General features: G+C 62.8%; 39 protein-coding genes. 25 read left to right on the forward strand and 14 right to left on the reverse strand.

Features of this window, described 5'->3' with window-relative positions; translation table 11 throughout:
• On the forward strand, positions 1–1308 hold a 1308-nt coding region (locus tag LQ952_RS05715; protein WP_238621696.1), incomplete at its 5' end, for a putative bifunctional diguanylate cyclase/phosphodiesterase.
• Here the strand turns inward: LQ952_RS05715 and LQ952_RS05720 are convergent.
• The 3 genes from LQ952_RS05720 to LQ952_RS05730 form a co-directional block, all read right to left on the reverse strand.
• Complete coding sequence (locus LQ952_RS05720; protein WP_238621697.1) at positions 1305–1778, reverse strand: PAS domain-containing protein; 474 nt, start codon at positions 1776–1778, stop codon at positions 1305–1307. The two genes, LQ952_RS05715 and LQ952_RS05720, sit on opposite strands and share 4 nt — an antisense overlap.
• Before the next feature lies 1 nt (position 1779).
• The gene (locus LQ952_RS05725; RefSeq protein ID WP_238621698.1) at positions 1780–2574 is read right to left on the reverse strand and encodes a Crp/Fnr family transcriptional regulator; all 795 of its coding nucleotides are present in this window, start codon (positions 2572–2574) and stop codon (positions 1780–1782) included.
• A 110-nt stretch (positions 2575–2684) separates the two neighbouring features.
• Entirely contained in the window at positions 2685–3233 is a 549-nt protein-coding gene (locus LQ952_RS05730) for a Smr/MutS family protein (RefSeq protein WP_238621699.1), read from the reverse strand.
• A gap of 138 nt (positions 3234–3371) precedes the next feature.
• On the opposite strand from LQ952_RS05730, the gene surE reads away from it, so the two are divergent.
• Genes surE through rpoS form a run of 5 tightly spaced genes read left to right on the forward strand, consistent with a single transcriptional unit; the run spans position 3372 to position 7357 of the window.
• A complete protein-coding gene (gene surE, locus LQ952_RS05735; RefSeq protein WP_238621700.1) occupies positions 3372–4124 on the forward strand; it encodes a 5'/3'-nucleotidase SurE in 753 nt (250 codons plus the stop codon).
• A complete protein-coding gene (locus tag LQ952_RS05740; protein ID WP_238621701.1) occupies positions 4121–4786 on the forward strand; it encodes a protein-L-isoaspartate(D-aspartate) O-methyltransferase in 666 nt (221 codons plus the stop codon). Before surE ends, LQ952_RS05740 begins: the two co-directional genes overlap by 4 nt.
• Positions 4783–5367 carry a YqaA family protein gene (locus LQ952_RS05745; RefSeq protein ID WP_238621702.1) on the forward strand — a complete coding sequence of 195 codons (585 nt, stop codon included), beginning with the start codon at positions 4783–4785 and terminating at the stop codon, positions 5365–5367. The genes LQ952_RS05740 and LQ952_RS05745 overlap by 4 nt, the downstream gene beginning before the upstream one ends.
• Before the next feature lie 10 nt (positions 5368–5377).
• A complete protein-coding gene (locus tag LQ952_RS05750) occupies positions 5378–6286 on the forward strand; it encodes a peptidoglycan DD-metalloendopeptidase family protein (protein ID WP_238621703.1) in 909 nt (302 codons plus the stop codon).
• A gap of 33 nt (positions 6287–6319) precedes the next feature.
• Positions 6320–7357 carry an RNA polymerase sigma factor RpoS gene (gene rpoS, locus LQ952_RS05755; protein WP_238621704.1) on the forward strand — a complete coding sequence of 346 codons (1038 nt, stop codon included), beginning with the start codon at positions 6320–6322 and terminating at the stop codon, positions 7355–7357.
• A gap of 22 nt (positions 7358–7379) precedes the next feature.
• Here rpoS and LQ952_RS05760 read toward each other — a convergent pair whose 3' ends face one another.
• Positions 7380–7757, reverse strand: coding sequence for an Mth938-like domain-containing protein (locus tag LQ952_RS05760; RefSeq protein ID WP_238621705.1), 378 nt, complete (start codon positions 7755–7757; stop codon positions 7380–7382).
• Between the two features lie 139 nt (positions 7758–7896).
• Here LQ952_RS05760 and alaC point away from each other — a divergent pair, with 139 nt between their 5' ends.
• The 14 genes from alaC (at position 7897) to thrC (ending at position 24958) form a co-directional block, all read left to right on the forward strand.
• Entirely contained in the window at positions 7897–9105 is a 1209-nt protein-coding gene (gene alaC, locus LQ952_RS05765) for an alanine transaminase (RefSeq protein WP_238621706.1), read from the forward strand.
• Positions 9106–9363: 258 nt separating this feature from the next.
• Complete coding sequence (locus LQ952_RS05770; protein ID WP_238621707.1) at positions 9364–9729, forward strand: response regulator; 366 nt, start codon at positions 9364–9366, stop codon at positions 9727–9729.
• 35 nt (positions 9730–9764) lie between these two features.
• Positions 9765–12074, forward strand: a complete 2310-nt coding sequence (locus tag LQ952_RS05775; protein ID WP_238621708.1) for a chemotaxis protein CheW — start codon at positions 9765–9767, stop codon at positions 12072–12074.
• Positions 12067–12570 carry a chemotaxis protein CheW gene (locus tag LQ952_RS05780; RefSeq protein ID WP_238621709.1) on the forward strand — a complete coding sequence of 168 codons (504 nt, stop codon included), beginning with the start codon at positions 12067–12069 and terminating at the stop codon, positions 12568–12570. Before LQ952_RS05775 ends, LQ952_RS05780 begins: the two co-directional genes overlap by 8 nt.
• Before the next feature lie 35 nt (positions 12571–12605).
• Entirely contained in the window at positions 12606–15071 is a 2466-nt protein-coding gene (locus tag LQ952_RS15865) for a methyl-accepting chemotaxis protein (RefSeq protein ID WP_274521510.1), read from the forward strand.
• Complete coding sequence (locus LQ952_RS05795; protein WP_238621710.1) at positions 15056–15892, forward strand: CheR family methyltransferase; 837 nt, start codon at positions 15056–15058, stop codon at positions 15890–15892. The genes LQ952_RS15865 and LQ952_RS05795 overlap by 16 nt, the downstream gene beginning before the upstream one ends.
• Positions 15893–15905: 13 nt before the next feature.
• A complete protein-coding gene (gene cheD / locus LQ952_RS05800; RefSeq protein ID WP_238621711.1) occupies positions 15906–16517 on the forward strand; it encodes a chemoreceptor glutamine deamidase CheD in 612 nt (203 codons plus the stop codon).
• Between the two features lie 67 nt (positions 16518–16584).
• Complete coding sequence (locus LQ952_RS05805; protein ID WP_238621712.1) at positions 16585–17817, forward strand: methyl-accepting chemotaxis protein; 1233 nt, start codon at positions 16585–16587, stop codon at positions 17815–17817.
• Between the two features lie 63 nt (positions 17818–17880).
• Positions 17881–18945, forward strand: coding sequence for a protein-glutamate methylesterase/protein-glutamine glutaminase (locus tag LQ952_RS05810; RefSeq protein ID WP_238621713.1), 1065 nt, complete (start codon positions 17881–17883; stop codon positions 18943–18945).
• Between the two features lie 282 nt (positions 18946–19227).
• Positions 19228–19533 carry an STAS domain-containing protein gene (locus LQ952_RS05815; RefSeq protein WP_238621714.1) on the forward strand — a complete coding sequence of 102 codons (306 nt, stop codon included), beginning with the start codon at positions 19228–19230 and terminating at the stop codon, positions 19531–19533.
• A gap of 12 nt (positions 19534–19545) precedes the next feature.
• Complete coding sequence (locus LQ952_RS05820; protein ID WP_238621715.1) at positions 19546–21243, forward strand: ATP-binding SpoIIE family protein phosphatase; 1698 nt, start codon at positions 19546–19548, stop codon at positions 21241–21243.
• Positions 21244–21266: 23 nt separating this feature from the next.
• Positions 21267–22400 carry an HD-GYP domain-containing protein gene (locus LQ952_RS05825; protein WP_238621716.1) on the forward strand — a complete coding sequence of 378 codons (1134 nt, stop codon included), beginning with the start codon at positions 21267–21269 and terminating at the stop codon, positions 22398–22400.
• An 83-nt stretch (positions 22401–22483) separates the two neighbouring features.
• A complete protein-coding gene (locus LQ952_RS05830) occupies positions 22484–23794 on the forward strand; it encodes a homoserine dehydrogenase (RefSeq protein ID WP_238621717.1) in 1311 nt (436 codons plus the stop codon).
• 24 nt (positions 23795–23818) lie between these two features.
• Positions 23819–24958: a threonine synthase gene (gene thrC / locus LQ952_RS05835; protein WP_238621718.1), complete on the forward strand. Its 1140-nt coding sequence runs from the start codon at positions 23819–23821 to the stop codon at positions 24956–24958.
• 55 nt (positions 24959–25013) lie between these two features.
• Here the strand turns inward: thrC and LQ952_RS05840 are convergent, their stop codons facing one another.
• Positions 25014–25871, reverse strand: coding sequence for an ATP-binding protein (locus LQ952_RS05840; protein WP_238621719.1), 858 nt, complete (start codon positions 25869–25871; stop codon positions 25014–25016).
• 83 nt (positions 25872–25954) lie between these two features.
• On the reverse strand, positions 25955–26404 hold the full coding sequence (locus LQ952_RS05845) for a DUF2721 domain-containing protein (protein WP_238621720.1): 450 nt from the start codon (positions 26402–26404) through the stop codon (positions 25955–25957).
• Between the two features lie 416 nt (positions 26405–26820).
• On the opposite strand from LQ952_RS05845, the gene LQ952_RS05850 reads away from it, so the two are divergent.
• The gene (locus LQ952_RS05850; protein ID WP_238621721.1) at positions 26821–27270 is read left to right on the forward strand and encodes a bacteriohemerythrin; all 450 of its coding nucleotides are present in this window, start codon (positions 26821–26823) and stop codon (positions 27268–27270) included.
• A 50-nt stretch (positions 27271–27320) separates the two neighbouring features.
• Here the strand turns inward: LQ952_RS05850 and ettA are convergent, their stop codons facing one another.
• Positions 27321–28988, reverse strand: coding sequence for an energy-dependent translational throttle protein EttA (ettA, locus tag LQ952_RS05855; protein WP_238621722.1), 1668 nt, complete (start codon positions 28986–28988; stop codon positions 27321–27323).
• A 223-nt stretch (positions 28989–29211) separates the two neighbouring features.
• On the opposite strand from ettA, the gene LQ952_RS05860 reads away from it, so the two are divergent.
• Positions 29212–31020 (forward strand): sensor domain-containing diguanylate cyclase, encoded by a 1809-nt coding sequence (locus tag LQ952_RS05860; protein ID WP_238621723.1) that lies wholly within the window; start codon positions 29212–29214, stop codon positions 31018–31020.
• On the opposite strand, the gene LQ952_RS05865 is transcribed toward LQ952_RS05860, so the two are convergent.
• Together LQ952_RS05865 and LQ952_RS05870 are read right to left on the reverse strand one after the other, a co-directional pair.
• Positions 31010–31792, reverse strand: a complete 783-nt coding sequence (locus LQ952_RS05865; protein ID WP_238621724.1) for an ABC transporter permease — start codon at positions 31790–31792, stop codon at positions 31010–31012. The genes LQ952_RS05860 and LQ952_RS05865 overlap by 11 nt on opposite strands.
• Complete coding sequence (locus LQ952_RS05870) at positions 31789–32712, reverse strand: ABC transporter ATP-binding protein (protein ID WP_238621725.1); 924 nt, start codon at positions 32710–32712, stop codon at positions 31789–31791. The genes LQ952_RS05865 and LQ952_RS05870 overlap by 4 nt, the downstream gene beginning before the upstream one ends.
• A gap of 138 nt (positions 32713–32850) precedes the next feature.
• Between LQ952_RS05870 and LQ952_RS05875 the strand changes: the two genes are divergently transcribed.
• Positions 32851–34233: a leucyl aminopeptidase family protein gene (locus LQ952_RS05875; RefSeq protein WP_238621726.1), complete on the forward strand. Its 1383-nt coding sequence runs from the start codon at positions 32851–32853 to the stop codon at positions 34231–34233.
• Between the two features lie 6 nt (positions 34234–34239).
• On the opposite strand, the gene LQ952_RS05880 is transcribed toward LQ952_RS05875, so the two are convergent.
• From LQ952_RS05880 to cydD, 3 genes are all read right to left on the reverse strand, one after another.
• Complete coding sequence (locus LQ952_RS05880; protein ID WP_238621727.1) at positions 34240–34449, reverse strand: hypothetical protein; 210 nt, start codon at positions 34447–34449, stop codon at positions 34240–34242.
• Positions 34450–34573: 124 nt separating this feature from the next.
• On the reverse strand, positions 34574–36250 hold the full coding sequence (gene cydC, locus LQ952_RS05885; protein WP_238621728.1) for a thiol reductant ABC exporter subunit CydC: 1677 nt from the start codon (positions 36248–36250) through the stop codon (positions 34574–34576).
• Positions 36247–37863 carry a thiol reductant ABC exporter subunit CydD gene (cydD, locus tag LQ952_RS05890; protein WP_238621732.1) on the reverse strand — a complete coding sequence of 539 codons (1617 nt, stop codon included), beginning with the start codon at positions 37861–37863 and terminating at the stop codon, positions 36247–36249. The genes cydC and cydD overlap by 4 nt, the downstream gene beginning before the upstream one ends.
• Here cydD and LQ952_RS05895 point away from each other — a divergent pair.
• Positions 37792–37965 carry a hypothetical protein gene (locus LQ952_RS05895; protein WP_238621729.1) on the forward strand — a complete coding sequence of 58 codons (174 nt, stop codon included), beginning with the start codon at positions 37792–37794 and terminating at the stop codon, positions 37963–37965. The genes cydD and LQ952_RS05895 overlap by 72 nt on opposite strands.
• Before the next feature lie 17 nt (positions 37966–37982).
• Here LQ952_RS05895 and cydB read toward each other — a convergent pair whose 3' ends face one another.
• Both cydB and LQ952_RS05905 read right to left on the reverse strand, forming a co-directional pair.
• Entirely contained in the window at positions 37983–38987 is a 1005-nt protein-coding gene (gene cydB / locus LQ952_RS05900; protein WP_238621730.1) for a cytochrome d ubiquinol oxidase subunit II, read from the reverse strand.
• 19 nt (positions 38988–39006) lie between these two features.
• Positions 39007–40395 (reverse strand): cytochrome ubiquinol oxidase subunit I, encoded by a 1389-nt coding sequence (locus LQ952_RS05905; RefSeq protein WP_238621733.1) that lies wholly within the window; start codon positions 40393–40395, stop codon positions 39007–39009.
• A 148-nt stretch (positions 40396–40543) separates the two neighbouring features.
• On the opposite strand from LQ952_RS05905, the gene LQ952_RS05910 reads away from it, so the two are divergent.
• Positions 40544–41039: TetR/AcrR family transcriptional regulator (locus LQ952_RS05910; protein WP_238621731.1), on the forward strand; the 496-nt coding region annotated here is incomplete at its 3' end.

The raw sequence follows: 41039 nt of genomic DNA on the forward strand, positions 1-41039 counted from the left end.
CTCGCCTACTACGATGCGCTCACCGGGCTGGCGAACCGCAGCCTTTTCATCGAGCGCGTGTCGCAGTACATGAAGACCGCCGCCGCCGCCGGGCATTCGCTCGCCCTCTTTCTGGTGGACCTGGAGCGGTTCAAATATTTCAATGACAGCCTCGGCCGCCCGGCGGGTGACGCCTTACTGCGACACGTGGCCCAGTGGCTCACACAAAGCATCGGGGACGCCAGCCTGCTCGCACGGATTGGTGCAGACCAGTTCGCGGTGGTGCTGCCCGAAGTCCGCAATGAAGGGGACGTGGCGCGGCTGCTGGAGAAGTTGATGGCAGTCTTTCAAGATCGATCGTTCAACCTGGAGGACGACACCTATCGCGTGGCCGCGAGAACCGGCGTGGCGCTATTTCCCCAGGACGGCAAGGAAGCCGAGGCCCTGTTCCTGAACGCCGAGGCGGCGCTGAAGAATGCCAAGACCCGCGGCGACCGCTACCTCTTCTATTCGCACAAGATGACCAAGGCCATGGCCGGCAAGTTGATTCTGGAGAACCAGCTGCGCCAGGCGATCGACCGAGAGGAGTTCGTGCTGCACTACCAGCCCAAGGTGAGCTTCGCGAGCGGCAAGCTCACCAGCGCCGAGGCGCTGATCCGCTGGAACGATCCGCGCACCGGGCAGGTGCCGCCGGGTCAGTTCATCCCGGTGCTGGAGGAAACCGGGATGATCTACGAGGCGGGTCGCTGGGCACTGCGCAAGGCGATCGCGAACTACCTGCGCTGGCTGGACACGGGGCTGCCTGCGGTGCGTGTTGCGGTCAACGTATCGGCCCTGCAGCTGCGCAGCCCCGGCTTCATCGCCGAACTGGAGCAGGCCCTTGCCGTCGATACGCGCGCCGCGGCGGGCCTGGAGCTTGAGATCACCGAGAGCCTCATCATGGCGGACGTGGAGCACAGCATCGCCACGCTGCAGGCGGTGCGCGCCATGGGCGTCACTGTCGCGATCGACGATTTCGGCACCGGCTTCTCTTCACTCAGTTATCTGATGAAGCTGCCCGTGGACACGCTGAAGATCGACCGCTCCTTCGTGTTGGCGATGACGCAGTCCCCTCAAGGGTTGGCCCTGGTCACGACCATCATCAATTTGACGCATTCGCTCAAGCTCAATGCGGTGGCGGAGGGCGTGGAGACGCAGGAGCAGTCGCGCCTGCTGCGTCTGATGGGCTGCGACGAGATGCAGGGCTACCTCGTCAGTAAGCCGCTGCCTGTCGAGATATTCGAAACGCGCTTCCTGGCGCGGGTCAGCTCCGAGCAAAGGCAGCGTTAGCCCGTGCCGTCCTGACGGGGTATTGGGGAGAGGGCGCCGAGGCGGCTCAGCTCCCGCTGGGCGGCCTCCAGGGCCTGCTCGGCTTCCACTTGCGTGGTGATGTCCTTCTGGATGCCGATGTAGTAAGTCAGCCGGTCCTCGTCATTGAACACCGGCGTGATGCTCAGTTCGTTCCAGAACAGGCTGCCGTCCTTGCGGTAGTTGCGCAGCCGCACCCGGCAGGGCATGCCCCGCTCCATGGCCTCCCGTATTTGCACCAGGCCGGGTTGGTCGCGATCATCGTTCTGCAGGAAGCGACAGTCCCGGTACAGGATTTCATCGGCACGATAACCCGTCAGCCGTTCAAAGCCTGCGTTCACATAGATGAGTATGGTGTCATCGCCTTCCCGCTCGGCGATGGTCACGCCGTCATCGGAGGCGTCCACCGCCAGGGCCAGTAAGGCAGGATCAATCAGACGCTCACGTACCATATCAGATCCCGGGGACGGATTCCGAGCCGCTCAGGCTTTCCAGGGCTTCCAGGTCATGGAGATAGATGATGCCGGCCTTCTCCGACAGATAACCCCGCCGTTTCCAGTCGGCAAAGAAGCGGCTGACCGTCTCCACGGTCAGGCCCAGCAGTGCGCCGGTCTCGGTGCGGGACAGGGGTAGCGGCATGCTGGGGTAGTGGCCGTTCTTGGCCCGCCAGTAGAGCAGGAAGGCAGCAAGCCGTTCACCGGCCTTTTTGGTACCCAGTTCCAGGGCCAGGTTTTCCACCTGCTGCAGGGCCAGGGCCCAGCGGGCCAGCAGGGCATGGTTCAGGGTGGGGTGCTCCGCCTGCAGTCGTTTGAGCACCGGCAACGGCAGCCGGCAGATCTGGACCGGAGTCAGGGTGGTGGCCGTGTGGTTGTAGGCATGCCCCATCAGTCCTTCCGCCCCCATGACATCCCCCCGGGTCAGCAGGCGCAGGATCTGGTCGCGACCGTTCACGGCGGTACGCGTCAGTTTGATCACTCCGTCCTTGAGGGTGAACGCCGCATTGGCCTCGGCGCCTTCCCGGTAGAGGACATGGCCTGCAGGAAGATCAAGGTGTTCCGCCGGGTTGTTGAGCCTGAGCACCACCTCGTCCGGCAGATCGCCGAACAGGCTGACGTCCCTGACCGGGCAGCGACCGCAGTCGTTATCCATCTGCGGCGTGACGGCCCGGCCCGGCTGGATATTTTTATCGCGCCGCCGGCGGCCGGCCGGGTCGCCATCGCCCAAGGCGAGATCACATGGGTTGGACAACGGTGAACGCTCCCCCTAACGATGGGTCTCTTCAAGGTTTTCCATACTAGCATGGTATGAAACTGCCCTGGGTATCGAAAAGATGCCCTGTACGAGCCTTTTTCAGCCCGTCATTCGATGAGTCTGAGCAGGACCAGCACGGCGCCCGTACCGCCGTCCGCGGGGCGTGCCGAGCAGAAGGCCAGGATGTCCGAGCGTTGCTGCAGCCAGTGGGCCACCCGGCTCTTGAGTACCGGTCCCCGGTTGCTGGAGCGCAGGCCCTTGCCGTGGATGATGCGCACACAGCGCAGGCGGCGCGTCCTGGCTTCGGCGATGAACAGGCCCAGCTCCGCATGGGCTTCGCGGGCCGTCATGCCGTGCAGATCCAGTTCCGCCCCGATCCGGTAATGCCCACGCCGCAGCTTCTTGAAGACCTGTCGCTGCAGGCCTTCGCGCATGAAGATGAGTTCGTCGCCTGGCTGGATGTCGGTGACCTGGAAGGGGTCCTCAACCATGGCTTCCAGGGCGCGCTGGTGCTGGGCCTCGGTCTGGCGGGGTCTGGGGGGTGGCCGCCGGGGTTGCAGCGTGGCCCGGTCCGCGCGCACGGGCTCCACCGGGCCTACGGCCTGGCGGAAGAGGGCGATGTCATCATCTTGATCTTGCGAGTCTTGCGGCGGCATGTCAGGGATCCGTTGCCGGTGGTTTGAGCCTGCTCGGGCCGTCGGCGGCATGAGCGTGTCGGCCGGAAAGATTCGGTGGACATGCGCCGGGGACGGGCTTTCCAGTATATTAACCACTTGACTTCAAAGTGACTCGATATGCGCATACTGCTCAGTAACGATGATGGTGTCCACGCTCAGGGCCTGCAAACGCTGGCCAAGGCCCTCAGGACCTGTGCCCAAGTCCATGTGGTGGCACCGGACCGTGACCGCAGTGGTGCCAGTAATTCCCTGACCCTGTCCCGCCCGCTGCGCCCGGAAACTCTCGACAGCGGTGATGTGCGGGTGGACGGCACACCCACCGACTGTGTCCATCTGGCCATCACCGGCCTGCTGGAAGAGGAGCCGGACATGGTGATTTCGGGGATCAACTCGGGCGCCAATCTGGGGGATGACGTCCTTTACTCGGGTACCGTGGCCGCGGCCATGGAAGGCCGCTTTCTCGGGTTGCCGGCCATTGCCGTTTCCCTGGCCGGCTACCCTTGTCAGCACTTCGATTCCGCCGCCCGGGCGGTGATGCAGTTGCTGGAACGTCTGCGCAACATGCCTCTGCCTTCCGACACCATCCTGAATGTCAATGTTCCGAATCTGCCCTGGGGAGAGATCCGCGGTTTCCAGACCACCCGGCTGGGGCATCGTCACAAGGCGGAACCGGTCACCCGTGCCACGGACCCCCGGGGACGACCCATTTACTGGGTGGGTCCCGCCGGGCCGGAACAGGACGCCGGGCCGGGCACCGACTTTCACGCAATCCGCTCCGGGTATGTGTCCGTCACGCCGATTCAGGTGGATCTGACCCGCTACGATGCCATGGATGTGGTGAGTCGCTGGCTGACGGGAGAGCAGGCTTGAACCAGGATCTTGCGGGAATCGGCATGACCTCCCAGCGTGCTCGTGATCGACTGGCCCGCCGGCTGCAGGAGCTGGGAATCCGTGATGTCCGGGTGCTGGAGGTGATGCGCTCCACCCCGCGACATCTGTTCGTGGATGAGGCGCTGGCCCATCGGGCCTATGAGAACACAGCCCTGCCCATCGGGTTCGGCCAGACCATTTCCCAGCCCTATATCGTGGCCAGGATGACCGAAGCCCTGCTGGAGGAGGGAGTGCCGGAACTGGTGCTTGAGGTGGGCACCGGGTCAGGGTATCAGGCGGCCGTACTGGCCCAACTGGTGGGGCGCGTGATCAGTCTGGAACGGGTCCGCCCCCTGCAACGCCGGGCCCGTGAGGTGCTCAGCAGCATGCGTCTGCACAATGTCAGCCTGCGCCATACGGACGGCACCCACGGGTGGTCGGAAAATGCCCCCTATGACGGGATCCTGCTCACGGCGGCACCTCGGCAGATTCCCGAGCCCCTGCTGATGCAGCTCAAGGTGGGGGGGTGGCTCCTGGCCCCCGTCGGCGGCGAGCATGAATCCCAGTCCCTGGTGCGCATCACTCGCACCACCAAGGCCTTCGTCAAGGATGAGCTGGGGCCGGTGAGCTTCGTACCGCTGTTGCCGGGAGAGGTTCTATGAAGCTGTTCGGTCCGCTCTATGACCGGGTCATGGGCTGGTCACGGCATCGCCATGCGCCTCGCTATTTGGCGGCCCTGTCCTTTGCCGAGTCGTCCTTCTTTCCGGTACCGCCGGATGTGATGCTCGCACCGATGGTGGCGGCACAGCCGCAACGGGGGGTGTATCTGGCCTTCATCACCACACTGTTTTCCGTGCTGGGCGGATTGTTGGGGTATCTGTTGGGGTATCTGGCCTTCGGTATGCTCGAACCCCTGATCCTGAACGCCGGCTATGGTGAAGAACTGGCATTGGCACAGGAATGGTTTACCCTCTGGGGGGTGTGGGTCGTGCTCGTCGCGGGTTTTTCTCCCATTCCCTACAAGCTCTTCACCATCACCGCCGGTGCCCTGTCCATGGCCCTGCTGCCTTTCGTCATCGCCTCGTTCCTGGGGCGGGGGGCGCGTTTCTTTGCCGTTGCGCTGCTGATTGGCTGGCTGGGGCCGCGGGTGGAACCAAAATTGCGGCCTTATATCGAATGGCTGGGATGGCTGACGGTAGTCTGCCTGTTACTGGCGGTTGCTCTCTATCAATGGTACGGATGAACGAGACACGGTGAAGGGACTGGCACTCATTCTGCTGATGCTCATGGTTTCGGGCTGCGCCGCCGTCAAGCCCGAAGATCCGGCGTTTCGTTCCGGTACCTATACCGTCCGCCAGCATGAAACCCTGTATTCCATCGCCTGGCGTTACGGCCTGGAGTGGCAGGCGCTGGCGCGTTGGAACGGGATCCGTGAGCCTTATACCATCTATCCCGGCCAGCGCCTGCGCATGAATCCGCCGCCGGGACAGTCCAGGACGGCATCGGCACCGACACCGGCCGCCACGCCGGCACCGCGGACCACTGCGGCGACACCCCGGGAAACCCGGACCGAGCCGCCGCCGCGGGCGGCCACGCCGACACCGGCGCCGCCGGCTTCCGCTTCCGCGCGTCCCGCTCCCACCGCATCGGTCCCGCCCCCGACTTCATCCTCTCCGGCCCCGACGCCGCCGCCGTCTTCATCGGCCAGTTCCACCCCGCCCCGGCCGGCCCCCGTGGCCCAGCCGGTGCGTGAGCCGGCCACCCCCACCTCCGCCCCGGCGGCCACCGGTCCCCTGGTGTGGCAGTGGCCCACCGAAGGGCAGGTAGTGCGCCGCTTCGATGCCCAGGGGACCGGGAAAAAGGGCATCGCCATTACCGGCCAGCGGGGCCAGCCGGTACGGGCCGCCGCCCCCGGCCGGGTGGTCTACAGCGGAAGTGGACTTGTCGGATATGGAAAGCTTATTATCATCAAGCATAACGACAGTTATTTAAGTGCTTATGGTCACAATGAAAAAATCCTTGTGAATGAAGGCGCTACGGTATCTGCTGGACAGCAGATCGCCCTGCTGGGGGACACCGGTACGGACCGGCCCATGCTGCATTTCGAAATCCGCGAGGATGGCAAGCCGGTCGATCCCCTGCGCTACATACCGGACCGATAACTAGGGGCGTGGCAGCCCCGCACAGGAGGTCACATGCCCAAAAGGCGAGACAAGAACCCCGTGTATGAGGATATGGAGGAACGACTGGATGAGGAGGAGGATGCCGGGGATGAGCCGCCGGACCCGGAACAGACAGCGTCATCACCACTGAAGGACGATGCCGATGAAGCGGAGGAGAGCCTGACGGAAGACGAAGAGCCGTCCATGGTCTTTGCGGCGGGCGAAGTGCCCAAGAGCGACATGGACGCCACCCGGATCTATCTGAGCGAGATCGAATTCTCACCATTGCTGACCCCGGAGGAGGAGGTTTATTACTCGAGGCTGGCGCAACAGGGTGATGAATACGGCCGCCGGAAGATGATCGAATGCAATCTGCGACTGGTGGTCAAGATCGCCCGGCGCTACATGAATCGTGGTCTGGCCCTGCTGGATCTGATCGAAGAGGGCAACCTGGGGCTGATCCGTGCCGTGGAAAAATTCGATCCGGAACGTGGTTTCCGCTTTTCCACTTACGCCACTTGGTGGATTCGCCAGACCATCGAACGCGCCATCATGAATCAGACCCGAACCATCCGTCTGCCCATCCACGTGATCAAGGAACTGAACGTCTACCTGCGCGCATCCCGTCAGCTGGCCCAGGAACTGGATCATGAGCCGACGGCGGAGGAGGTGGCCAGACACCTGGACAAGCCGGTGCAGGACGTGAAGCGGATGCTGGCGCTGTCGGAACGGGTGACCTCGGTGGATCTGCCCATCGGCAAGGAGAGTGATCGTCCTTTGCTGGATGTCATTCCCGACGAGCAGACCCCGGAGCCTGCGGCGCTGATCCAGGACGAAGACGTGATCCACTACGTGGATGAATGGCTGATGGAGCTGGATGAAAAGCAGCGCGAGGTGATCGTCCGTCGCTTCGGGCTGCATGGTTTTGAGCGCAGTACCCTGGAGCAGGTGGGGCTTGAACTGGGCGTCACCCGGGAGCGGGTACGGCAGATCCAGATGGATGCCCTCAAGCGCCTGCGCAAGATCCTCGAAAGTCGGGGGTTTTCCGAAGAAACGCTGTTGCAGAACTGAAGTGCCCGGCAAGCCGGCGTTGTCAGTCTCCGGGCACCATCAGGGCGACGGCTACGCGCCGTCCTTCGTTCATGATGACGTTATAGGTGCGACAGGCGGCAGCGGTATCCATGACTTCCAGTCCGATGCCCCGGTCCTTGAACAGGCGCAGGATGTCCCGTCCGGGAAAGCGCATGACCGGACCGGTGCCCAGGAGGAGGATCTCCGGTGATCGTTCCAGGATGGGGGCGAGTGCAGCCGCCGTCAGCGTTTCCGGGTCGGTGGGTCCCCAGTTCGGGATGAGGGCGTCCGGCAAGACCACCAGGCTCTTTTCGTAGCGGGTCTGATTGACCTGAATCCATGTCGCATCATGGGCCGTGATCACATGCCGACCATCTCCGTATTCGCGTGTCATCTTCATGGGCTGAAGCTAACGCGACGGCCCCGCGCAAGGCAAGTGCAAGTCCACCCTGATTGACAGGTTTCCGGGTGCCCAGTATCGTTCCTGGTTTATCTGTACTCTCCTTATTCACCCCCCTTCTGCAACGCGGATTACCCCTGTGATCGAAGAGTTTCCGAGAATCAAGCGACTCCCCCCCTATGTCTTCAGCATCGTCAACGACCTGAAGGCCAAGGCCCGTGCCAGAGGCGAGGATGTGATTGATTTCGGGATGGGGAATCCGGATCAGCCGACCCCGGATCACATCGTTGACAAACTGGTGGAAGCCGCCCAGCGTAGCGATACTCACCGCTATTCCATGTCCAAGGGCATTCCGCGTCTGCGCCGCGCCATTTGTCGCTGGTACAAGGATACCTATGATGTGGACCTGGATCCGGAGACCGAGTCCATCGTCACCATCGGCTCCAAGGAAGGGCTGGCCCATCTGGCGCTGGCGACGCTGGGTCCCGGCGATGCCGTGCTGGTCCCCAATCCGGCCTATCCCATTCATCCCTATGGCTGCGTCATTGCCGGCGCCGACATCCGTCATGTCCCTCTGACGCCGGATGTGGACTTTTTTGCCGAACTGGAGCGGGCCATCCAGGATTCCTGGCCCCGTCCCAAGATGCTCATCCTGAATTTCCCCGCCAATCCCACCACCCAGTGCGTGGAGCTGGAGTTCTTCGAGAAGGTGGTGGCCATCGCCCGGGAACACAAGATCTGGGTGGTCCACGACCTGGCCTATGCGGAGATCGTGTTTGACGGCTACAAGGCACCGTCCATCCTGCAGGTGCCCGGGGCCAAGGATCTGGCAGTGGAGTTCTACACCCTGTCGAAGACCTACAACATGCCCGGCTGGCGCGTGGGCTTCATGTGCGGCAATCCCACCCTGGTGGCGGCGTTGGGTCGAATCAAGTCCTATCTGGATTACGGCACTTTCACCCCGATCCAGGTAGCGGCCATCACCGCCCTGGAAGGTCCCCAGGAGTGCGTCGAAGAGATTCGCCAGCTCTATCGGGTACGCCGGGACGTGCTCTGTGACGGCCTCAATGCCCTGGGCTGGCCGGTGGAGAAACCCAAGGCAACCATGTTCGTATGGGCGCCTATTCCCGAACAGTATCGGCATATGGGATCCCTGGATTTTTGCAAGAAGCTGTTGCGGGATGCCAAGGTGGCGGTGTCCCCGGGTATCGGCTTCGGCACCTATGGCGATACCCATGTCCGCTTCGGCCTGATCGAAAACGAGCATCGTACCCGGCAGGCCCTGCGGGGGATCAAGGCCATGTTCCGCACCGATGCCAGGGCCGAGGCTGAAGAGCGGCCCGGCTGAGGACCCCACGCCACTGGTGGGTTCTTTGAGGGGGGCTTTGTGGCCCCCTTCTTTGTTTGTTCCTTGCGGGCTGTTACCACAGATCTCTGTGCTTTCCCGGTTGGAAGTCACTGCGCCTGTTTTTGCGCGGTTCGTCACGTTTTGTGTACCGGTCCGTCCGCTTTATATTTAGGATATATCCGGATATGGAGCCTGCGTGGCTCAAGAATGTTCAGTCCGGGCCGATTATTCCGGGTAAGACAAAGGAGAAGCATGCCAATGCCCAAAACGATCCTCACGGTGGACGACTCCGCTTCGATTCGCCAGATGGTGTCCTTCACCCTCAAGGGGGCGGGTTATACCGTCACCGAGGCCATGGATGGTCAGGATGGACTCGACAAGGCCCGTGCGGGTAGATTCGATCTCATCTTCACCGACCAGAACATGCCGCGCATGGATGGCATCAGCCTGATCAAGGCATTGCGAGGCCTGCCCCAGTACAAGACCGTCCCCATCCTCATGCTGACCACCGAGTCCGGGGATGCCATGAAGTCCCAGGGCCGGGCAGCCGGGGCGACGGGGTGGCTGGTCAAGCCCTTCGATCCGCAAAAGCTGCTGGAGGTCGTGCGCAAGGTCATCGGCTGAATCAGGAGATTCCAACCCGTGTGGGGACAAGCGGCATGACCATCGACATGAGCCAGTTTTATCAGGTGTTTTTCGAGGAGGCCGCCGAGCACCTGGCCGAAATGGAGAGCCTGCTCCTGGAATTGGATGTGGAGGCTGCCGACAAGGAGATGCTCAACGCCATCTTTCGTGCGGCCCATTCCATCAAGGGAGGCGCGGGCACCTTCGGTTTCACCGACATGGCCCAGATGACTCATGTGCTGGAGTCCCTGTTGGATCGCCTGCGCCGGCAGGAACTGCAGCCGACCACGGCCATGGTGGATGCCTTTCTGGATGCCGGTGACATCCTCAAGGCGCAGCTGGCAGCCCATCAGGAAGGCGGGGTATTTGAAAACCCCCGCATTGCCGAGGTCTGCAACAGGCTGGAAAGACTGTCCATGCTGGAGGCTGAGCCGGGGGCTCCTGTAGCGCCCCCGCCCTCGGATGTACCCCGTCAAGTTGAGTCCGCTGCCGCCCCGGGGGGGGATGCGCCGGACTGCCGGGTCTGGCGCATCCGGATTCATCGGGAACAGGCCGGACTCAAGCCGGATACCTCTCTGGAGGGATTGGTGTCGGCCCTGGCTGAGCTGGGTCCACTGGAGCCTTTTACAGAGGAAGAAGATGGTGACTGCCTGGGGTGGCAATTGACCGCGCCGGTTGCCCATGCCGATATCATGGATCTGCTGGATTTCGTCTGCGATGCCGCCGGCGTGCGTGTGGAATCCATGCCGGCCTCCGCAGCGACGGATGAAGACCCCGGTTACGGCTTTTTTGAACCGATGGGTGAGACTCCCGGCGACGGCGTTCCGGATACGGATACGGATCCGGGCTACGGACTGTTCGAGGACGCTCCGGGCGCGGTACAGGCACTGGACCAGGAGCATCCCGGATATGGTCTGTTCGGCGGCAGTCCGGGAATGGGGCAGGTTGCCGAACAGGCGGCACGAGAGCAAGATGAGACCGATCAGGGCTTTGGCTTCTTCGACGGCGCGCCCGGTGTTGTCCCCGCAGACTCCTCAGGCCCTTCTGCCGCCAATGCCGGCCCGCCCGCCGGTGGAGGCGGCACACCAACACCGGAAGGCGGTCGGCAACCCCCGGCCCGGCGTCCGCCGGCCGGTGACACCTCCATCCGCGTGAGCGTGGAAAAAGTGGATCAGCTCATCAATCTGGTGGGAGAGCTGGTGATCACCCATGCCATGCTGGCGGAGTCGATTTCCGCCCTGGACCCGGTGGGTCATCAGTCCGTTTTCAACGGTCTGGCCAACCTGGAACGCAATTCGCGTGATCTGCAGCAGTCCGTCATGTCCATCCGCATGATGCCCATCAGCTTCGTGTTCAACCGTTTCCCCCGGGTGGTCCGGGATACGGCCGCCTCCTTGCACAAGAAGGTCAATCTCAAACTGGTGGGGGAGGATACCGAACTGGACAAGGGGCTGATCGAGCGCCTGGCCGATCCGTTGAACCATCTGGTGCGTAACAGTATCGATCATGGCATCGAATCACCGGATCAGCGCCGGACCGCCGGCAAGTCCGAGACAGGTGAGATCATGCTGCGTGCCAGCCATCAGGGCGGCAACATCGTGGTGGAGGTGAGTGATGACGGCGCTGGCCTGAACCGGGACAAGCTGCTGGCCAAGGCCGCGGAGAAGGGGATTGCCCTACCCGACAACCCGTCCAGCAAGGAGGTCTGGCAGCTTATCTTTGCCCCCGGGTTCTCCACTGCGGAGAAGGTGACGGACATCTCCGGGCGCGGCGTGGGCATGGATGTGGTGCGCCGAAATATCGAACAGATGAATGGCCGGGTGGAGATCGACTCCGAACCGGGCAAGGGGACCCGGATCATCATCCGGCTACCCCTGACCCTGGCCATTCTGGACGGCATGTCGGTGCGCATGGCGGACGAGATCTTCATCCTCCCGCTGACCGCTATCCGCGAGTCCGTGCAGCCTCGTCGCACGCAGGTGAAGACGGTATCCGGCAAGGGGCGAGTCTTCCAGGTGGGTGGCGATTATCTGCCCCTGGTGGAACTGGGAGGCCTCTTTTCATCGGGTGGGCGCAGGTTCCCCGTTGAAGAGGGTATCGTGGTGATCGTGGATACCAATGAGGGCAGGGCAGCCCTGCTGGTGGACGAACTCATGGCCCAGCACCAGGTCGTGATCAAGAGTCTGGAAACCAATTACCGCAAGGTGGAAGGGGTGTCCGGGGCCACCATCATGGGGGACGGGCGGGTCGCGCTGATCCTGGACGTGGACGAACTGATGCGACTCAATCGCAGGCTCGGTTCATCAATGGCAACCTTCGAGGTGCGGGAGCAGGCACATGACTGAGACAGCAAAGGATCGGGCGATCATCGGCAGTGATGAAAGCCGGGAATACCTGACGTTCACCCTGGGCGACGAGGAATACGGCATCGATATCCTCAACGTGCAGGAGATTCGCGGCTACGACGCGGTTACCAAGATTGCCAATTCTCCCGACTTCATCAAGGGCGTGATCAACATGCGTGGGGTGATCGTGCCGATCATCGACATGCGCCTTAAATTTCACCTGGGTGTGGCCGAGTACAACCAGTTCACCGTGGTCATCATCCTCAATATCAGCGGCCGGGTGGTGGGCATGGTGGTGGACGGTGTCTCCGATGTCATCGCCCTCAGAGCCGAGCAGATCCGCCCGGCTCCGGAGTTCGGCGCCATCCTTGATACTGCCTATATCGACGGGCTGGCCACTCTGGATGACCGTATGGTCATCGTGGTGGATATCGAGAAACTCATGAGTAGCGGAGAGATGGGGCTGGTGGATCAGGTTCAGTCCGGTTCGGCCTAGTCGTTTTGCTCAGGAATCCAGTAGAGGATACGCACATGCGCTGGTTCGACAATCTTTCAGCAGGGATCAAGATCGGCTTCCTTGGCGGGGTGCTGATCCTGGCCTTGGGCTACGCCGCCTACGAGGCCTATCTGGGCTTCAGCAGTTGGTCCAATTATTCACAGCAGATCCGGGACAACCGTCTGCCGTCGATCCGGGCGTTGACCACGCTCAATACCGAACGGATGGTCATCCGTGCCCAGACGGTGGAGGTGCTGGTACAGATTGATGGCCATACGGACAAGACGGCCCTGCGCAGCATTGCCGGTCAGCGGACGCGGTCCTGGGAGATCATTGATCAGAACTGGAACGAGATCAGCAGCATTCCCCGGCTGACGGAAGAGGGGCAGCGGCTCTTTACCCGTCTAAGCGGCGAATACCTGGCCTGGAGAACCATCTATGTAGAACTGGATCGCCTGATTCAGGGGATGATCAACACCACGGATCCGGTACGTTACGATCAGCTGATGGATGAATACCGGGCCATCATCAACCGCATGGTGCCTATTTCCAATACCATGGGCGCCACTTTCGATGAACTGGTGAACGGCAACCTGGTGCGGGCGAGCACCCAGGCCACTGCCGCAGTGGTTGCCTCCGAAGCGGAGATTCGCAAGGTGATCTGGCTGGCCGCGATCGCCATGCTCCTTGCCATCGTTCTGGCCACCCTGACCTTCATCAGCCTGGTCCGCCCCCTGCGATCCCTGGTGGCCCATTTCAGCGCCATCGGTGAAGGTCATTACGATCAGAAGATCGAGGAAAATCGAAAGGATGAGATCGGTCTGGCCCTCAAGGGGTTGTCCGAAATGCAGGCCAAGCTGAAGGCGGACATCGCCGAGACCCGGCGGGTGGCGGCCGAGAACCTGCGTATTCGCTATGCGCTGGACAGCGTTTCTTCCAGCGTGATGGTGTCCGAGCCCGGTGGTCGAATCATTTACGTCAACGAGGCGGTCTTGGGCATGTTCCGCCGTGCCGTCAATGAGATCCGCAAGGATCTGCCCAGTTTCAACCCGGACCAGGTCCTGGGTGCCAGCGTGGATATCTTCCATAAGAATCCGGCCCATCAGCGCCAGATGATGGACACCATGCGCTCCACCCATGACACCCAGGTCATGATCGGTGGACGTACCTTCCGTCTGGTGGCCAATCCAATCATGAACACCGAAGGTGAGCGGGTGGGCGTGGTCATCGAATGGACGGATCGCACTCAGGAGCTGAAGGTCGAAGAGGAAGTGAGTACGTTGGTGGAAGGTGCCGTGAAGGGTGATTTCACCAAGCGCATCCCCACGCAGGACCTGAGTGGTTTCTTCAAGCGCCTGGGCGAGGGCGTCAATACCCTGATGGAAAAGACCGCCACCGGGCTGTCGGAAGTGGTCCGGGTGCTGGATGCGGTCTCCCACGGCGATCTGACGCAGCAGGTGAGTGGCGAGTACGAGGGCACTTTCGGTCAGCTCAAGAACGACACCAACAGCACGGTGAGCCGTCTCAAGGAGCTCATCACCCAGATCAAGGAATCCGTGGATGCCATCAATACCGCGGCCCGAGAGATCTCGGTGGGCAACGCGGATCTGTCCCAGCGCACGGAGGAGCAGGCCTCCAGTCTGGAGGAGACCGCTTCCAGCATGGAGCAGCTCACCTCCACGGTCAGGCAGACCGCAGACAATGCCCGGCAGGCCAACCAGTTGTCCAATACTGCCCGTGAAACCGCGACCCAGGGTGGCGACAAGGTCAGGGAGGCCGTGACCTCCATGAAGGCCATTACCGAAAGTTCGGAGAAGATCAGCGAGATCATCACCGTTATCGACGGTATTGCCTTCCAGACCAATATCCTGGCCCTGAACGCGGCAGTGGAAGCGGCCCGTGCCGGTGAGCAGGGGCGGGGCTTTGCAGTGGTGGCGGGAGAGGTCAGAAACCTTGCCCAGCGCTCGGCCTCGGCTGCGAAGGAGATCAAGGCCCTGATCGCCGAGGATGCCGCCACCATCAGCCAGGGGAGCAAACTGGTCCTCGAAGCCGGTGGGGCCATGGAAGAGATGGTGAATCAGGTCAAACGTGTGGCCGACCTCATTTCCGAGATATCCGCCGCCGCCGATGAGCAGAGTTCGGGTATCGAGCAGGTGAATACCGCCGTGACCCAGATGGATGACGTGACCCAGCAGAATGCCTCACTGGTAGAAGAGGCAGCCGCCGCGGCTGAATCTCTGGAGGAGCAGGCACAGGGGCTGGCCCGTGCGGTCAGCGTCTTCCGGGTGGATGACACGGGCATCGGCAGTGGTGCAGGCACCGTACTCACCTCTCCCCAGCGCAAGAAGGCCCTGTCGGCGGTGGAGGTCGCCAGGCCCAGGGTGCAGGCAGCGCCCCGGGCGATGCCCAGACCCGCGGCCGGTGCCAGGCCCGCGACGGGTGGGACGAAAAAGGTGCCACCGCCGAGCAAGCCGTCGGATGATGAATGGGAGGAGTTCTGAGCCGGGAATTCCACTTTACGGATCAGGATTTTGAGTACGTCCGTGGCCTGATCCACACCCATGCCGGCATCTCCCTCAACCCGGGCAAGCGCGACATGGTCTACAGTCGCCTTGCCCGCCGGTTGCGGGCCAATCGGCTGCGGTCTTTCGGGCAGTATCTGGACGGCCTGGAAGTGGACTCGCCGGAATGGGAGCACTTCGTCAATGCCCTGACCACCAATCTGACCGCCTTCTTCAGGGAGTCTCATCACTTTCCCGTCCTGGCGGCGCATCTGGTCAGCACCCATGCCGGGAACCGGCGTCCGTTACGGATCTGGTCCGCTGGTTGCTCGACGGGGGAGGAGCCCTATACGATCGCCATGACGGCCATCAATGCCTTCGGTTCTTGGAACCCGCCGGTGAAGATCCTGGCCACCGACCTGGATACTCAGGTGGTGGAACATGCGTCACAGGGCATCTATGCCATGGAACGGGTGAGCAAGGTGCCGGCGCAGGAGCGGCAGCGCTTTTTCCTGCGGGGCCGAGGTCGTCAGGACGGCATGGCCCGGGTGCGTCCCCAGGTCAGGGAACTGGTCACCTTTCGCACCTTGAATCTGCTAGGTGGTGCCTGGCCCCTGAAAGGCCCTTTTGATGCCATATTTTGCCGTAACGTATTGATCTATTTTGACAAGCCGACACAATACAGGCTGATGAGCCGCTTTCATCCCCTCATGACCCCCGATTCACTGCTGTTTGTGGGGCATTCAGAGAGTCTGGCTCACGCCGCGGACTTGTTCCGACTCAAGGGAAAGACCATTTACGAGCCTGTCGCCAAGACGTGAGGCATCTGTCTGCATGACCAAGAGCTTTGAAGAAGTTCTGGCCGCCACCCATTACTTTGACAGGCATTTCGAAATGAATGCGGTCAAGGTGCTGCCCGGGGAATACTACGTGTCCGAGCCCGGCCTGCTCATGGTGACCGTGCTGGGCTCCTGCGTCGGGGCCTGCATCCGGGATCGGGTGACCGGGATCGGCGGCATGAACCATTTCATGCTGCCCGATGACCGGCGGGAAGAAGACTCACGGGTGGGGAGTGCCATGCGGTATGGTGATTACGCCATGGAGATCCTCATCAATGAACTGCTCAAGAAAGGCGCCAGGCGCGGCAATCTCGAGGCCAAGTTGTTCGGGGGCGGGAACGTGATCCCCGGCTTCACCCATAATGTCGTCGGGGAGCGTAATTCACGCTTCGCGGTGGATTATCTCAAGACGGAGGGTATTCCCGTCCTGGCCAGGGATCTGATGGGGAGTCACCCGCGCAAGGTCTATTTTTTCCCGGCGGATGGACGGGTGCTGGTGCGTAAGCTGAGGACGTTGCAGAACGACACCATCCTGGAACGGGAAATGAAATACAGTCAGCGCCTGCGTCAGGCTCCCGTGGCCGGGGATGTGGAACTGTTTTCCTGACCACTGAAGCAGGGGGAGATCGGTGAGCCTTCGGCCTGTGATTGTGTGGACCATGAGGAAGCAAGACATGCAGGGCTTGAGTGTGAAGGACATGATGGACAGGCTGAGGGAACACTGGCCCGCGGCAATGGCCACTGTGTTGGTGTTGCTGCTGTCGTTGCTGCTCTCTGCCTGGTTTCCGGCCTGGCTCTGCGTCCTGCTGGTGGCGCTGATCTGGTCGCTGTCCATCCTCATGGCAGGGCAGCCGGGGCGGTCTTTTGAAGGGGATGGTCCTCTTTCGACCAAGGGGGACGGCAAAGCCTCGCAGGATCTTGACCAGGCGCTGTGGGATCTGGTGCTGGAGATCGACCAGCTGATGGTCACCGAAATCACCGAGCTTCGCGAGCTGGTGCAGCAGGCAGTCAATCTGGTCTCCCATGGTGCCGGTAATCTGCGTCAGAGTTTCGAGAACCTGTCCACTGCCTCCGAAGAACAGCAGGCACTGGTCCTGCGCCTGGTGGGCGGTTTGTCCGTTAAAACCGGCTCTACCGGGGAAATGATCGATCTCAACACCTTCATGCTGGAGAACTCAAGGGTCATGAACGACCATGTGCAGATGCTGATCGATGTCAGCAAGCACAGCGTGGAAGTGGCTCATCAAGTGGACGATCTGTCCAACCAGATGGGGCAGATCTTTTCCCTGCTGGACAGCGCCAAGCATATTGCCGGTCAGACCAATCTGCTGGCGCTCAATGCGGCCATCGAGGCGGCCCGGGCGGGAGAGGCCGGCCGTGGATTCGCCGTGGTGGCCCAGGAGGTCCGCAAGCTGTCCCGGGATTCCGATAAGTTCAACGAAGAGATCCGCCATCTGGTGGAGCAGGCCAATCGCGTATTTGCCCATACCCGTGAGATTGTCAGTCGCATGGCCTCTCAGGACATGAACGCATCGATTGATGCCAAAGGATCGGTGGACGAGATGATGGTTCAGGTACGACAGATGAGCCAGGTTATCGAGGAGGGATTGCAGCAGGTTTCAGGTGGGATGGCGCGGGTGCAGCAGAGTGTGGGCGATGCGGTCCGCCTGCTGCAGTTTGAGGATATCACCACCCAGGTGCTGGAGCGGGCCGGCCACCGCATTGATTTCATGGATCGATTCATTGCCGAGTTGCGTCAGTTACCCTTGGTTGAACCGGCTCATTCCCGGCTCCAGCTGGAAGATTCGCGGCGTCGACTGGAGGCGCTGCGCTCCCAGTTGCGCGAGTCGGCCCACCGGCCGGTGCATCAAAAATCAATGGAAGAAGGTGAGATCGAGCTTTTTTGATGCCGCTTCCCATTGGCATCGTTACGCATCCCTTCATTGGAGGAGCAGCATGGTGATCATGCCTTGAGCCGGAAGACTCGCGTACTGATCGTCGATGATTCCGCGCTGGTCAGAAAGGTCCTGACCGAGATCCTGGACTCCGCGCCGGATATCGAGGTAGTGGGCACCGCCCAGGACCCCTATGTGGCACGGGAGCGGATCAAGAGCCTGAATCCGGATGTGCTGACGCTGGATGTGGAAATGCCTCGCATGGACGGGCTGACCTTTCTGCGCAATCTCATGCGTTTGCGTCCCATGCCGGTGGTTATGGTGTCGTCCTTGACCGCCCGGGGCGCCGATGTCACCCTTCAGGCCCTGGAACTGGGGGCGCTGGACTTCGTCACCAAGCCCACCCTGGATGTATCGCGCACCCTGAGCGAATACAGTGATCAGTTGATCGGCAAGGTCCGCATGGCGGCAGGTGCCCGTGTGCGTGCGCAGGTACAATTGGCCCCGCCGCCGCCCCGGCACTCGGTGGATCAGGTGATCCCCCTGCGGCCGGCAGCGGTGCGGCTGCATACGACCGACCGCCTGCTGGCCATCGGTGCATCCACGGGTGGGACCGAAGCGGTCAAGGATGTGCTGATGGGGCTTGCTTCCGACTGTCCGGCCGTGGTGGTCGCGCAGCATATCCCGCCCGGTTTCAGCAGGGCCTGGGCGGAACGCATGAATCGACAGACTCGGTTGGTGGTCCGGGAGGCGGAGGATGGCGATCGTCTGGTGAACGGCCATGTCTATATCGCCCCCGGCGATCATCATCTGCTGGTGGCCAGGGATGGCGCACGCTATGTGTGTCGTCTCAGCCGGGCGGAGCCCGTGAATCGCCATCGCCCCAGCGTGGACGTGCTGTTCCGTTCCGTGGTCCAGTCCGCCGGTACCAATGCCTGCGCCGCGTTGTTGACCGGAATGGGGGCGGATGGGGCACAGGGACTCAAGGAACTCCATGATGCCGGGGTTTTTACTATTGCCCAGGATGAGGCCACCAGTGTGGTCTGGGGCATGCCGGGAGAGGCAGTGAAGCGTGGGGGGGCCTCCAGGGTGTTGCCGTTGCAGGAGATTGCCGCCGCCTTGCTCAAGGCCTCTTCGTGACGCTAAGGACGGATGATGCTATGAAGGACGTCTTGGATAAGTCGTTTCGGTGTCTGAGCAGGTCAGTGTCTGAGTACATCATTCCCGCGAAAGCGGGAATCCAGTGACAGACTGAAAACCCTGGACTCCCGCCTGCGCGGGAGTGACGGTAGGGGGGGCTTCGCGGGAGTGACGGTGAGGGGACTTTGCGGGAGTGACGGCAATGAGGGGTGGATGGGGGTGTGGTGTGCCCGGGGGTTGGGTCTGTTACCTGCCTAGTCAATTTTTAGCGGAGTATGTGTCATGAGTATCAGTCGCCAGGTCGACAGCGGAAACGCGCTTGTCATCATCAATATTGAGGGGCGTTTTGATTTTTCCGAACACCGTCCGTTTCGCGATGCTTACCGGGATATTGCCCCTGGCTCCGTGCGTTTTCTGGTGGATCTGTCCCGTGCCGACTATCTGGACAGCTCGGCCCTGGGGATGTTGCTGCTGCTGCGTGAGCACGCGGGTACCGATGCCGGGCGCGTCACCATCCGGGGCTGCACCGAGGATGTTCTGAGAATCCTCAGGATTGCCAATTTCGACCGTCTGTTCATCCTAGAGTAGCGTGGTTTCCAGATGGGTCTTCACATTGCCTCTTCGCCCGCTACGCGGGGCATGGCCCTGGTGGTGGATGACGAGTCCACCAACCGCCTGGTGCTGGCCGCCATGCTCAAGCGCGAAGGCTTCCATGTCGTTGAGGCCCGGAACGGCAGCGAGGCCCTGACCCGGTTCGAGGCATCACGGCCGGATATCATTTTTATGGATGTGATGATGCCCGGCATGGACGGCCTGGAGGCGACACAACATCTCAAGACCCTGTCCGGCAACGACTTTGTCCCGATCATTTTCCTGACCGCACTGCATGACGACCAGTCTTTGGTGCGCTGCATCGAGGCCGGTGGTGACGATTTTCTGTCAAAGCCCTTCAGCTTCAATGTGCTCAAGTCCCGCATCGTGGCCATGGAGCGGGTGCGTGACCTGCATCGTCACATTGCGGCCAAGAACCGGATGCTGGCGAGGCTGCTGGAGATCGATCGTCAGGAACAGGTGCTGGCCGAGAGAATCTTCAGTCATGCGGTCAACGACCGCAATGTGGCCGGAGAGAATCTGGGTATCCTGATGCGCCCGGCGGCCACCTTCAATGGCGATCTGTTGCTGAGCCAGTATCTGCCCGATGGCAGTCTGCGCGTTCTGCTGGGAGATTTTACGGGGCACGGCCTGTCGGCGGCCATCGGGGCATTGCCGGTTGCCGACGCCTTTCACTCCATGACCCGCAAGGGGGTGGCCGACGAAGTGGTGCTGGAGGAGATCAACCGCAAGCTTCACCGGGTGTTGCCCACCGACCGCTTCATGTGCGCCTTCATGGTGACTTTTCCGGTATCGGGGGGGGATTTGCGTTGGTGGAATGGCGGGATGCCGGACGGGTTGGTTTGCCATGCCGAGGGCATCCATCGGCTGGCCTCCCATGCCCTGCCTCTGGGCATCCTGCCCGAACTGTCCCATAGTGACGCCCCGCGGCGCAGACCCCTGCGGATGGGGGACCGTCTCCTACTCATCACTGATGGTCTGCTGGAAGCCCAGGATGCCGAAGGACGTGCCTTCGGGCAGGCCGGGTGGCCGGAGCTGATCGCGAACTGGACCTGTGACCGCAGTCTGCTGGCGCCTTTGCTGCAATCGCTGGATGCCCACTGCGCGGATACGGATCAACAGGATGATATCGGTGCGGTGGAGATCCCGGTGACTGTGGATATTTTCGGGTGCGCCAATCTGGGTGCCGTTCCATCTTCCCAGGGAGGGGTCGCCTGTTCAGTATTGTTACGGGACGGACGTCTGGCGCGGACGCCTTCAATGGCGCATCTGCTGGGGCCTCTGGGGCTGCAGGAGGAACTTGGTGCCCATTTGGGTGCCCTGGAAACCGTCCTCCACGAGCTCTACACCAATGCGCTGGAGCACGGTATCCTGCGCCTGCCTTCCTGGATGAAGGCGACGCCGGACGGTTTTTCGGCCTATTATGTGGAGCGGGAGAGCAGACTCGCGGCAGGCCCCGTCGGCAGCATACGGGTGGATATCGCTTATGAGTCCGGACCGCCCGGTACGATCAGAATCACCATTACGGACAGCGGCCAGGGGTTCGATTTCGGCAAACCCCCTGAACCACTGAATGCCTCGGTCAAGCCTTGGGGGCGTGGTATCGCCCTGGTGCGGGAACTGTGCGAGTCCGTGAACTACTGCAATCTAGGCACCCAAGTGGAGGCAGTCTATCGGTGTGTCTGAATCATTGAAAGGATCAATATTTCATGTCCAGTCATCATAAACAGGATGAGAACTATCATCTGAGCCGCAACTCCGCTCGCATCATGGTGGTGGATGATGAGCGCGCCAACCTGGTGTTGATGGAGCGTCTCCTGCGCAGTGACGGCTACGGCAATCTGGTGATGGTGCAGGATCCCCGCCAGGTCATGACTGCCTATCGGGAAGAGAGAACGGATCTGATCCTGCTGGATATTCAGATGCCCCATATGGATGGCTTCCAGGTGATGGAGCAGTTTGCGGTGCTCAATGACCCTTTGGTGCCGCCGATTCTGGTGCTCACCGCCCAGGCGAGCCGGGAGTACATGCTGCGTGCCCTGAATGTGGGTGCGAGGGATTTCATCGGCAAGCCGTTTGACCGTGCCGAGGTGCTGGCCAGGGTCCGCAACATGCTGGACGTACAGCTGGCCCACCGCATGACCCATAACCAGAAGGATGTACTGGAGCAGATGGTTCGTGAGCGGACCGATGAGATTCGCCGTACCCGTCTGCAGGTGGTTCAGCGACTGGGGCGTGCCGCCGAGTACCGGGATAATGAAACCGGGTATCACATTCTGCGCATGAGCCACACTTGCGAGCTGCTGGCCCGCCATCTGGGGTGGAGCCACGCCGAATGTGAGCGCATGCTCCACGCCAGTCCCATGCACGATGTGGGCAAGATCGGCATCCCCGACCAGATCCTGCTCAAGCCTGGGAAACTCACCCCCGAAGAATGGTCCATCATGCAATCTCATGCCACCATCGGTGGGGACATCCTCAGCGGAGACGAGTCGGAACTGCTGAATCTGGCCCGGGAGATCGCTCTGACCCATCACGAAAAATGGGACGGCAGTGGTTACCCTCTGGGACTGGCCGGGGAAGAGATCCCCGTCAGCGGACGTATCGTCGCCCTGGCGGATGTGTTTGATGCCCTGACGTCCGAGCGGCCGTACAAGAAGGCCTGGCCGGTTCAGGATGCCCTGGATCTGATCCGGGATTCGAGCGGCAGCCATTTCGAACCACGGCTGACGGCGGTATTTTTCAAGCTGGTGCCGGAGATTCTTGCCATCCGTGACCGCTTTGCCGAACCGCCAAGCCCGGCGTCGGAACCGCACAGTTCCACGGGGCGTGTCGCCGACTGATGCAAGGCGGCCGGTATCCCGCCCATCCGGCGCCATGATTCCGTTATAATCTCGCGATTTCCCGCGCCGAAGGAGTGTTCCTTTTGAAACCCGTCAAGCTTGGCCTGCTGGGCCTGGGTACCGTGGGCAGCGGTACCGCCAACGTGCTCAAACGCAACAGTGATGAGATCACCCGCCGGGCCGGTCGGGGCATCGAGATCGTGGCCGCCGCCGGCAAGAATCTGGACAGCCACAACTGTCACGATGTGAGCGGCATGCGCCTGACCGATGATGCCTTCTCGGTGGTCAATGACCCGGAGGTGGAAGTGGTGGTCGAACTGATCGGCGGCACCACCCTGGCCCGCGAACTGGTGCTTGGCGCCATCGATCAGGGCAAGCACGTGGTCACCGCCAACAAGGCCTTGATCGCCCTGCACGGCAACGAGATTTTTGCCCGCGCCCAGGAAAAGGGCGTCATTGTCGCCTTCGAGGCGGCGGTGGCCGGCGGCATTCCCATCATCAAGGCGATCCGCGAAGGACTGGCGGGCAACCGCATCAACTGGGTGGCCGGTATCATCAACGGCACCGGGAACTTCATCCTTACCGAGATGCGGGACAAGGGCCGCGATTTCCAGGATGTGCTGGCCGAGGCCCAGCGCCTGGGTTATGCGGAGGCCGACCCCACCTTCGACGTGGAAGGCATCGACGCCGCCCACAAGCTGACCATCCTGGCCTCCATTGCCTTCGGTATCCCGCTGCAGTTCGATCGGGTATATACCGAGGGGATCACCGGCATCACCCGGGAGGATGTGGCCTATGCCAACGAACTGGGCTACCGCATCAAACATCTGGGGATTGCCCGGCGCACGGCTCAGGGCATCGAGCTGCGGGTGCATCCCACCCTCATCCCGGAGCGACGTCTGATCGCCAACGTGGACGGGGTCATGAACGCGGTGTTGGTGTCCGCCGATGCCGTGGGGCCGACCCTGTACTACGGTGCGGGTGCCGGTTCCGAGCCCACCGGATCCGCAGTGGTGGCGGACATCGTGGACGTGGTGCGGGCCATGACCACGGATCCGGAGAACCGCGTCCCTCATCTGGCCTTCCAGGCGGACACCCTGTCGGATACCACCATCCTGCCCATGGAAGCGGTGAAGACCTCCTTCTACCTGCGTCTGCGGGTGCTGGACCGCCCCGGTGTGATGGCCGACATCACCCGCATCCTGGCCAACGAGGACATCAGCATCGAGGCCATCCTGCAGAAGGAACAGGATGACGACACCACGGAAGCGGACGTGATCCTGCTCACCCACGAGGTGCGCGAAGGCAACATGATCCAGGCCATTCGGGAGATCGAGGCCCTGGAGACCGTGAAGACGCCGGTGATTCGCATCCGCCTCGAGAATCTCAAGTAAGCCATCCGTACCCGAGAGAACATCATGCCTTTTCGACCCCGTTACACCGGTATCATCGAGCGTTATCGCGACCGTCTGCCGATCCACGATGATACCCGCATCATCGGTCTGGGGGAGGGCAATACGCCCCTCATCCGCCTGAACAACATTCCGCGCCTGATCGGCAAGGAAGTGGATATCTACGTCAAGTACGAGGGCCTCAACCCCACCGGGTCGTTCAAGGACCGGGGCATGACCATGGCCGTGACCAAGGCGATGGAAGAAGGCTCCAGGGCCATCATCTGCGCCTCCACCGGCAATACCTCCGCGGCCGCCGCGGCGTATGCGGCCCGGGCCGGCATCACCGCCTTCGTGCTGATCCCGGACGGCAAGATCGCCCAGGGCAAGCTGGCTCAGGCCATGATGCACGGTTCGATGGTGATTCAGATCAAGGGCAATTTCGATGACGGCATGCGCCTGGTGAAGGAAGTGGCGGAAAGTGCGCCGGTGACCATCGTCAACTCGGTCAATCCTTATCGCCTGCAGGGCCAGAAGACGGCGGCCTTCGAGATCGTCGAAGAACTGGGTCGGGCACCGGATTATCACTGCCTGCCGGTGGGCAATGCGGGCAACATCACCGCTCACTGGATCGGTTACTGCGAATATTCCTCCGCCTCCGGCGATCACGTCACCGAATCCTGTGGTTTCTGCAAGGGCCGCTGCATGTATGCCGGTGGCGCGGTGGTGGGCAACCGGCCCAGGATGGTGGGCTATCAGGCCTCGGGCAGCGCGCCCTTCATGCGGGGGCATATGGTGGATAACCCGGAAACCGTGGCCACCGCCATCCGCATCGGGCACCCGCAGTCCTGGGACTATGCCTGGAAGGTCAAGGAAGAGTCCGGCGGCTGGTTTGACGAGTGCAGCGACGAGGAGATCCTGGCGGCGCAGAAGCTTTTGGCAGAGAAGGAAGGCGTGTTCTGCGAACCGGCCTCCGCCACTTCTTTGGCAGGCGCATTGCGGGATGTGCAGCAGGGCAAGATCCCCGAAGGCTCCAGCATCGTCTGCACCCTGACCGGCCATGGTCTGAAGGATCCGGATACTGCCATCCGCCAGTCCAGCCGGGTACCGGTGACGGTGGATGCGACCCTTGACTCGGTCAAGCGGGCGATCCTGGAGAATATGTAAGTTGACCCGGTGATGAGGGGGAGGCAGCCTCCGGCCCACAACCGGCGTCTCACCCTCACTTCACCTGAAGTCCCCCCACCCAGTCCCGGGCAAACTGCCACGCAACCCGTCCGCTGCGCGATCCGCGCAGCAGGGCAAACCGCAGGGCTTGTGTCCGGCAGTTGTCGTCCATGGTCACGCCACCGAGGCGTGTCAGCCAATGTTCCACTACCGCCAGGTATTGCCCCTGATTGAAGGGGTGAAACGACACCCACATCCCGAACCGCTCCGACAGAGACACCTTTTCCTCCACCGCCTCTCCGGGGTGGATCTCATCACCTTCCCGCCGGACTTCCAGGTTGTCCGTCAGTCGCTCCGGCATCAGGTGGCGTCGATTGGAAGTGGCATAGATCAGCACATTGTCCGGTGTCCCTTCCAGGGCGCCGTCCAGGGCGGCCTTCAGGGCCTTGTAGGCGGGCTCGTCTGCCTCGAAGGACAGGTCATCGGCAAACAGGATGAACCGTTCGGGGCGGTCACGCAGCGGGGCCACGATCTCCGGCAGATTGACCAGGGACTGGGCATCCACCTGCACCATGCGCAGACCTTGATCCCCGTAGCGTGTGAGCAGGGCGCGCATCAGGGAAGACTTGCCCGTACCCCGGGCGCCCCACAGCAGGGCGTTGTTGGCCGGAACACCCTGTACGAACTGGCGCGTGTTGCGGTCCAGCAGGGACTTGGGGCGGTCGATGTGCAGCAGATCGTCAAGGTCCAGCGGCGGCACGCTGGGAATGCTTTGCAGATGATGGTCTCGCCAGCGGAAGGCCGGGGCCTTCCAGTCGGGTGCCGGGGCGGTCCCGGGCAGCAGGGTATCCAGGCGGTTCAGCAGTGATTCCGCCTGATCCAGCAGTTGATGGAGTGGATGGGTGTCGTGCATGGATGATCAGTGGGTTCGGTGTCGCTGCCGCAGGAGAAGGTATTTTATCCCACCCGGCAAGACAGGGGAGAGCCGGTCGGCGATCATGATTTGCCGATCTGGGTGAGGTTGAGGCTGCGGATGGCCAGAAAGACCTCTCTGAGGAAGGCCAGCAGGGCGCCAATGAGGCAGAACATGGCGAGCACGAACAGGGCGCCGATGAGTAGCGGGTTGTCGATGCCGAGAAAGTATTCGATGAAGGCGGAGACGATGGTCAGGCAGATCAGCAGGGCGGTGGTGATGCCCAAGGTGATGCCCAGGTGCACCATTCTTACCCTTCCCTCCAGCAGTTCCAACTCACGGATGGCGGTCTTATGGAACTCATGGTCTTCATGGCGGATGCGTTCCAGCAGGTGACGCCGCCGATCCACCACCCGGGACAGTCGAGAGACAAAGGCGTTGATGAAACCTGCGATGCCCACCAGTAGGAATACCGGGGCGACCGAAAGCTGGATCACGGTGGAAATATCGTAAAGGGTCTGTGCCGACGACATGGGTTTTCCTGATGGGGTTTCCTGTGGTGTTGTAACGGCCCGCGCGGACCCGGTTCATTCCCTGTTCATTCCCTCACAAACGAGCGTCCAGTGGAAGCAAGGATCGTCCGTCACGGGTTACTACCGTCATTCCCGCGCAAGCGGGAATCCAGTTACATCAGGGTGAGGGCATGCGCTTCGGCTATCGTCATTCCCGCACAAGCGGGAATCCAGTGGCGGACTGAGAATACTGGACTCCCGCTTCTGCGGGAGCGACGAAAAAATCCTCCGCAGTGACGAGAAAAGACTCGTCGCAGTGGTGACAAGACCCATCGGAGTGGCGGCATGGGGGTTTTTCAGGACTGCCTTCGCAATTTATCCTGCTCCGCTGTGCTATGGTCATAGGCGAGATGAACGGGCTGATCGAGAGGTGCTGCATGATGACCGAGCACACCGAGTTTGCAGATATACCTCAGGTGGCGGTGAATTTCATGAACCAGGACCACGATGAGGCGATGGCTCTGCTGGAGCGGGTGGTCGGCTGTCTGGCCGATGTGCCGGCATCTCAAGCCGACAGCGGGAGGCTGCGCGATGATCTGCGTGATTTCATCGAGCACAGCCGGGCTCACTTCCGGCGTGAGGAGGTTTTGATGAAGGCGGTGGCATTTCCACCGTTCCAGCTCCACAAGCAGGAGCATGATGCCCGCCTGGAAGACCTGGTGGCTTGCGTGGATGACCTGGATGCGGGGGTCATTGATCTGGCGGATCTGAGGCGGGTGCTGGTGGAGGACTTCGTGCCCTGGTACCAGCGCCATTGTGCCACCATGGACAAGGCAACCGCCCGGTTCGTGGCCCGACGTGGCGCGGAGTCGGCCAAGATTCCTTAGCCGCCATCCCCCTCTCTCCCAAGGGGAGAGGGGGATGGCGAGTGGCCTGCTCAGCCCTCCAGGCGCCGGTACTTCACCCGGTGCGGGTGGTCCGCCTGGGCGCCCAGGCGCTTCTTGCGATCATCCTCGTATTCCTGGTAGTTCCCCTCGAAGAACAGCACGTTGCCGTCCTCCTCGAAGGCCAGGATGTGGGTGGCGATGCGGTCAAGGAACCAGCGGTCATGGGAGATCACCACCGCGCTGCCGGGGAAGGCCAGCAGGCCTTCTTCCAGGGCCCGCAGGGTTTCCACGTCCAGGTCGTTGGTGGGTTCGTCCAGCAGCAGCAGGTTGCCGCCGCTCTTGAGCAGCTTGGCCAGATGCACCCGGTTGCGTTCCCCCCCGGAGAGCTGCTTCATCTGCTTTTGCTGATCCCCGCCCTTGAAGTTGAAGCGGCCCACATAGGCCCGTGAGGGCATCTGGTACTGCCCCACCTGGATGATGTCCTGGCCGTTGGAGATCTCTTCCCAGACGGTCTTTTCATCCGCCAGGGCGTCACGACTCTGATCCACGTAGGCTACCTGGACCGTCTCGCCGATGCGGATGGTGCCGCTGTCGGGCTGTTCCTGGCCTACGATCATGCGGAACAGGGTGGACTTGCCGACACCGTTGGGTCCGATGACGCCGACAATGCCGCCGCGCGGCAGGCTGAAGCTCAGGTTTTCGTACAGGATCCGGTCGCCATAGGCCTTGCCGACGCCGTCCAGTTCCACCACCACGTCACCCAGGCGAGGACCCGGCGGGATGTAGATTTCCTGGGTCTCGCTGCGTTTCTGGAATTCCTGAGAGGAGAGTTCCTCGAAGCGCTTGAGGCGGGCCTTGCTCTTGGAAGTGCGCCCCTTGGGATTGCTGCGGACCCATTCCAGTTCCGCTTCCATGTTCTTGCGGCGGGCGCTTTCCTGCTTTTCCTCGATGGCCAGGCGCTTTTCCTTCTGTTCCAGCCAGGAGGAGTAGTTGCCTTCCCAGGGGATGCCGTGACCCCGGTCCAGTTCCAGGATCCAGCCGGCCACGTTGTCCAGGAAGTAGCGGTCATGGGTGACGGCCACCACGGTGCCGGGGAATTCCTGCAGGAAGCGTTCCAGCCACGCCACGGATTCGGCGTCCAGGTGGTTGGTGGGTTCGTCCAGGATGAGCATGTCCGGGTTGGAGAGCAGCAGGCGGCACAGGGCCACGCGGCGGCGCTCGCCGCCGGAGAGCTTGGCCACGTCCGCGTCCCAGGGCGGCAGGCGCAGGGCGTCGGCGGCCACTTCCAGCTTGCGCTCCAGATCCCAGGCGCCAGCGGCGTCGATTTTGTCCTGCAGCTCCGCCTGTTCCGCCAGCAGTGTGTCGAAGTCCGCATCCGGATCGGCAAATGCCTCGGCAATGGCGTTGAAGCGGTCCACCAGGGCCTTGATGTCACCGACGCCGTCTTCCACGTTGCCGCGCACGTCCTTGGCTGCGTCCAGCTGGGGCTCCTGGGGCAGGTAGCCGACCTTGATCCCCGGCTGGGGGCGGGCCTCGCCGACAATGTCCTTGTCCACACCGGCCATGATGCGCAGCAGGGTGGATTTGCCGGCCCCGTTGTAGCCCAGCACGCCGATTTTGGCGCCGGGAAAGAAGTTCAGATAGATATCCTTCAGGATCTCTTTCTTGGGCGGGACAACTTTGCCCACACCATTCATGGTGTAGATGTATTGGGCCATGGACTCAACCTGTAGTGAGACGTAACCCCTTATTATGTGGAATCGCCCCTGGAGTTTCCAGTGGCCGGTGCCGACCGCTTGCGCGCCCCACCAATACGCTGATCGGTTTCAGGGTTGCAAGTGCGTGATCAGTTTGCAATGCTGGGAATTGATCTTTGCGCCGCATCATTGATGACCTGGAGCCCATGCCCCCCTCAGCCGTGTTGTCTCGGGAAGTGCCGTGATGCCTGGTCCCGAGGGAAATTCGCCCTTACTGCATGGCGGACTGGTGGCCTTGCTGGCCCTGATGCTATTCGTGGTGGCGGACATGACTTGGGAGCAACGGCTCACGGACCGGTCCCGGGCTGAAGTGACCAGCCAGCTGGCCGCGCTGCGTGCCCGCCTGGAGGGCGAACTCAACGCCACCATCTTCCTGTCCCAGACACTGGCCACCTACGCAACCCTGAATCCTTCACTGACCCAGGCAGATTTCGGTCGCGTGGCCGGACACATCATGCGGGAACGACCGCAGGTCATCCGCAGCATTGCACTGGTGCCGGATAACGTGATCCGCTTCATCTATCCGCTGGAGGAAAATCGTGCCGCGCTCGGTGCGAATCTGTTTGATCATCCTTTGCAGGGAGACTCTGTCCGACTGGCGATGGCATCCGGCGAACCGGTGCTGGCAGGTCCCTGGCCGCTGGTGCAGGGTGGGGAGGCACTGATCATCCGGGTGCCGGTCCATGTCCCGGAATATCCAGGGGATGCAGGGCGTGGGACATACTGGGGTCTGGCCAGTGTCGTCATCGACATGGATGCGATCTATGCGATGGTGGGCATGGGAGAGTTCCAGCGGACGTTGGCCATTGCCATCCGCGGTCGTGATGGCATGGGGGCCCAAGGTGACATCATTTTCGGCAGCCCTGAACCGTTCGACATCACGGGTGTGGTGCAGGACGTGGTGATGCGCGGCGGCCACTGGGAACTGGGGGCGGTCCCCCGGGAAGGCTGGGGCGCGGTGTCACGCAGGCCGTTGGCCTGGTACTGGGCTGGTGCCCTGCTCATTGTTTTGTGCGGTGGGATGGCGTGGAAGCTGTCTCACCAGGCCCTTCAGGTCAGGACCTCGGAACTCCGCCACCGCGCCCTGAGTGAACGCCTGGAAGCCATCATTGCCGCCATGCCCGATATCTGCTTCATCCTGGACGCTCAGGGGCGGTATATGGATATCTTCGGGGGGGCGGATTCCCGGTACTACCACGATGGTCATCAGGCCCTGCTGGGCAAGACCGTGCATGAAGTGCTGCCCGCTGACAAGGCGGACGTTTTTCTGCGCATGATCGACCTGGCCCTGAACAGAAGACAGCTGCAATTCATCGAATATGACCTGGATGCCGGTGAGGTCGGTGGTCTGGACGCCGATTCGGGGCCGTCCGAACCGCAGTGGTTCGAGGGCAGGATCATGCCTCTCGGGACTCAGGTGATGGGACGTCCGGCGGTGATCTGGCTATCCGTGAACATCACTCAGCGCAAGAAGGCCCAGGACCGGATTCGTCATCTGGCTCTGCACGATCCCCTGACCGGCCTGGCCAACCGCACGTTGCTGCAGGAACGCCTCATTCATGCCCTGGAACGGTCCCGGCGCCATGGTACCCATAGCGCCCTGATGTTTCTGGATCTGGATGAGTTCAAGCCTGTCAATGACCGTTTCGGTCATGCGGCGGGCGACCGGTTGCTGTGCGAGGTGGCCAGACGCCTGGAGAGTTCGGTACGGGCCATGGACATGGTAGCAAGGCTCGGGGGAGATGAGTTCGTGATCCTGCTGGAGGATTTTCCAGGGGGCGAGCTGCCCTGTGTGGTGGCCGAGAAGCTGCTGGCGGTGCTGGGCGCACCGATTCCGGTTCAGGATAGCGAATGCACCATCAGCGGCAGTATCGGCATCAGCATCTACCCCATCCATGGCGAGGACCATGACACACTGATGCGCCATGCGGACCAGGCCTTGTATCAGGCCAAGAGCCTGGGCAAGAACCGCTACCGGGTGTTCACTGCCTGATGCCGATGCCTTTGTTGAGCAGGTAGAGGGCAGTGGCGTAGAGGATCAGGATGAAGCCGATGATGATGCCGTAGGAGAGCCACAGGTTGAAGTCCGTTACCCCCAGAAAGCCGTAGCGGAAGGCGTTCACCATGTAGAGGATGGGATTGAACATGGAAACTCCCTGCCAGAATGCCGGCAGCAGGCTGACGGCGTAGAATACCCCGCCCAGGTAGGTCAGGGGGGTGAGGATGAAGGTGGGGATGATGGAGATGTCATCGAAGCTACGGGCAAATACGCCGTTGATCAGCCCGGCCAGGGAGAACAGGGCGGCGGTGAGGACCACCACGGACAGGGCGACGGCCGGGTTGTGGATGCTGAAGGGACTGAAAAGCAGCGACACCAGGGTGACCGCCACGCCCACCGCCAGACCCCGGCAGATGCCGCCGCCGATAAAACCAAGGATGATCAGGTAGTTGGGTACGGGGGAAACCAGCATTTCTTCCAGGTGGCGCTGGAACTTGGAACTGTAGAACGAGGACACCACGTTGGCATAGGCATTGGTGATTACCGCCATCATGATCAGGCCCGGGACGATGAAGTCCATGTAGCGGATGCCGTCCATCTCGCCGATGCGCGACCCGATCAGCCCGCCGAAGATCACGAAGTACAGGCCCATGGTGATCATGGGGGGCAGGATGGTCTGGATCCAGATGCGCGAGAAGCGCAGGACTTCCTTGATGATGATGGTCTTGAAGGCGATCCAGTTGCTGCGGGCATTGTGGGCATTCATACGCCGCGCCCCTTGTCCACCATGTGCATGAAGAGTTGTTCCAGTCGATTGGTCTTGTTGCGCATGCTGCGTACCTGGATGCCTTCCCGATTCAGATCCACGAACAGACGATTCAGGCTGACGTCCCGGTCCACGTCCGCCTCCAGGGTGAGTTCGTCCACCCAGCGCAGGCGATGACCGGTTATATCGGGTAGGTGTACCAGGGGGCGGATCAGATCCAGGATGAAGGTCTCCGTGTTGAGTTGTCCCAGCAGGCCCTTCATGGTGGTGTTTTCGATGATCCGGCCGTGATCGATGATGGCGATGTTGCGGCAGAGGGTCTCGGCCTCTTCCAGATAGTGGGTGGTGAGGATGATGGTGCACCCCTGCCGGTTGATGTCCTTGAGGAACTGCCACATGGAACGGCGGATCTCGATGTCCACCCCGGCGGTGGGTTCGTCCAGGATCAGCAGCCGGGGCTCGTGAACCAGAGCGCGGGCGATCATCAGGCGTCGCTTCATGCCGCCGGAGAGCGTGCGGGCCATATCCTTGCGCTTGTCCCACAGGCCCAGTTCCACCAAGTACTTTTGTGCCCGTTTCCAGGCCTCCTTGCGGGGGATGCCGTAGTAACCGGCCTGATTCACCAGGATCTCCTGCACCGGTTCGAAGGTATTGAAGTTGAATTCCTGGGGCACCAGGCCCAGGCAGCGCTTGGCGGCGTACAGGTCTCGATCCAGGTCATGGCCGAAGATGGAAACGCTTCCGCCGCTCTTGTTCACCAGGGAGGCGATGATGCTGATGGTGGTGGACTTGCCGGCCCCGTTGGGGCCGAGCAGGGCAAAGAAATCCCCCGGGGCCACGTCCAGGTCGATACCCTTGAGGGCCTCAAGGCCGTTTTTGTAGGTCTTGGTGAGCTGACGGATGCAGAGGGCTTTGGGCATGGTCTGTCTGTAGTGGTCCTGCGGCCGCGGAGGGGGAGGGGTAAAACAGAAAATTCTAACATATCGTCTCGAAGCCGAGCTTCTGCGCATCGCGAAAGCGCGTAAAATGCCCATTTCACGCCCTCCCAGGACATGCCCATGCTCGACTGTTTCGATAGCCGTTCCGACGCCGATTCCATCGCCCTCATCCCTGTGGAAGGCGATATGCTGGAGCGCTGGCTGGCGGATCAGCCCTCCCGCATCGTCAACTGGGTCCGGGCCTCGCGTTTTGAGGGGCGCACCGGCAGTGTCCTGCCTCTGCCGGACGAGGACGGCCATGTGCGCCGGGTGTTGGTGGGTGTGGACCGGGAGGCCTCCACCTGGGCCATCGGCAATGTCTCCAGCCGCCTGGGGGAGGGCACCTATCATCTGGACTGTGGCTGGCCGGCGGAGCGGCTGACCCGAGCGGCCATCGGCTGGGGCCTGGGGGCCTATCGCTTCGAGCGCTACAAGTCTTCCGGGCGGCCCCGGCCCCGGCTGAGCCTGGCGGGTCTGCCCGATGCCGATGCGGTGGTGCGGACGGTGGCAGCCATCGGGCTGGTTCGGGACCTGATCAATACGCCGGCCCACGACATGATGCCCCAGCATCTGGCCGGTGCGACCCGGGCACTGGCAGAGCGGCATGGGGCCACCTTCAGCGAGATCGTCGGCGAGGCCCTGCTGGCGCAAAACTACCCCTGCATCCATGCCGTGGGTCGTGCCAGCAGCCATCCGCCGCGCCTGATCGAACTGCGCTGGGGGGATCCGTCCCACCCCCGGGTCACCCTGGTGGGCAAGGGGGTTTGCTTCGACAGCGGCGGGCTGGATATCAAGCCCGCCAGCGGCATGAGATTGATGAAGAAGGACATGGGCGGTGCTGCCCATGTGCTGGGACTGGCCGACCTCATCATGGGCGCCGGGCTGCCCGTGAGCCTGCGGGTGATGGTGGGCGCGGTGGAGAACGCCATCTCCGGCAACGCCTTTCGCCCCGGCGACGTGCTGCGTTCCCGCAAGGGGTTGACCATCGAGATCGACAACACGGATGCGGAAGGCCGGTTGGTGCTCTGTGACATGCTGGCCGACGCCGCCGAGGAATCCCCAGAGGTGCTGCTGGATTTCGCCACCCTGACGGGGGCGGCCCGGGTGGCGGTGGGCACCGAGATCGGGGCCTTCTTCACCAACGATGAGACCCTGGCCGAGGGCGTCAACCGGCATGCGGCGGCACAGGAGGATCCCTGTTGGCGCCTGCCGCTCCACGCCCCCTATCGCTCTCAGCTGGACAGCCGGATCGCTGACCTGACCAACACCGGCAGCGGACCCTACGCCGGGGCCATCACCGCCGCCCTGTTCCTGCAGGCCTTTGTGCCCGACGGGCAGGTCTGGGGGCATTTCGACATCATGGCCTGGAATAATCGCAACCGCCCCGGCCGTCCCAAGGGCGGTGAGGCGCTGGGGGTGCGGGCCGCCTTTGCCTGGCTTGAAGATCGCTACGGTAAGCGCTGACCTGGGTCAGGTATCGGATTCCGGCTGCCGTTGGCCGAGTTTGTCCCGCAGCACTCGCCGAGTGTTCTTGTCGGCGTCGCTGAAGACGAAGCGGCCGGCCAGCACGCAGCCCTTCATGCCCGGCTCGCAGGGGCGGTTTTCCACCTTGTGGCAGAGCCCATTGCTTTCATGGGGACAACCCCAGCCTCCCATCATGGCCTCCTTTTCTTTTGTCATTTTCGGGAATCTTCCCCGCCATCACTCCCGCTGTCTGCCGTCACTCCCGCGAAAGCGGGAGTCCAGGGCTCCGGCCCGTGACTGGGTTACCGATTTCGCGGGAATGACGCAATTCCTGCAAAATCTACGATGACGCCATTTCCTGCAAGCGTCCCCCCTGCAGCATGTAGTGGGTGGTGCAGGGCGGGGCCATGTCCGGCTCATGGGCGATCACCAGGGTGGCCCGTCCGGACAGCCAGGGTGTCAGGCGCTGCTTGAGCCGCTCGATGGTGGCCGGGTCCAAGCCCCGGAAGGGCTCGTCAAGGATCACCACAGGGGCACCCTTGAGGATCAGGCGGGCCAGGGCAAGGCGCCGGGCCTGGCCGCCGGAGACGAGGGCGCCACCTTCACCCACGGCAGTCTCCAGCCCCTGGGGCAGAGCGGCGATGAAGTCGTCCAGCCCGGCCAGGAACAGGGCCTCTTCCAGGGCCGCGTCATCCGCCTCGGGGCGCGCCAGGCGCAGGTTCGCGGCGACGGTATCGGCAAACAGGACGGTCTCCTGGCTGAGCACCCCCAGGGTGCTGTACAGGTCTTCATAACGCATGGACTGGACCGGGACCCCTCCCACTCGGGCCTCGCCCGCCTGGGCGGACACCAAGCGCAAGGCCACGGCAATCAGGCTGCTTTTGCCGGCTCCGCTGGCGCCGGTGATGAGCACGGTCTCGCCGGGATGGACGCTCAGGTCCACCCCGTCCAGGACCCAGGGTGCGTCGTTGCTGTAGCGCAGCCAGACGCCTTCCAGGGCGAGCGTACCTTCGCTGGTGGGCTGCCGCGGCGGCACCGGTTCCGGCAGGGCCGGGCGGGTATGGGCCACGTCCAGCAGCCGGGCGGCGGCGGCACGAATCTGTCCCAGGCGCTGATAGGCCCCCGGCAGCATGGCCACGGCCTCCGACAGGCCCAGGGTGGCCAACACCAGCAGCACCACGATGGGTGCCGTCACCTGGTCTTGCGACAACCAGCCCACGCCCAGCCACAGGGCCAGCCAGACGGCCCCCAGGCCTGCCAGCATGGCGGCTGTATCTCCCAGGGCACCCCAGCGCACTAGCTGGATCTCGGCCCGGGCCCGGTCCTGTTCGGCCGCAGCAAGGCTCGCCCGTTGCCGGGGCAGGGCACCGAACACCCGCAACTCCGCCAGCCCCTGCACACCTTCCACCGCCCGTTCCCGCACTCGGGCGGCAGCCTCAATGCGCGCTGCGCCGCTACGGCCGCCCAGGACCACGGCGATGGCGGGCAGGATCAGGCCGGCCAGGGCCAGCACCGCCACCACCCAAAGCACCGTGAGAGGGGCCAGCAGGCCGAAGAAGAGGGCGCCGCCCAGGAGGGTCAGCACGGCGGTGAGAGTGGGGGTGATGACCCGCAGGAACAGACCGTCCAGGGTGTCGATATCCCCTACCAACCGCTGCAAGAGGTCGGCGGAACGGAACCGGGCCAGAGTGCCGGGGTCCAGAGGCGCCAGGGCCCGGAACAGCCAGCTGCGCAGGTCCGCCAGATGCCGCAATACCGCTTCGTGGTTGACGATGCGCTCCCCATAGCGGGCCACGGTACGCCCCACCGCCAGGGCGCGAATGCCGCCGGCGGGCCGGTAGACATCCAGGGCGATGATCAGCCCCGCGCCCGCCAGGGCCGACGCGGTAATGAACCACCCGGACAGGGCCAGCAGGCCGGTGGCCGCCACCACGGTGAGGACGGCCAACAGGAGGCCGCCCAGAAACCAGGGCAGGCGCGGGATGGAGAGGCGAAGGAAGGGAATCAGATCGTTCATCGGTTGGCGTCCGCCCCGCCGGTGTCGTGGACCACGCAGCCATCCTGGATGGTGATGACCCGGTTTGCCCAGGCCAGCACTCGGGGGTGATGACTGGCGATGAGGATGGTGGCACCGGCGGTGGCGGAACGCTCCAGGGCCTCAAGTACCAGGGCCTCCGCCTCCGGGTCCAGTCCCGCGGTGGGCTCGTCCAACAGCCACAGGGGGGCCTGCTTCAGGGCGGCCCGGGCCAGGGCGACCCGCTGGGCCTGACCGCCTGACAGACCGCGCGCCCGTTCGCCCAGGACGGTCTCCAGGCCCTGGGGCAGCCGGGCGGCAAAGGTCATCACTCCGGCTTCCGTGGCGGCCCGGATCACCGCGCCCTGATCGGCGTCGGGGCGGCTCAGACGGATGTTGTCGGCCAGGGTGCCGGTGAAGAGATGGGGGCGTTGCCCCACCCATGCCGCCTGATGCAGGGGGTCGGGGTCGGCGCCGTCCACGGTCACCTGTCCTTGATTCGGCGCGATGAACCCGGCCAGCAGGTGCAGCAGGGTGGACTTGCCGGCGCCGCTGGGACCGGCCAGGGCCACGCGCTCACCGGGCCGTATCTCCAGGCTGATCCCAGCCAGGGCGGTGCGGCGGCCTTCATCAAAGCAGACACTCACCTCCTGGAACCGGATCGATACCCCGGTGGGGCGTGGTGACGGCGCCACCGGGCTGGGCGGTGCGGCGGGCGCCTCGCGGCTGAGCAGGGGCAGGATGGTCTGGGCAGCGCCCAGGGCGGCGGCCCGGTCATGGTAGTGCAGGGCCAGCTGCCGCAGGGGCTGGAAGAAATCCGGCGCCATCAGCAGGATGAATAGTCCCGAGAACAGGCTCAGCTGGCCGGCCGGCCCCCATTGCAGATAGCCGATCAGGGCAAAGCCCACGTACATGGCCACCAGGGCGATGGCCACGGCGCTGAAGAATTCGAGCACGGCGGAAGAGAGAAAGGCTACCCGCAGGACCTTCATGGTGGTGGCCCGGTAGCCATCGGCGGCCTCGGCGACTTCCTGAGCCGCCCGTCCCTGGGCGTTGAACAGCCGCAGGGTGGTCAGGCCCTGGAGCCGGTCGAGGAAATGCCCGCCCAGGCGGGAGACGGTTTCTTGCTGACGGCGGCTGACCTGTTCGGCCCCCATACCCAGTAGGGCCATGAAGAAGGGGATCAGCGGGGCGGTGAACAGCAGGATCAGGGCGGCGACCCAATCCTGGGTCAGGGCGGCGATGAAGATCCCCAGGGGGACCAGCAGGCTCACCGCCACTTGCGGCAGGTAACGGGCGTAATAGCCATTCATGCCTTCTACCTGCTCGACGACGGCCGAGGCCAGGCTGCCGCTGTGCCGATCCGCCAGGCGCACCGGCCCCAGGGCGGCCATGTGGGCAAAGAGCTCGTCCCGCAGCCGGCCCTGAATCCTGAGGGCTGCCGCCTGCCCCAGGGTTTCCCGGGACCAGTTCAGGGCGCCACGCAGTCCCATCACCAGGGCCAGCCAGACAAAGGCCCCGGTCAGTGCCGACAGGCCGTCGCCATGGGTGATGGCCCGATCCAGTATGAAGGCCAGCAGGCCCGCCTGGGCGATGACCAGCAGGCCCGACAGGATACCGGCACCACTGGCCAGGTTGAGCAGGCCCCGAACCGGTGCGACGCGGGCATTGAGCCAGCGTTTCGCCTCGGCATTGGGAATGGGGGGGGCATGGCCTGAGGATGTGCTTGCGTCGTTCAGTGGTAACCCTCTCCGATACGGACCTTGCCGCGGAATACCCAGTAGGTCCAGGCGGTGTAGGCAAGGATGATAGGGATGACGAACAATAGTCCGATCAGGGTGAACAGCTGGGAATCAGGTGAGGAGGCAGCATCCCAGAAGGTGTGGTGGGGCGGGACCGCGTAGGGCCACATGCTGATCAAAAGGCCCAGGTAGGCCAGCAGGAACAGGGCCAGGGTGGCGACGAAGGGCGTGCCCTCGGCTCGATGTCCCAGACCGCGCCACAGCCACACACCGGCCACCAGGGACAGGGTCGGGAAGATCCACAGCACGGCGGCGTGTTCCAGCCAGCGTTCGAGGATATGTGGGTGGGCCACGGCGGTCCACAGACTCACCAGCAGGAAGACGAACAGTACGGCCACCACCATGCGGCCGGCGATGCGGTAAGCCAGGGTCTGCAGTTCGCCTTCGGTCTTCATGATCAGCCAGGTGGCCCCCAGCAGGGTATAGCCGGCTACCAGGCCCAGGCCGGTCATCACCGTGAAGGGCGTGAGCCAGTCAAAGGCGCCGCCCACATAGGAGAAGCCCTCCACCTCGAAACCCTGGATGTAGGCGCCCACCACGGCACCCTGGGCGAAGGCAGCCACGAGGGAGCCGCCGAAGAAGGCGATATCCCAGGGGCGCCGCTTTTCCGGAGCCGCCTTGAAGCGGAACTCGAAGGCCACGCCGCGGAAGATGAGTCCCGCCAGCATCAGGAAGACCCCGATGTAGAGGGCGGGCAGGAACACGGCATAGATGAGCGGAAACGCCGCCAGCAGGCCGGCGCCGCCCAGTACCAGCCAGGTTTCGTTGCCATCCCATACCGGGGCTACGGAGTTCATCATCACGTCGCGGTGTTCGTCACTGCCGGCAAAAGGGAAGAGTATACCCACTCCCAGGTCGAAACCGTCCATGAACACGTACATGAACACGCCAAAGCCGATGATGAAGATCCAGATCAGGGTCAGGTCGATCAGTTCCATGTCTGTGCGCTCCCGGCCTTCAGGCCATGGTCTTGTCGTCGGCGGCGGAGAACGGCCGTTTGGCGTGGGCACCCGGCAGGTCTTCCGACAGGTCCGCCTGATCGGGACCCTGGCGGATGATGCGCACCAGGAAGGTGATGCCGGCGATGAACACCACCGCGTAGACGGTGATGTATCCCGTCAGGGTGAACAGGGCCATGGCGCCGGTCAGGGAGGGGGTTAGCCCTTCCGAGGTGCGGTGCAGGCCATGGACCAGCCAGGGCTGACGTCCCACCTCGGTGACGAACCATCCGGCCAGGACAGCGGCAAAGGGTAGCGGAATCATCAGGCTGGTCAACCTCAGGAAGCGTTTTGATTCCACCAGGCGATCCCGCCAGGTGAGCCAGGCACCCCACAGGGCAATGATGATCATGAGCAGGCCGATGCCCACCATGACCCGGAAAGACCAGAACACGATGGGCATGTTGGGACGATCCTCGGGGGCCCATTCCTTCAGGCCGGGAAGGGTGCCGTTGAGTTCATGGGTAAGGATCAGGCTGGCCATGTTGGGGATGCCGATCTCCAGGAAATTGCGTTCCTGGGACTGACTGGGAATGGCGAACAGGAGCAGGGGGGCGCCATCGGTGGTTTCCCATACCCCTTCCATGGCCGCCACCTTGGCGGGCTGGTGCTTGAACGTGTTGAGACCGTGCACATCCCCCACCAGCAGCTGGGCCGGGGCGGCGAAGGCCAGCATGATCAGGCACATCTGCAGGGCCTTCCTGGATGCCTCCGGCGCCTTGCCCTTGAGCAAATACCAGGCCGATACCCCGGCGACCACGAAGCCGCCGGTGAGGAATGAGGCCAGGGCCACGTGGAAGAAACGCGGACCGAAGGAGGGATTGAAGATCGCCTCGGTCCATGACGTCACATGGAAGATGCCGTCCCGCAACTCAACGCCCGCCGGGGTTTGCATCCAGCTGTTGGCGGAAAGGATCCAGAACGAGGAGATGAGGGTGCCCAGCGCCACCATGCAGGCGGCGAAAAGATGGGTGCCCCGGGGGACCTTGTCACGACCGAACAGCAGCACGCCCAGGAACACGGCCTCCAGGAAGAAGGCGGTGACCACTTCATAGGCCAGGATGGGACCGAGGAAGTTGGCACTGGCATAGGAGAACACGCTCCAGTTGGTGCCGAACTGGAACGACATGACGATGCCGGACACCACTCCCATCCCGAAGACCACGGCGAAGACCTTGGTCCAGAACCGGGATAACTGCTCATAGGCGAGGTTGCCGGTACGGTAGAGCAGTCCTTCCAGCAGGGCGATGTAGGAAGCCAGTCCGATGGTGAAGACGGGGAAGATGGCGTGGAACGAGACCACGAAGGCAAACTGGATTCGGGATAGGAGTAGGGGGTCAAGCTCCATCATGGTTCGGTCCTCGGGTCCCGATTTTGAAGGTTCGCATTCTGTCCGGAGTGCCTGTTATTTCCCATGATTTTGGTCAATCTTTGTTGGCTCGATGCTTTGTGAGTCGGGCATTGAAAAGATACCAGCCGGTTGGTATGTTCTCGCCATGAATCCTCAGGACAGCTTGCGCAAGAAACAACCGGCCCGGGTTCGGCGGGCACTGCTGGATCAGGGGGCGCGCCTGTGCTCCGAACATGGCGTGTCGGGGCTGACCCTGCAAGCTGTTGCGGACGCCGCCGGCGTGACCAAGGGGGGGCTGTTGCACCATTTCCCCTCGAAACAGGTGCTGGTGGAGGCCATCTTTGATGACCTGTTGCAGCGTTTCGAACACAGTATCGACCGCCTGATGGCCCTGGATGCCGAGCCCCACGGGCGTTTTACCCGGGCCTATGTGACCGCGACGATGGAACTGATCGGCATGGACGAGTTCATCAAGTGGCAGAGTCTCATGATGACCATGCTGACCGATCCGGGCATCAGACAGGGCTGGAAGTGCTGGATGGAAGCCCAGCAGGCACGATACAGGGAATCCGATGAGGATGGCCGGTTGGTGCTGGCCCGGTATGCCGCTGATGGGATCTGGCTGGCCGCGGTGCAGGGGC

It is taken from the genome of Ectothiorhodospira lacustris (assembly GCF_022227785.1).
GTDB classification, from domain to species: Bacteria; Pseudomonadota; Gammaproteobacteria; order Ectothiorhodospirales; family Ectothiorhodospiraceae; genus Ectothiorhodospira; species Ectothiorhodospira lacustris.

Coding starts and splice junctions, on each gene's coding strand:
- LQ952_RS05720 (WP_238621697.1), bottom strand. CDS start 1,778: ATGGTACGTGAGCGTCTGATTGATCCTGCCTTACTGGCCCTGGCGGTG.
- LQ952_RS05730 (WP_238621699.1), bottom strand. CDS start 3,233: ATGCCGCCGCAAGACTCGCAAGATCAAGATGATGACATCGCCCTCTTC.
- surE (WP_238621700.1), top strand. CDS start 3,372: ATGCGCATACTGCTCAGTAACGATGATGGTGTCCACGCTCAGGGCCTG.
- LQ952_RS05745 (WP_238621702.1), top strand. CDS start 4,783: ATGAAGCTGTTCGGTCCGCTCTATGACCGGGTCATGGGCTGGTCACGG.
- rpoS (WP_238621704.1), top strand. CDS start 6,320: ATGCCCAAAAGGCGAGACAAGAACCCCGTGTATGAGGATATGGAGGAA.
- LQ952_RS05760 (WP_238621705.1), bottom strand. CDS start 7,757: ATGAAGATGACACGCGAATACGGAGATGGTCGGCATGTGATCACGGCC.
- LQ952_RS05770 (WP_238621707.1), top strand. CDS start 9,364: ATGCCCAAAACGATCCTCACGGTGGACGACTCCGCTTCGATTCGCCAG.
- LQ952_RS05775 (WP_238621708.1), top strand. CDS start 9,765: ATGACCATCGACATGAGCCAGTTTTATCAGGTGTTTTTCGAGGAGGCC.
- LQ952_RS05780 (WP_238621709.1), top strand. CDS start 12,067: ATGACTGAGACAGCAAAGGATCGGGCGATCATCGGCAGTGATGAAAGC.
- LQ952_RS15865 (WP_274521510.1), top strand. CDS start 12,606: ATGCGCTGGTTCGACAATCTTTCAGCAGGGATCAAGATCGGCTTCCTT.
- LQ952_RS05795 (WP_238621710.1), top strand. CDS start 15,056: ATGGGAGGAGTTCTGAGCCGGGAATTCCACTTTACGGATCAGGATTTT.
- cheD (WP_238621711.1), top strand. CDS start 15,906: ATGACCAAGAGCTTTGAAGAAGTTCTGGCCGCCACCCATTACTTTGAC.
- LQ952_RS05805 (WP_238621712.1), top strand. CDS start 16,585: ATGCAGGGCTTGAGTGTGAAGGACATGATGGACAGGCTGAGGGAACAC.
- LQ952_RS05815 (WP_238621714.1), top strand. CDS start 19,228: ATGAGTATCAGTCGCCAGGTCGACAGCGGAAACGCGCTTGTCATCATC.
- LQ952_RS05820 (WP_238621715.1), top strand. CDS start 19,546: ATGGGTCTTCACATTGCCTCTTCGCCCGCTACGCGGGGCATGGCCCTG.
- LQ952_RS05825 (WP_238621716.1), top strand. CDS start 21,267: ATGTCCAGTCATCATAAACAGGATGAGAACTATCATCTGAGCCGCAAC.
- thrC (WP_238621718.1), top strand. CDS start 23,819: ATGCCTTTTCGACCCCGTTACACCGGTATCATCGAGCGTTATCGCGAC.
- LQ952_RS05840 (WP_238621719.1), bottom strand. CDS start 25,871: ATGCACGACACCCATCCACTCCATCAACTGCTGGATCAGGCGGAATCA.
- LQ952_RS05845 (WP_238621720.1), bottom strand. CDS start 26,404: ATGTCGTCGGCACAGACCCTTTACGATATTTCCACCGTGATCCAGCTT.
- LQ952_RS05850 (WP_238621721.1), top strand. CDS start 26,821: ATGATGACCGAGCACACCGAGTTTGCAGATATACCTCAGGTGGCGGTG.
- ettA (WP_238621722.1), bottom strand. CDS start 28,988: ATGGCCCAATACATCTACACCATGAATGGTGTGGGCAAAGTTGTCCCG.
- LQ952_RS05860 (WP_238621723.1), top strand. CDS start 29,212: ATGCCTGGTCCCGAGGGAAATTCGCCCTTACTGCATGGCGGACTGGTG.
- LQ952_RS05865 (WP_238621724.1), bottom strand. CDS start 31,792: ATGAATGCCCACAATGCCCGCAGCAACTGGATCGCCTTCAAGACCATC.
- LQ952_RS05870 (WP_238621725.1), bottom strand. CDS start 32,712: ATGCCCAAAGCCCTCTGCATCCGTCAGCTCACCAAGACCTACAAAAAC.
- LQ952_RS05875 (WP_238621726.1), top strand. CDS start 32,851: ATGCTCGACTGTTTCGATAGCCGTTCCGACGCCGATTCCATCGCCCTC.
- LQ952_RS05880 (WP_238621727.1), bottom strand. CDS start 34,449: ATGACAAAAGAAAAGGAGGCCATGATGGGAGGCTGGGGTTGTCCCCAT.
- cydC (WP_238621728.1), bottom strand. CDS start 36,250: ATGAACGATCTGATTCCCTTCCTTCGCCTCTCCATCCCGCGCCTGCCC.
- LQ952_RS05895 (WP_238621729.1), top strand. CDS start 37,792: ATGGGTGATGGCCCGATCCAGTATGAAGGCCAGCAGGCCCGCCTGGGC.
- cydB (WP_238621730.1), bottom strand. CDS start 38,987: ATGGAACTGATCGACCTGACCCTGATCTGGATCTTCATCATCGGCTTT.
- LQ952_RS05905 (WP_238621733.1), bottom strand. CDS start 40,395: ATGGAGCTTGACCCCCTACTCCTATCCCGAATCCAGTTTGCCTTCGTG.